The 41,766-nt window shown below is 48.8% G+C and carries 34 protein-coding genes and 1 other annotated feature (1 of these 35 cut by a window edge); of the genes, 8 read left to right on the top strand and 26 right to left on the bottom strand.

Annotation, left to right across the window (positions count from 1 at the left end; all coding sequences use genetic code 11):
• A partial coding sequence (locus DXA87_RS18255) for a hypothetical protein (RefSeq protein ID WP_207659036.1) occupies positions 1 to 315 on the top strand: 315 nt, incomplete at its 5' end.
• Here DXA87_RS18255 and DXA87_RS09040 read toward each other — a convergent pair.
• From DXA87_RS09040 to DXA87_RS09030, 3 genes are all read right to left on the bottom strand, one after another.
• The gene (locus DXA87_RS09040; protein ID WP_117503987.1) at positions 304 to 798 is read right to left on the bottom strand and encodes a hypothetical protein; all 495 of its coding nucleotides are present in this window, start codon (positions 796 to 798) and stop codon (positions 304 to 306) included. The genes DXA87_RS18255 and DXA87_RS09040 overlap by 12 nt on opposite strands.
• A gap of 636 nt (positions 799 to 1,434) precedes the next feature.
• Positions 1,435 to 2,109: an ATP-dependent Clp protease proteolytic subunit gene (locus DXA87_RS09035; RefSeq protein WP_117469676.1), complete on the bottom strand. Its 675-nt coding sequence runs from the start codon at positions 2,107 to 2,109 to the stop codon at positions 1,435 to 1,437.
• Between the two features lie 88 nt (positions 2,110 to 2,197).
• Complete coding sequence (locus DXA87_RS09030) at positions 2,198 to 3,841, bottom strand: SH3 domain-containing protein (RefSeq protein WP_117469677.1); 1,644 nt, start codon at positions 3,839 to 3,841, stop codon at positions 2,198 to 2,200.
• A 314-nt stretch (positions 3,842 to 4,155) separates the two neighbouring features.
• Between DXA87_RS09030 and DXA87_RS09025 the strand changes: the two genes are divergently transcribed.
• Positions 4,156 to 4,722: a hypothetical protein gene (locus DXA87_RS09025; RefSeq protein ID WP_117469678.1), complete on the top strand. Its 567-nt coding sequence runs from the start codon at positions 4,156 to 4,158 to the stop codon at positions 4,720 to 4,722.
• A 91-nt stretch (positions 4,723 to 4,813) separates the two neighbouring features.
• On the opposite strand, the gene cls is transcribed toward DXA87_RS09025, so the two are convergent.
• Together cls and DXA87_RS09015 are read right to left on the bottom strand one after the other, a co-directional pair.
• Positions 4,814 to 6,400, bottom strand: a complete 1,587-nt coding sequence (gene cls, locus DXA87_RS09020) for a cardiolipin synthase (RefSeq protein WP_181968016.1) — start codon at positions 6,398 to 6,400, stop codon at positions 4,814 to 4,816.
• 97 nt (positions 6,401 to 6,497) lie between these two features.
• Entirely contained in the window at positions 6,498 to 7,778 is a 1,281-nt protein-coding gene (locus DXA87_RS09015; RefSeq protein ID WP_117469679.1) for an O-acetylhomoserine aminocarboxypropyltransferase/cysteine synthase family protein, read from the bottom strand.
• A 317-nt stretch (positions 7,779 to 8,095) separates the two neighbouring features.
• Between DXA87_RS09015 and DXA87_RS09010 the strand changes: the two genes are divergently transcribed.
• Entirely contained in the window at positions 8,096 to 8,617 is a 522-nt protein-coding gene (locus DXA87_RS09010; protein WP_117469680.1) for a zinc ribbon domain-containing protein, read from the top strand.
• A 118-nt stretch (positions 8,618 to 8,735) separates the two neighbouring features.
• Here DXA87_RS09010 and DXA87_RS09005 read toward each other — a convergent pair whose 3' ends face one another.
• The 6 genes from DXA87_RS09005 to DXA87_RS08980 form a co-directional block, all read right to left on the bottom strand.
• Positions 8,736 to 9,614 (bottom strand): DUF368 domain-containing protein, encoded by an 879-nt coding sequence (locus tag DXA87_RS09005; protein WP_117469681.1) that lies wholly within the window; start codon positions 9,612 to 9,614, stop codon positions 8,736 to 8,738.
• A 124-nt stretch (positions 9,615 to 9,738) separates the two neighbouring features.
• Positions 9,739 to 12,195, bottom strand: coding sequence for a DUF6449 domain-containing protein (locus DXA87_RS09000; RefSeq protein ID WP_117503986.1), 2,457 nt, complete (start codon positions 12,193 to 12,195; stop codon positions 9,739 to 9,741).
• Positions 12,170 to 13,069 (bottom strand): ABC transporter ATP-binding protein, encoded by a 900-nt coding sequence (locus tag DXA87_RS08995; protein ID WP_117469683.1) that lies wholly within the window; start codon positions 13,067 to 13,069, stop codon positions 12,170 to 12,172. Before DXA87_RS08995 ends, DXA87_RS09000 begins: the two co-directional genes overlap by 26 nt.
• Positions 13,066 to 13,455 (bottom strand): GntR family transcriptional regulator, encoded by a 390-nt coding sequence (locus DXA87_RS08990; RefSeq protein ID WP_117469684.1) that lies wholly within the window; start codon positions 13,453 to 13,455, stop codon positions 13,066 to 13,068. Before DXA87_RS08990 ends, DXA87_RS08995 begins: the two co-directional genes overlap by 4 nt.
• 336 nt (positions 13,456 to 13,791) lie before the next feature.
• Complete coding sequence (gene nifJ / locus DXA87_RS08985; RefSeq protein ID WP_117469685.1) at positions 13,792 to 17,328, bottom strand: pyruvate:ferredoxin (flavodoxin) oxidoreductase; 3,537 nt, start codon at positions 17,326 to 17,328, stop codon at positions 13,792 to 13,794.
• Positions 17,329 to 17,813: 485 nt separating this feature from the next.
• Positions 17,814 to 19,568: a VanW family protein gene (locus DXA87_RS08980; protein WP_117469686.1), complete on the bottom strand. Its 1,755-nt coding sequence runs from the start codon at positions 19,566 to 19,568 to the stop codon at positions 17,814 to 17,816.
• Positions 19,569 to 19,768: 200 nt separating this feature from the next.
• Between DXA87_RS08980 and DXA87_RS08975 the strand changes: the two genes are divergently transcribed.
• Positions 19,769 to 20,632, top strand: coding sequence for a PHP domain-containing protein (locus DXA87_RS08975; protein WP_117469687.1), 864 nt, complete (start codon positions 19,769 to 19,771; stop codon positions 20,630 to 20,632).
• On the opposite strand, the gene DXA87_RS08970 is transcribed toward DXA87_RS08975, so the two are convergent.
• On the bottom strand, positions 20,629 to 21,096 hold the full coding sequence (locus tag DXA87_RS08970) for a bifunctional precorrin-2 dehydrogenase/sirohydrochlorin ferrochelatase (RefSeq protein ID WP_117469688.1): 468 nt from the start codon (positions 21,094 to 21,096) through the stop codon (positions 20,629 to 20,631). The two genes, DXA87_RS08975 and DXA87_RS08970, sit on opposite strands and share 4 nt — an antisense overlap.
• 329 nt (positions 21,097 to 21,425) lie before the next feature.
• Between DXA87_RS08970 and DXA87_RS08965 the strand changes: the two genes are divergently transcribed.
• Positions 21,426 to 21,668 carry a hypothetical protein gene (locus tag DXA87_RS08965; protein ID WP_015554641.1) on the top strand — a complete coding sequence of 81 codons (243 nt, stop codon included), beginning with the start codon at positions 21,426 to 21,428 and terminating at the stop codon, positions 21,666 to 21,668.
• 60 nt (positions 21,669 to 21,728) lie between these two features.
• Here DXA87_RS08965 and DXA87_RS08960 read toward each other — a convergent pair whose 3' ends face one another.
• On the bottom strand, positions 21,729 to 22,898 hold the full coding sequence (locus DXA87_RS08960) for an alanyl-tRNA editing protein (RefSeq protein ID WP_117503984.1): 1,170 nt from the start codon (positions 22,896 to 22,898) through the stop codon (positions 21,729 to 21,731).
• A 132-nt stretch (positions 22,899 to 23,030) separates the two neighbouring features.
• The gene (locus DXA87_RS18140; protein ID WP_199537918.1) at positions 23,031 to 23,213 is read right to left on the bottom strand and encodes a hypothetical protein; all 183 of its coding nucleotides are present in this window, start codon (positions 23,211 to 23,213) and stop codon (positions 23,031 to 23,033) included.
• A 234-nt stretch (positions 23,214 to 23,447) separates the two neighbouring features.
• Here DXA87_RS18140 and DXA87_RS08950 point away from each other — a divergent pair, with 234 nt between their 5' ends.
• Positions 23,448 to 23,684: a chorion class high-cysteine HCB protein 13 gene (locus DXA87_RS08950; protein WP_117469690.1), complete on the top strand. Its 237-nt coding sequence runs from the start codon at positions 23,448 to 23,450 to the stop codon at positions 23,682 to 23,684.
• A 32-nt stretch (positions 23,685 to 23,716) separates the two neighbouring features.
• Here the strand turns inward: DXA87_RS08950 and DXA87_RS18620 are convergent, their stop codons facing one another.
• Positions 23,717 to 23,845, bottom strand: coding sequence for a hypothetical protein (locus DXA87_RS18620; RefSeq protein ID WP_278286469.1), 129 nt, complete (start codon positions 23,843 to 23,845; stop codon positions 23,717 to 23,719).
• Between the two features lie 123 nt (positions 23,846 to 23,968).
• Here DXA87_RS18620 and DXA87_RS08945 point away from each other — a divergent pair, with 123 nt between their 5' ends.
• Entirely contained in the window at positions 23,969 to 24,415 is a 447-nt protein-coding gene (locus DXA87_RS08945) for a hypothetical protein (protein WP_015554644.1), read from the top strand.
• Positions 24,402 to 24,695: a hypothetical protein gene (locus tag DXA87_RS08940; RefSeq protein WP_117469691.1), complete on the top strand. Its 294-nt coding sequence runs from the start codon at positions 24,402 to 24,404 to the stop codon at positions 24,693 to 24,695. The genes DXA87_RS08945 and DXA87_RS08940 overlap by 14 nt, the downstream gene beginning before the upstream one ends.
• A gap of 123 nt (positions 24,696 to 24,818) precedes the next feature.
• On the opposite strand, the gene DXA87_RS08935 is transcribed toward DXA87_RS08940, so the two are convergent.
• From DXA87_RS08935 to leuS, 11 genes are all read right to left on the bottom strand, one after another.
• Complete coding sequence (locus DXA87_RS08935) at positions 24,819 to 25,655, bottom strand: hypothetical protein (protein ID WP_117469692.1); 837 nt, start codon at positions 25,653 to 25,655, stop codon at positions 24,819 to 24,821.
• A gap of 212 nt (positions 25,656 to 25,867) precedes the next feature.
• A complete protein-coding gene (locus DXA87_RS08930) occupies positions 25,868 to 27,850 on the bottom strand; it encodes a S9 family peptidase (protein WP_117469693.1) in 1,983 nt (660 codons plus the stop codon).
• Positions 27,851 to 28,065: 215 nt separating this feature from the next.
• Entirely contained in the window at positions 28,066 to 29,022 is a 957-nt protein-coding gene (locus DXA87_RS08925) for an oligopeptide/dipeptide ABC transporter ATP-binding protein (RefSeq protein WP_117469694.1), read from the bottom strand.
• A complete protein-coding gene (locus tag DXA87_RS08920; protein ID WP_117469695.1) occupies positions 29,022 to 30,026 on the bottom strand; it encodes an ABC transporter ATP-binding protein in 1,005 nt (334 codons plus the stop codon). Before DXA87_RS08920 ends, DXA87_RS08925 begins: the two co-directional genes overlap by 1 nt.
• Before the next feature lie 13 nt (positions 30,027 to 30,039).
• Positions 30,040 to 30,936 carry an ABC transporter permease gene (locus DXA87_RS08915; RefSeq protein WP_117469696.1) on the bottom strand — a complete coding sequence of 299 codons (897 nt, stop codon included), beginning with the start codon at positions 30,934 to 30,936 and terminating at the stop codon, positions 30,040 to 30,042.
• Positions 30,937 to 30,948: 12 nt separating this feature from the next.
• Positions 30,949 to 31,881: an ABC transporter permease gene (locus tag DXA87_RS08910; RefSeq protein WP_117469697.1), complete on the bottom strand. Its 933-nt coding sequence runs from the start codon at positions 31,879 to 31,881 to the stop codon at positions 30,949 to 30,951.
• Between the two features lie 203 nt (positions 31,882 to 32,084).
• Complete coding sequence (locus tag DXA87_RS08905) at positions 32,085 to 33,677, bottom strand: ABC transporter substrate-binding protein (protein WP_117469698.1); 1,593 nt, start codon at positions 33,675 to 33,677, stop codon at positions 32,085 to 32,087.
• Between the two features lie 267 nt (positions 33,678 to 33,944).
• The gene (locus DXA87_RS08900; protein ID WP_158553060.1) at positions 33,945 to 34,832 is read right to left on the bottom strand and encodes a MurR/RpiR family transcriptional regulator; all 888 of its coding nucleotides are present in this window, start codon (positions 34,830 to 34,832) and stop codon (positions 33,945 to 33,947) included.
• 286 nt (positions 34,833 to 35,118) lie between these two features.
• Positions 35,119 to 36,714 (bottom strand): ABC transporter substrate-binding protein, encoded by a 1,596-nt coding sequence (locus DXA87_RS08895; protein ID WP_117469700.1) that lies wholly within the window; start codon positions 36,712 to 36,714, stop codon positions 35,119 to 35,121.
• Between the two features lie 428 nt (positions 36,715 to 37,142).
• Positions 37,143 to 38,738, bottom strand: coding sequence for an ABC transporter substrate-binding protein (locus DXA87_RS08890; protein WP_158553059.1), 1,596 nt, complete (start codon positions 38,736 to 38,738; stop codon positions 37,143 to 37,145).
• 399 nt (positions 38,739 to 39,137) lie between these two features.
• On the bottom strand, positions 39,138 to 41,549 hold the full coding sequence (gene leuS / locus DXA87_RS08885) for a leucine--tRNA ligase (protein WP_117469702.1): 2,412 nt from the start codon (positions 41,547 to 41,549) through the stop codon (positions 39,138 to 39,140).
• Between the two features lie 176 nt (positions 41,550 to 41,725).
• Positions 41,726 to 41,766: a binding site (T-box leader), on the bottom strand (it continues 232 nt past the right edge of the window).

The raw sequence follows: 41,766 nt of genomic DNA, 5'->3' as shown, positions 1-41,766 counted from the left end.
GCCTTAGGATGGCTGTTTCTATCGGACTCTAACAATTGTGTTGCACTGCCCTTATTAAGCCATTATTGCCTTAAATTCAGATGTTATTTAAAAGAACTCTATGAGTATCCATATATTAAAAGAATTTGTGATTTATTGTTTTCTTCAAAATGCATTCTCATATGGCAGCTACTATTTGGATGTACAGCTATTTGGATTATTGAAAATATAGGCTTAAAAAACAATCATTTTATAGGAAAACTATATATATTCTATGGAGCAATCCATTTAAGTATCATCTGGATATTTGGAACCATTAGAGAATTAAACCTCTAATGATAAATTTGAAAACATTTTAAATAGTTCATAAACTATCGTAATAATTAATGAAACAGCTGTCAGTGTATTGCCTATGTTATCGCTGCTTAAGAGTTTGATTTGCGAAGCTCGGTCATAAAAAACAATATAGCATATCATACACACAGGATATATTATAAGAAAGCTACATAACTTGTTGTTTAAATTTCCAATCCAACGGCTCAGCGGGCCAAGGACAACAGTAAATACAAGCGCAACAAATGCTGCAATAATTGCTATGTTTTGGAACATATAACAAGACAATCCAGCAATAAGACATGTTTCTCCTAATACTGCAAGCATCGCAAGCCATCGGTCAGCGCCCATATGTCTGAATATTTTAGGCAGTTTTTTTATAACCTCAATCAAAGAAGGTTCTTTTGGAGTTATGTTTGAGTTATCACTGATTTTTTGCCAAATATACCGATCTCCATCAACTGTAACTAAATACTTTTTCTTCATGAGTGGCCCTCCTTCTGCGTCTGTTTCTGATTATATCATAAAGAAAAAATATTTCATTACAATTCTAAAGCTTATAAAACATATTTTTATAAAATTTCAGTTATATATTTGGTTTTCTAATGAGTTATAGATAGAAAATCAATTCATTTCACCCATAATTAACTGGTTTTCAATAAAATCATTTTTGCAATTTTGATGTATATCATATGCAATCCTGATATTGGTTACCAGAATACTCTCTTCTGCTTCTGCCGCTTGCTCTGTCATCTGTTATGTCTGTGACATGCAGCTATTCTTATTTTGATCTTCATTGCTTTAGCTTCTCTGGCTATTTCAGCTTCTGCTTTCCGTTTTATAAGAGTTTTAATGCCTCTGCGGCTGTTTCTGTGTTTCTTAATCTAAATCCTCGCAAATCTCTTTCAGAGGCTTTTCATGGACAGATCAGTGGCAGCAGCAGTTTATAATAAAAAAAGATTCTAAGTTTCCTTAGAATCTTTGACACTTTTTATGATAACAGCGACATTTTTCAACTGATCAGCACATTTAACTTTACGGGGCAAGTACCCCAAAATATAGTATACAAAAAAAAATGCCAAAATGCAACCGTAAGAAATTATAAATCGAACATATTTTCGGTCAGTCGTTTTTTATCAGCACATTCAGCTTTTCGATGGCGTCCCTGATTCCGCCTTCTCCGTCGATCAGTCCGCACTCCACCGCCTCTTTTCCGACCAGAACCGTCCCGAGATCCTTCGTCAGCATCTTCGTATTGTGCATGAGCCGTTTCATTTTTTCCCGATCGATCCTGCTGTGCTCTGATACAAAGCTTATGATCCGTTCCTCGATCATTTCAAAATATTCGTAGGTCTGTGCCGTCCCGATCACCACCCCGCTCATCCGTACCGGATGAACCAGCATGGTCCCGGTGGGTACGATGAAGGAATAATCTGACGCCACCGCCAACGGCACACCGATGGAGTGGCTGTCCCCGATGACTAAGGAAACCGTCGGCTTGCTGAGGGATGCGATCATCTCCGCCAGTGCAAGCCCGCAGCTCACATCCCCGCCGATGGTATTCACAAGGATCAGGACCCCTCCGATCTTCTCATCGCTCTCCACCTTCGCAAGTTCCGGCAGAATATGTTCATACTTTGTAGTCTTCGTACTCCCGGATAGATTGTCATGCCCTTCGATCTCCCCGATGATAGATAAGAGATGGATCCTCTTACCATTCTCTTCCAGCGTCACCTGTCCGTTCTCCCGGATCCGCTCCTCCTCCGCCTTTGTCTCCTTCTGTTCCTTTTCATTCATAACAAAAAAACTCCTTTCTGACATGCCAGGTACACCCAGTATGTCCAGAAAGGAGTTCTCATATCCATTTTTATCACAATTTACCCGATCAGGACCTGTTTCCAATTACATCCACGATGCACACCGGAGTTCTGTAGTTCCAGGTAGAGATCTTGATTCCGCTTCTTCGGCTCGCTGCGTGGATGATCTGTCCATTGCCGATGTACATGGCAACATGGTTGATCCTTCCGCGGCTGCTTCCGTAGAAGATCAGGTCGCCCGGCTTCATCTGGCTCGACTTGATCCGTTTTCCGCTGTTCGCCTGGGAACCGGAGTAATGCGGAAGAGAAATCCCGAAGTTTTTCATAACCGACATGGTAAATCCGGAACAGTCAGCGCCTCTTGTAAGGCTCGTACCACCCCAGACATATGGATTGCCCAGGAACTTCATCGCGTAGTTTACGATCCGGCTTCTTAAGGAAGCACTTTCTTCCGTCGGTGAGAATTTGATCGCCTCAGACAGGGCATATCGTACTTCCACAAATTCTGAAGAAACATACGCGGAAGAAATCTCATCATTTCCATCGCCTTCTCCGCCCTCATCAAATTCGATCTTTACCCATCCGTCAAGCTGCTCCGCGACATGATACCGCTCATTCTCGGAGATCTGGGTCCAGATTTTCGCGTCGGTGGACGGCTCTGTTCTCGCGTTTAAGCGGTCCGCATGGACGATCGCCATAAGCTCCGCATGGCTCATGGCTGCTTCCTTCGCTGCGTCACCGGTCAGGATATATTCACTCTTTACATATCCGGTAATTCCACCGGAACTGATCTTATACCAGCCGTTGGCGTCCTCTAAGATCTCACATCCGGCATAGCTCGGGAGCTTTCCGATGATCTTTTCGCTCTCACCGGCGCCCGCACGGATATTTAAATAATTGGAAACATTGGATACGCCCGGGCGGTCATAGAAATTTAAGACCATCGCCTTCATATCCAGCTTGTTTGCCTCGTTCATACAGAACCGTTTTTCCGCGTAATCCGCAGAGATATAACCGCCGGAGATCTGATACCATCCATCCGTCTCCCCAAGAAGTTCATGAAGCTCGCCCTGAAGGCACTTTCCAACGATGTTTCCGTCCATAGAAGGTGTCTCACGGATATTTAAATTGTCTGCGGTAATATATACACGTTCCTTTACAAGGTCTTTCGCCGCGGTCTTTGCTTCATCCCCGGTCAGGATATATTCCGCGCTGGCATATCCCTCGACCTCGCCGGAGCTGATCTTATACCAGCCCTCCAGAGTCTCCAGGATCTCGCAGGCACTTCCATCGGAAAGTGTTCCGATCACATTCGCTGCCTCATTCGGGTCTTTCCGGATATTTAAGTAGCCTGTGACCTTCGCGATACCAAGATTCGAGTAGGAATCGATCACTTCTTTAATCTTTGCATCCGTTTCCGCCGACTCGGATTCGATCTCTGCACGGCTCTCCTCCTCTGCCTGAAGAGAAGCTTCCTCCGCACTCTCGCTCTCCGAGGCGGACTCAGATGCAGCCTGCGCCGCCGCCATTTTTCCTTTTACGGCGTTCACGGCCTTTCCGCCAAATACCACCGCCACAACGATCACTGCAAGAACAGCCGCTCCGATCACAAGGATTCCGTACTGTTCCCAGAAAGACGGTTTCCTTCTCCGCTTTCTGCTCGCCTTGTTGATAGAATCCATATAGTTTACTGTATCTTTATCATCATTCATGTGTTTATCTCCATTACTGTTTTCCGTCTTCCTGTACGATACATACGAACAATAGTGTAACATATTTGTAATAAAAAATCAAAATTTTTTCTATTAAAAAAGTATGAACGGATCCGGGGCGATTTTGTATTTTATTTAACACAATTTCAATTCATAATTGATAATATTGCCGGTTTTCTGTATAATATTTTTAAATATTTGTCCATATTGCTGTAGTTTTCCACCACCTGCAGCACGTTTCAAGACAAAGCAGCAACCCGTCCACCTCTGCATAAGTCACCAAGACTTCTCTATACCCCGGGAGGTACCAGCTCATGAAGCACTACACAAGTCCCCGCATCCAGAGAGCGCAGCTATTCCTTATGAAAGTCTCCTCCTATCTGGAGATTGTCTGCGCCCTGATCCTGATCGTCGCGATCCTGATCGCCTTTGTGCCGGTTCCCCACAACCTGTACAGCCTGTATCTCGACAATGGCTTCGATCTTTCCGATTTCATGAAGAAAAGCTTCGATCTCGTCATTGGCGTAGAGCTTTTAAAAATGTTCTGCCGCCATGACATCGACTCCATCGTCGAAGTCCTTCTCTTCTCCGTGGCAAGACAGATGGTCATCGACCACCTTGCCATCAAAGAAGCTCTTATCGGCTGTGTTGCCGTTGCGATCCTCTTCGCTGTCCGCAGGTTTCTCTTCGTACCCATTCTGGATAATCCGGATGAGCAGGAAAGAAAATTAGAAAAAGACCAGTACATCAAAGAACGGATCGCGGACGCGATCGCAGCCTACAAAAAGGAGATTGGCGCAACCTCTTTACGGGAACGCGCAGAATCATCCATCAACACAGCCGCTGCCGACCCGCTGAACGAGAAGGAAGGAAGCGAGTAGAGGAAATTCTCCTCTGCCCGCTTCCTTTTCTTTTTCTGTATGATGCCATCCGGTTCTTTCCCCGCAAGGCCGTTTTTCTCCTGCGTTCTCCCTACATCAACGGTGCGATCAGCCGCATCGCCTTTCCGCAGAACTTATGCAGTGCCGGAAGCGCCTCTACGCTCTCTTTTGTCATCCGCACGCATTTCGGCAGTGTCTCATCAAAATCTTTTTTGATCTGCTCTACCACCGGATTCTCATAAATATAAACCCCGCACTCAAAATTCAGATACTGGCTTCTGAAATCCATATTGACGGATCCAACCACAGCTTTCTCCCCATCGCTGACAAACGTCTTTGAGTGGACAAACCCCGGCAGGTACTCGTAAATCTTTACCCCCGCCTCTATCAGCTCCGTATAGTAAGAATGGGCCAGCATGAACGCTGACTTTTTATCGGGAATATGAGGCATGATGATGACCGTGTCCACCCCGCGCTTTGCCGCATAGGTCAGGGCTGTGATCATATCATCATCGAGCACCAGATAAGGGGTCATAATGTACACATATTTCTTTGCCTGATAGATAATATCCAGATAAAGCTGGTGTCCCACCGCTTCCCCGTCGATCGGGCTGTCAGAAAACGGGATCGAAAATCCGTCCATGTCAAGCTCCGGAGAATGGAAATAATCCCCGGTATCAAGATATGGGCTGTAATCAAAATCCGAATCCGGCTTTTTTGAGCAGACATCCCACATCTGGAGGAACATCACCGTAAAGTTCTTCACGGCTTCTCCCTTCAGGCGGATCGCATTGTCTTTCCAGTGGCCAAACCGGACTTTCCGGTTGATATACTCATCCGCGAGGTTCACGCCGCCGGTGTAGGCGGTATGACCATCGATCACAAGGATCTTTCTGTGATCACGGTTATTCTGGCTTGTAGAGATCGCCGGGCGGATCGGATTGAAGATCCGGCAGCGGATTCCCTTTGCCTCCAGCTCCTTCGGATAGTCGTGGGGCAGGTTGGAAAAGGAGTTCATGCCATCATAGAGGATTCTTACCTCTACGCCCTCTTTCGCCTTCTGCTCAAGGATCTTCAGGATCGAATCCCACAGGATCCCTTTTGAAATAATGAAATATTCGACAAAAATATATCTTCTGGCCTTTTGGAGCTCCTGAAGGACATCCGTATAGAACTCATCTCCCAGCGGAAAATATTTGAAGTTCGTGCGGTCCCAGGTAGGATAGCCGCCGCTTTTCTTCATATAATGGCTGAGATTCGCATTTCTCCGGCTCCTGCGGCTAAGCCGTTCATAGACAGCCGTGTCCTGCTCCAGAAAGTGGTCCGTCCTCTTCTGAACCTCGGCGATCCGTTTGGCGAAGATCTTCGTCTCCATCTGAAGCTGGACAAACACGTAGAACAAGGTTCCGAATACCGGAAACAACAGGACAGGGATCAGCCACGCCATTTTAAAGCTGGCGTTCTGCTTTTCGTTCAGAATATGGATCGTGAGGATCGCACTGATCAAAGCGAAAGAACCGTATCCCCAGGCCTGATATTTGTTATCCAGCCATACATAGATCCAGAAGAAAAACGCCAGCTGCAGCGCGATAAACAGCAGGAAGAACATAGTTCGTCCGAATACGACTCTTAAAAGACCACGCTTTCCTCTTCCCTTCATTTCATCCATTTCGATCATAAATTATGCCTCATATCTTCTGTTAGGCCTCCAGAGACTGTTTCCCCGGCGGCTTCTTGTCATCTGGTCCTCAACACAGCCTGCACATCAGGAGCATTTAATCTTCCAGTGCCTGTCTTAAATCTTCAATAATGTCATCCGCATCCTCAATTCCAACGCTGAGCCGGATCAGGGACGGATCAACTCCCGCCTCCACGAGCTGCTCATCGGTAAGCTGGCGATGGGTATGGCTTGCCGGATGGAGAATACAGGTTCTCGCATCGGCAACATGTGTGACGATGGCAACGAATTTCAGTTTGTCCATGAACTCTCCTGCCGCCCGTCTTCCGCCCTTTAATCCAAAAGAGATCACGCCGCAGCTTCCGTCCGGCATATATTTTTCAGCCAGAGCATGGTACTTATTCTCCTTTAACCCCGGATAATTGACCCATGCCACGTCCTCTCTCGCAAGCAGCCACTCCGCAACCCTCTGGGCGTTCTCGCAATGCTTCGGCATTCTCAGGTGCAGGGTCTCAAGACCCACATTTAAAAGGAAGGAGTTCATCGGGGACGGGATCGAACCCAGATCGCGCATAAGCTGCGCGGTCGCCTTTGTGATATAGGCTTTCTTACCGAAGCGCTCGGTATACACGATTCCGTGATAGGATTCATCCGGTGTGGTAAGTCCCGGGAATTTATCCGCATGGGCATTCCAGTCGAAGTTTCCGCTGTCAACGATGCAGCCGCCGACAGTCATCGCATGTCCGTCCATATATTTTGTGGTAGAATGGGTCACAATATCTGCGCCCCACTCGAACGGCCGGCAGTTGATCGGTGTCGCAAACGTGTTATCCACGATAAGCGGCACCCCATGTCTGTGGGCTATCCGGGCAAATTTCTCAATATCGAGAACGACAAGAGCCGGGTTCGCGATCGTCTCACCGAATACCATTTTTGTATTCGGACGGAACGCCTTCTCGATCTCCTCCTCCGGTGCGTCCGGATCCACCAGTGTCACATCGATCCCCTGTTTCTTCATTGTCACTGTAAACAGGTTGGAGGTTCCGCCGTAGATCGTCGCTGCGCTGATAATATGGTCACCCGCATTGCAGATATTGAAGGCCGCATAGTAGTTCGCCGCCTGTCCGGAAGATGTGAGCATCGCAGCCACTCCGCCTTCCAGCTCACAGATCTTTTCCGCTACCGCATCATTCGTCGGGTTCGCAAGTCTTGTATAGAAATACCCATCTTCCTCCAGATCGAACAGTCTTCCCATCTGTTCGCTCGTCTCATATTTAAAAGTTGTGCTCTGATAAATCGGAAGAACTCTCGGCTCTCCGTTCTTTGGTTTCCATCCGCTCTGGATGCAGATCGTTGCCGGTTTTCTCTTTTCTCCCATGATCGTTTCCTCCATTATGTCTGACATATGGACTGCGCAGGAAGCGCAGACCTGCTGAATGCTTCCATCATAGCACACTTTATCTTTCGCATCAACCTACTAAAGTCCTATAATTGTTCTGCGGTTACTGTATGCAGGCAGGAATTTTCCGATCTGAAAATTCTGTACAATACAGCGGTGGCATTGGATTTTTCCGCCGCTTCATGAATCTGGCATTGGAAATTGACTTTTTCTTCTAAAAAGATTAAAATAGAGACAATATATCGCCGCCTTTTAAGGCGGCCGTACCAATCCACTTTCGAAAGGAGTTTATTGCAATGGCATTTTTTACAGATATGAAACGCAGCCTCACCGAAACCGGGAAACAGGTTGCCCAGAAGACAAAGGAGCTTTCTGACACGGTCCAGTTAAAGACGCAGCTCTCAAGGGAGAAGGAGGCGCTGAACCGCCAGTATGCGCAGATCGGCAAAAAGGTATTCGAAGCCGCAAATGAAGCAGATGAGGAGGCCTACACCGCAGAATTCACCCTGATCCGCGAAAGCTTAAAGACCATCGACGAGCTTCAGGACAAGCTCTCCACCTTAGAAGGATTTATCCACTGTCCGGAATGCGGTGCAAAGATTGAAAAGACCTCTGCTTTCTGCAGCAAGTGCGGTGCAAAGATCGCGGAGACAAAGCCGGAGGATGACGATATCGATGTTGTCGATACAGCCGAAGCGTCCGAAACCGCCGGAGAAGAAAAGACGGATGAGACCTGCACCTGCGAGACAGTACCGGATGAGAAGTTTGAGACCGAAGCTGCTGAGACAACTGTGAACGTTACAGAGGATCAGGAATAAGCTATTTCGCAATGGCGGGACCGGTCCTGTGGGACCGGGACTAAATAAATCGAGTAAAAAGACCGTCTGTGGGCATAGGATATCTTTCCTATCATTTCCCGCAGACGGTCTTTTATATTTACCGCTCGCCCACAAATACCGTAACGAAAGCCCCGGCAGCCATGAGGACGATTCCAAATAAGATCTCCCACAGTGACAGGGAGCCGAGCTTCGATACAAGTCCCGTGTTGATAAAGATTGCAATCGGGGACGAGATCACGAGGCCTAAGATCGCGCAGAATGTCTGCACGCCGTACTTCTCAAAGAGGAACGTGATCAGCTTTGCGATCAGAAAGATTCCCAAAACCACGCCGATCCCGAACGGCGCCAGGAGCAGGATCCCGTCCTTCATGCCCGCAAGGTCAAAGGCGCGGAGATTGTCAAGGAATGTCTTGATCGTATTGATGATCGCGTAATAATAGCCGAAGATCATCAGCATCATGGAGCCGGAAACACCCGGAATTACCATTGTGGCAGAAGCCACAATACCGAGGATAAATAAGATCACCATATTCCCCGGAGTCACCGCGATCACCGTGAGGGCGTCCTTGCTCTCCTTTAAAAGCGGCATGCCGCCGGAGATCGCAAAGGCGATCACAAAGGCAAGGATTCCAAAGACACCGACCCCGCCCGAAGATACCTTTGCCCTCATGGACAAAAAGATCGCCGGAAGTCCACCGAGAATCAGGCCCACAAATGCCATACAGGTAACGAAGGTATGCTTATCGAGCAGGTATTCGATGGCGTAGGTAAAACCCACAATGCCGATTCCGGCGCCGATAATGATCGGGATCAGAAACAGGATACTCTTTTTGAATTCCCGAAACAGGCCGGAGATCGAGCCGATGAGCCGGTCATAGATACCGAGAGACACCGCCATTGTTCCTCCGGAAACGCCCGGAATGATGTTCGCGATGCCGATCATGATCCCCTTTATGATATTTCCAAAAAATTCCATGATAAACCTCCGATTTTTCTATCCATATTTCAGATTCAGGAAACGGCAAAACCCGGCAGTTCCCTGCCAGGTTTTTCCTCTCCTATTCAGACTTGTTCGATTATACATGATATTCGTTGATCTATCAATCGTTTTTCATCACTCCGATGCCTTTTCTAACAGATTTTGTACTGATTTTACTGTAATTTAACGCTTTCTCAATACACTCCGGAACCGTATCTCCCATGATCCGGTAGACCCGTTCATCCACAGTTCCATTTCCGGAGGAAAAGGCGCTGTCGGGTTTTATGGACACATCGATCTCGATTCCCATCTCATAGGTGCAGAGGCGGTTTCTGTCAAGCATGATCTCCGGCGCACTGGCGGAAAGAATCTCCTCGATCTTCCTTCGGTTCTCCTCCGACCCGTCATTTACGATGGTGATCATCTTCTGACCGCCATAAGAAACAGCCTTCAATTCCGTTTCTGCCGTCACTCCCCCGCTTTTTTCGCTGATCGGGACGTCCTCTCCTGTGACCGCATTCTCCCCGGCTGCAGTACTCTCATACTCCGTCGGATACAGGATCTTTACCTGTGTGACATCATCCGCAGAGAGCTTCGCTGTCACATCCGTGCCCGCCTGCTTTAAGAGGGCAATCGTCTTTGTAAAGGACGGATAGACCGGAACAAAGTTCACTATCTGCATATCTTCCATCTGGAATCCCTGGGAAGTATAGCCTCTCTGGCTGCTGATCGCGCCGAGATACTCATTCTCCGCCTTTGTGAGAAATCTCAGTGCTGCCACCGGAACCTCGACGGCTCTCTCATTGATGGTGAGCCCTGCCAATTCCTCCTGATACGCCGCGAGGATCTCCGCGCGGAGTGTGTCATCCGCACTCACTTCAAGGATACCACGGTCTGACAGCCAGTAGATCCCCGTGATATTCTCCGGCTGATAGGACATCACCGGATATGTGCCGTCCTTGTACTCCTTCGTCGCATAGATCTCATCCAGGGTACTGCCAAGAACGGAACGGGTGATCCGGTAAGAACGATAAACTGTCTTTCCGTTTTTCTGCCGGTAGCCTGCCTGAATATAGATCATATAGCCGCCGTCATCGCGGTAGCTGTAGGAGCTGTCGCCTTTTATCTGCTGGTTTCTCTGCTGCTTCGCGTTCTCTACCGCCTTTTCCGCAAAGGCATGGACTACAGCGTAATCGGTAAGCTTCATATTTGCGTCCGCGTAATCACTTGAATTCATATAGCGCCAACGATACGAATCACCGCTCCGGTACGGAAGCCCGCAGTCCGGCTCATTGTCAAGGTTCAGGTCGATGGATGCGGATACGAAGTCCTTTTCGTCCGGAATATAGGAATCATATCCAAAAACGTCCATCCAGAAGGCCCCCACCACCAGAATAGCTATGGCACCTCCGATCACCGTCTGGACCGGATTTGCAAAAAGCTTCGTGAAATCAAAATGATAAATGATCTCGATGAGGCAGCTCGTAAGTACAAGTCCAAGTACAAAGCCGACCGCTGCCCATACGCCGCTGTAGTAGATGCTCCATAAGAATACCGTCGTGGTCACGGTCATCGGAATGAGAAGCAGGATCTTGATCGGCGCCTGAGTCTTCTTAAATGACATGGCCTTTCCCGCCGCCTCCGACGGTCGGATCCTATAGAGGACCAGTGCGATCCCGGTGAGGATCACCGCCGCAAAGATCCCGAGCCCGCAAAGCTTTAAGAGCTCTGCGCCGCTGTCAGCGGTACTCTGCAGCTCCATCTGGATCCTGGAAAATCCATAGTCGATATCGTCATAAAACTGGTCTGAGTGGAACGCATCAAGCCCCGCGCCTGCCAGTTTTGTGAAATAGCCGATGGGGGAACCGTATTTTGCAAGCCAATACACATCGCCTTCTCTTCCCCGTGTCACAAAGAACAGGGATTTTAAGCCCTCGATCAGCAGGGAGACCGCCGGCAAATATCCGTACAGGACGCCTGCGCCGAGGATCGAGATAAAGAGATTCCCTGGGAGAAGCACCGCGATCACCATCACCACATAGATCAGGAGAAATCCGATCATATTGACCGCGAAGGAAGCAAACATCATCTTGAAAAGATCGCCCGCCGCGATCCCGTTTCCGCAGAAAATTCCAAACGCCGCGAACATGTTGATCAGGTAAGCGGCCAGAATGATCAGGAATCCGTCAAGGAATTTCACTGTAAACAGCATCTCCCTCTTCACGGGGAGGCTGTTGTAAAAATCGATCTGTTTCTTTGAGTGGAGATACAAAAATCCTGTGAGTCCGAGGATCATCGCCGCGGCTCCAACCACCATAAAAAGGGCATAGTTTTCAAAACCCAGGATCTCACCGGCAAGCCGCAGGATCTTCGTCTGACGCAGTGCCTCCGGCACCATATTCTCGTATCCGGTTCCGGAGATCAGCCATTGCTTGTACTGGTTTCCGATCTCTCCGATCCCCATGGCTGCCGCCATCGGCATCGCAAAAAACAGCGCCAGAACCGAAAAACCAATGGCCCAGAGTCTTCGCTTCAGGTCCTCCTTCATAAGTTTAAAAAATAAGTTTCTTGATGTCATATCCTGCCACCTCCGTTTCACTGATAAAGATCTCCTCCAAAGACAGCGGGATCAGCTCGAAGAACAGCGGTTCGCACGCCGCCATCTGCCGTTCTACATTCTCCCTCGCGCCGCGGACGGTGATCGTCGCAAGACTTCCCCTGTATTCTGTCTTTAAGATATCAAGCTCCGTAAGATCTTCCACTTTTATGCCGGGTTTTAAGACACACTGGATCTTGTGAATGTTTAACTTCATATCGTCCAGATCCTTAGAGAGCAGGATCCCGCCTTTGTGTAAAAGGCCGACATGATCACAGATATCCTCCAGCTCTCTCAGGTTGTGGGAGGCGATGATCGGAGTCAGATTCCGCTCCGCCATATCGCTCGCGAACAGGCTCTTTACCGCCTGACGCATCACCGGATCAAGACCGTCGAAGGTCTCGTCACAGAAGATATAGTCCGTCCCCGCGCAGATTCCGTAAATGATGGAAAGCTGTTTTTTCATTCCCTTTGAGAATGTGGAGATCTTTCTCTTTTTGTCCAGATCAAAGGACTGTAAGAGATGGAAAAATCTTGGCTCATCAAAAGCCGGGTAGATAGACTTATAAAATTTCATAAGCTCCAACGGGGTTCCGTTGGCGAAAAAATACTGGTCATCTGAGATATAAAAGAATCTCGATTTCACCGCCGGGTTCTCGTACACGTTTTCACCATCGATCAGCACTGCTCCCTCATCCGGTTTTAAGATTCCGCTGACCATGCGCAGAAATGTACTTTTTCCGGCACCGTTCGTTCCGATCAGTCCGAACACACTGCCGTCCCTGATCTTTGCGCTGATGTGATCGACCGCCAGAATATCATCAAACCGTTTTGTCAATCCACTTGTCTCAATCATGCTTCTCCACCTCCGTTCCTCTTTGCCGCTTTATACTGGATCTCTACCATATTTTTGATCTCATCGCCGGGAATTCCCACCCGGATCGCCTCATCGATCATATCACTCACCTGAAGGAGAACTTCCTTCTTCCTCTTTTCCTTCATCACTGTATTATCTGCCACAAAACTTCCCTTCCCCTTCACTGTGTAAATATACCCCTGCCGCTCCAGTTCCACATAGGCTCGCTGGATCGTATTCGGGTTGATGGACAGGTCCATCGCAAGAGCCCGCACCGATGGCAGCGGTTCATTCTCTTTCATGACACCGAGCAGCATCAGCTCCTCGAGCTTTGAAACCACCTGTTCGTAGATCGGGCGGCGGTCTTTGTAATCTAACAGAATCATAGGCATCCTCCTTTCTATGCAGCTTGCGACTTTGATGTGCAGCCCTGTACAAAAAGCGCTTATGCAAGCAAGCTTACAGCACACTTTTTCGCACATGTCCGTTCATGTCTCAACTGTATGAATACTCTTAATACACTTAATATAGTAAAAAAGACCCGTAATGTCAATGAACATCACAGGTCTTTTCTCTTACGGAATTCTTACGATACAGTACAGTCTCGTACATGCACAAATTTTCACCAACTGCCCACCGGCAATTTCTTCCGGGCACACCACCGCGCAAAAAGACCCCGGCCACAGCCGAAGCTGTTCCGGGGTCTTTCATGATTCTGTTAATTATTTCTCATCGTAGAGTGTAACTAACTTCTCAAGGTAAGCGTACTTATCCTTAGCGTTCTGCTCTGCCTTAGCAAACAGCTTCTCAGCTCTTGCCGGGTTCTTAAGTGCGAGAGATGTGTAACGAACCTCACCCTTGATGAACTCCTGGTAGTCAACGGTAGCCGGCTTGCAGTCAAGGCTGAACTTCTTGCCCTCAGCTGCCGGGTTGAATCTGAAGAGATTCCAGTAACCGGACTGAACAGCAAGCTTCTCCTCTGTCTGAGCCTTTGCCATACCCTTCTTGATACCATGGTTGATACACGGAGCGTATGCAATGATCAGGGACGGTCCCGGATATGCCTCAGCCTCAGCGATTGCCTTGATGGTCTGGTTCATATCAGCACCCATGGAGATCTGTGCAACGTATACATAGCCATAGCTCATAGCGATTGCAGCAAGGTCTTTCTGCTTAACTTCTTTACCGCCTGCAGCGAACTGAGCAACAGCACCTGTCGGAGTAGCCTTGGAGGACTGTCCGCCTGTGTTGGAGTAAACCTCAGTGTTGAATACCATGATGTTGATATCCTTGCCGCTTGCAAGTACGTGGTCAACGCCGTTGAATCCGATATCGTAAGCCCAACCGTCACCACCGAAGATCCACTGGGACTTCTTAGCCAGGAAATCTTTGTTCTTGACGATGTCCTTGCATGTCGGGCAGTCAACGTTCTCAAGAGCAGCTACGAGTTTGTCAGTTGCAGCACCGTTTGTAGCGCCAACGCTGAATGTGTCTAACCACTCCTGGCATGCAGCTTTTACTTCTGCTGTTGCGTTCTCGTTTGCAGCAACTTCCTCAACTTTAGCCTTTAAGCCATCGCGGATTGCCTGCTGAGCGAGTAACATACCATAACCGAACTCAGCGTTATCCTCGAACAGGGAGTTAGACCAAGCCGGTCCTTTGCCTGCCTTGTTTGCTGTGTAAGGTGTGGACGGTGAAGAGTTACCCCAGATAGAAGTACATCCTGTTGCGTTTGCGATGTACATTCTGTCACCGAATAACTGTGTGATCAGTTTTGCGTACGGCGGCTCACCACAACCAGCACATGCGCCGGAGAACTCAAGGAGCGGCTGTTTGAACTGGCTGCCCTTTACAGTTGTCTCTTTGAATTTATCGATTACATCCTGTTTGACGTCAAGTGTCTGGCCGTAGTTGAATACTTCCTGCTCTGCAGCGTTTCCTTCAAGCGGAACCATTGTAAGAGCCTTCTCACCCTTCTTGCCCGGGCATACGTTCGCACAGGAACCACATCCGGTACAGTCAAGAGCGGAAATTGTCATAGCGAACTTGTACTCCGGCATACCAGTCATCGGAATGGTCTTTGTGCCAGCCGGTGCCTTAGCAGCCTCTTCCTCTGTCATAGCTACCGGACGGATAACTGCGTGCGGGCAGACATAGGAACAGAAGTTACACTGGATACAGTTGTCCGGATTCCAAACCGGTACGTTAACTGCGATACCACGTTTCTCGTATGCAGCGGAACCGGACGGAGTTGTACCGTCAACATAATCCTTGAATGCGGATACCGGGAGGTTGTTACCTTCCTGAGCGTTTACAGCAGCCTGGATGTTGTTAACGAAATTGATAACATCCTCGCGGCCCTCTGTAGCGTGAACCATGTCAAGGCCTTCGTCTGCGCAGTTCTTCCAGCTCTCCGGAACCTGAACTTCTACAAGTCCCTTAGCGCCGGCGTCGATCGCTGCCCAGTTCTTCATAACAACGTCCTCACCCTTACGACCGTAAGTAGCCTTTGCAGCTGCTTTCATAAGCTCGTTAGCCTTATCAGCCGGGATGATCTTTGTTAACTCAAAGAATGCAGACTGAAGGATCGTGTTGATACGGGTCGGACCCATACCTGTCTCGATACCAAGTTTAACACCGTCGATGGTGTAGAATTTGATGTTGTGATCAGCGATGAACTTCTTAACCTGTCCCGGTAAGTGTTTCTCAAGACCCTCAGCATCCCACGGGCAGTTGAGAAGGAATGTACCGCCGTCAACAAGCTCCTGAACCATGTTGTACTTGCGGATGTATGCCGGGTTGTGGCATGCAACGAAGTTTGCTTTGTGGATCAGGTATGTGGACTTGATCGGAGTATGTCCGAAACGTAAGTGGGACATTGTAACACCGCCGGACTTCTTGGAGTCATAATCGAAGTAAGCCTGAGCGTACATGTCTGTGTTGTCACCGATGATCTTGATGGAGTTCTTATTAGCACCTACAGTACCGTCTGCGCCAAGACCCCAGAACTTACAGTTTGTAGTTCCTTCCGGAGTTGTAACAAGCGGAGCGCCTAACTGTAAGGAAAGGTATGTCACATCATCGTTGATACCGATTGTGAATCTCTTCTTCTCTGTGTTCTCGTATACAGCAACGATCTGTGCCGGTGTTGTATCCTTGGAACCAAGACCATAACGGCCTGTGAATACCGGAACCTTATCGAACTTGGAGCCCTTTAATGCTGCAACAACATCAAGGTATAACGGCTCGCCGATGGAACCCGGCTCTTTTGTTCTGTCGAGTACAGAGATCTGCTTAACAGTATCCGGAATTGCCTCGATCAGGGCTTCTGTGCAGAACGGTCTGTACAGACGAACTTTGACAACGCCGACCTTCTTGCCCTGTTTTGCAAGGTAGTCGATTGTCTCCTCGATTGTATCGTTTACGGAACCCATAGCGATGATAACGTGCTCAGCGTCAGCAGCTCCGTAGTAGTTGAACAGCTTGTAATCTGTGCCGATCTTAGCGTTTACTTTATCCATGTACTCCTGTACGATTGCCGGAAGAGCATCGTAGTACGGGTTACATGCTTCTCTTGCCTGGAAGAAGATATCCGGGTTCTGAGCGGAACCTCTCTGTACCGGATGGTTCGGGTTCAGAGCGTTCTTACGGAATGCATCAATGGCGTCCATATCAGCCATTTCTTTTAAATCTTCGTAATCCCATGTCTCGATCTTCTGGATCTCGTGGGAAGTACGGAAACCGTCAAAGAAGTTGATGAACGGAACTTTACCCTTTAATGCTGCAAGGTGTGCAACCGGTGTTAAATCCATAACTTCCTGCACGCTGGATTCGCAGAGCATTGCGCATCCGGTCTGACGACAGGCATAAACGTCGGAGTGGTCACCGAAGATATTTAAAGCGTGAGTTGCTACACAACGAGCGGATACGTTGAATACGCCCGGAAGCTGCTCACCAGCGATCTTATAGAGATCCGGGATCATAAGAAGAAGACCCTGAGAAGCTGTATAAGTTGTTGTTAATGCACCTGCTGCAAGGGAGCCATGTACGGCACCGGCAGCACCTGCCTCGGACTGCATCTCAGTAATCTGTACCGGCTGTCCGAACATGTTTGTTCTTCCATCGGTTGCCCATTCATCGGTAGCTTCCGCCATCGGAGAAGAAGGGGTAATCGGGTAGATGGCTGCTACATCCGTAAATGCATAGGAAGCATGAGCGGCTGCATGGTTACCATCCATGGTTTTCATTTTTCTTGCCATAGTTGATTTCCTCCTATAAAGTGTATAAATATGTAAATATTTATTTAACTAGCTTGTGTCCTGCATACACAGAACATCTATAGATTATTATAGCAATTTTTCCCTAAAATGCAAATCAAAAACGCTGGAATCATGTACCAAATCATAAACAATATTAAAATTTCCGCACCATCTTTCCACATTATGGAATATTATCCGCATTGTGAGAATAGTTATTTGGTTAGTTCTAAGAAACTAATATTTCGGCTCCAAGTTAGCTTTGACAAACCAATACATCAATAAAGACCTTTCATTTTGATATGTATTTCCTTTAAATAAAAAGTGGCGATCCAGGAAATGTATTTTATTCCTGTTCACCACTTTTTTATATAAAGTAAGGATTTAATTTTCCATGCACTCAGCTGACCAGTTTTTTCAGCCACGGATAATCCGTTCCATGTGACAGACTCGGTCTCTTACCGGCAAGTGAAATCCTCTTCTGTCTCTTACTGCCCATTCGGAGAAATCAGCCCCATGTCAGATGGTGCCTGGTTCGTCTCCGCCGCAGCCGCCGTCGTGGCCTCGTCCACATATCCTGGACCATAATTCTCGCCCGGGGATGGCACTGCCGTTGTCGGCGCAGCTGTTGTCTCCAGTGCCGTCGTCGCCGCCGCTGTTGTCTCTGCAGGTGCTGCTGCCGTTGTCTCTCCCGCTGCCTCAGAGGACGCAGCCGATGCATCGGCAGATGCAGATTCTGTCGCTGCCACAGTACCGGAAGTGTTGCGCTTGATGGTCGCCGCCTTTCCGGTGTAGGTGCTGTTGTGGAGAAGCACATCGCTCACAACCTGTCCGTTCTTCTTCGTGATCAGCTTTGTCTGCCATCTGCTGCCCGGAGTTGCCGCTTTCGCAACGACCTCTACACCCGGCTCCAGTGTTGGATCCTCGACGTAGGTCGGTGTCGGCGGATCCAGCTCCTTAATCTTCTCAGAATGCATGGAAACAGTCACGCCGTCCTCCAGAATCGGATTTCCGTAGATGGATACCGTCAGTGTCTGGTTGGAGTATGCCGCCTTGATTCCCACTGCAGTCTTTGAGTTGTTTACAAACCGCAGATCCGGACCGGCATAGCCGTCGTAGCTGACCATTGCATCCTCACCGGGAGTTACATAGGACGGCTCGTAGGTATGGGCATGGCGCTCAGTGGTCTTGAGACCTGCGAATACGACCGCATTGTAAAGAGTCGAGGACACCTGGCAGACACCGCCGCCCGGTTCCTGTACCACAACGCCGTTTGAGTAGGCGCCCGCCGGTTTGTAACCTTTTTCCGTTGTACGGTTTCCCGTCATCTTATTGAAGGAGAATTCCTCGCCAGGCTTAATGATCGTTCCGTTGATCGCCGCGCAGGCAAGACGGATATTCTCATTTCTGTCCTTGTTTGTCGTTGTCTTTGTCGTGTAGGTTCCGATGCGCTTAAAATTTTCCCGCGCCTGGGCCTCCGTGATCTCCGGCTGGACCTCGTCTGCTGTCGCCGTGATCGTCTTATTGTACTCTCCCGCCTTCATAGCAGAGAGAATATCGGATGTGAGTTTCTCCTGATCGATCTTCTTTCCGGTCTGGGCACCGGCAAATGTGAATTTATCGGATGCCTTATCATAAGTAGAGATCGATCCATTCTTCGGCTCCACATCCCATTTTGCGGCAAGCGCTTTTACTTCCACCTGAACCGCGTCATCGAGACCGTCAGTCTCCACGGTATAATCCCCGGATTCCTTCTTCGCAAATGCTTTTTCGATTACAGCGTCCACATTCGCTTCCATCAGGTTCGGGAGATCCGCGGTCTCATCGCCGAAGGAGACCTTCATCTCCCAGCCCATATCTTCCAGGACCTTCTTGATCGCCTCTGTTTTTGTCAGACCATGGACCTGGACTCCGTTCACAGTGATCTCCGCTGCCATCTCTGTCTCAGGCTCTGTCGTCTCTGTCTCCGATTCACTTTCCACGCTGGTTTTATCGTCTTCGGACCGCGCGCAGCTCTGGAAGCCCACTGCCGCACAGATCAGTAAGATCAGTACTCCGGTCACGATCAGTACGATCTTTGCCATATCCGGTCCCTGGCGTCTTCCGCGCCGTCTTCCGGAACCTCCTCTTCTGGATCCGGTTCCCCGGCTTCTCGCATTCTGGACTGCCATGATGCGGTCCGCGCTGCTTGACTGGCGGGAACGTCTTCCGCCCGCTCTGCTGTTTCTGTATGTGTCACTCATTTCTTCTCACCTTTTATCTTAAACCATTGATGTTCTCTGCTCCGTCAGTTCAGTATTTCAAGGGTGCAGATATGCAGGTACTAGTATAGCATAATTTATAGAAAATGGAATAACAGAAATCTTAAATTTTATTCACAATTTTGTCTCAAATATGTTAAACTAGGTAACAGTTGGAAATTATTTCGGAAAGGATATTTATTATGAAATTAATAGATCTTCACATACACTCCACCGCCTCCGACGGCTCCTTAACTCCCACGGAGGTCGTAAACCGCGCCAACGATCTCGGTCTCACCGCAATGGCCCTCACGGACCATGATACCGTCGCAGGAATCGACGAGGCCCTTGAAGCCGCAAAAGATCTTGACATGGAGGTCATCCCGGGAATTGAGGTCTCTTGTATCTATAAAGGAAAAGAGATCCATATCCTGGGGCTCTACATTGATCATAAGGATCCGAAGCTGCTCTCCTTTCTAAAGGAAGCGTCCAGAAAACGCTATGACCGCAATATGGAAATGTTGGCCGCATTTAATAAGGATGGATTTGAGATCACTGAGGAAGATCTCCTCTGCGGAAATCCCGGAACCGTCATCACCCGTGCTCATTTTGCGAGAGCGCTCTTAAAGAACGGATATGTAACTTCCGTTGACCAGGCTTTTAAAAAATATTTAAACCCGGACCGCCCATATTACCGCTCCAGGGAACTTATCACCCCGGAGGAAGTTCTCGCGACACTTCTCGGCTCCGGCGGTTTCCCGGTTCTCGCCCATCCGCTCCAGTATAAGCTCGGCTGGGCCGGCACGGAGGAACTCGTCTCCATGCTCACTGACCATGGTCTCCGCGGTCTCGAGTGTTTCCACTCTTCCAATAATCAGGATGAGAGCGGAAAGCTCCGCAAACTCGCAAAAAAATACTCCCTCGCCCTCACTGGCGGCTCTGACTTTCACGGTGCCGCAAAACCCGATATCGAGATCGGTTCCGGCCGCGGTGGGCTTCGGGTTTCGGCGCTTTACCTGGATGATATCAAACTTTCTATGTTCATGGCTGGAGTGGGCAGAAGCTAAACAGCTATTGTTCTCAATATTTGCCGTACCGCCACAGAGATCTTCGCCGCCAGCCTATGATCTCCCCCGCCGGAAGTTATTCCGACAACCGTATCGCCGTCTTTCGCGATTCCCGGAAAATAAAAATCACATTGATCCCGGTTTGACGCATTGTTTACCGGGATCTTTTTTTTGCGGCAGTCACAGACTATCTTTTCATTTACCTCCGGGGCTGCTGCTGCAAGAACAAATACAAATCGAGAAGCTTCTCCCACATTTCCCAGACTTTCAAGGTCCGTCTCATCATATCGTTTTTTCTTCCAGAGAACCTTTTCCCGCAGTTCCTCACATACTTCCGGAGATACAACAGTGATCTCGCACCCGAACTCCAAAAGCGTCCGCACCCTCCTCATCGCGATCTTTCCGCCGCCGACTACAAGCACTTGCCGCCCCTCAAGGTCCACAAACAATGGAAAATATGCCATTTTTTTCGATCCTTTCCCAGTTTTTGGTACATTTTCGACAGTCCGCCCTGCCTCCGCCAGATCTTTCCCATAAATTCCATAAAAATCCAGTTTAGATTGTTAAAATTTTATCTATTCCGTCGATTGTTTTTTCCTTACCCATCTGGTAGAATTCAAATCGTTAAAAGAAAAACGAAGTGACAAAGCAAAACAAGCGTAACTGGAATGAAAACAGGATTCGTAACAGCTGCCATGTATCCGCCCGGAGAACTGTCGGAGACAGCTTTCACAGGCAATGGCACTAAGAAGTTACAGCCAGTTACAATCACCTTTTAAGGAGGTAACGAATTATGAAATTAAAAATGAGAAACATTTCCAATCTTGATACATTTTTCAAAGTCATCAACCAGTGTGACGGCGCTGTTGAGTTAAGTCTTCCGGAGGGCGGAAGCGTAAACTTAAAATCCAAGCTCAGCCAGTACTTCTCAATGGCTACCGTATTTTCTAACGGCAGTATCAAGGAGTTAAGCCTCACCACTCACAACGATGAAGATTCCAAGCGCCTGATCCAGTACATGGTTCAGGGCTGCTAAGCAGATCACAATAAAGCTGTCCCCACCGCGCCAAAAGGCAGCGGCAGGTTTAGCCCGCCGCTAGTCGGCCATAACAAACCCTCTGGCGGCCAGACTGGAGAGCAATTCTTCCTTCCTTGCGAAGAAAGTTCCCTGTGCCATCTGGCTGCTGCCCCCGCCTCTCCCGGAGAGTTCCCCATTTAATTCCTTCGAGAGAGCGCGCATATCCTCGCTCTGGCTCCCCAGAACATAAGAGAATCCCCCATTCACACTTTCTGACAGAGCGAGGACAATCCCCCCCTTCTTACCTTCCAGCGCGAAATTCACAAAATGGCGGAGTTCCGTCATATCGAGTCCGTCTTCTATCCAGCAGATCTTGCTATTTCCACCGTTTAACTGATCCGCATAGATCTTCATGAGTTTTCTTGACATCTCCGAGCACTTTGCCTGCGTCATCGTCAGCTCATTTTTTACCTTTTCCACAGCATCCGCAGTCTTTCCAGCCTTTGCGGATAAAAGAACAGAGATCTTCTGAAGCTCTTCTCTCTTTTTCTCATAATCCATAACTGCAGCCTCACCACAGAGCAGGGAAATTCTCACGCCGCCCTTGTAGTGGATCATGGTCAGGAACTTTACAAGTCCGATCTTCCCCGTCGTCTTCACATGGGTACCGCAGCAGGCACAGGTATCACCGCCAGGAATGCTGACGATACGAATAGCACCGGTGAGTTCTTTTTTGCTCCGGTAATCCATATGGGCAAGTTCCTCAGCAGACGGGAATCCCGCATAGATCTCCCGGTCCTCCCAGATAATTCTGTTTGCCTTCTTCTCAATCTCCATGAGATCTTCCCACTCTAACAGGCCATTGAGATCGATGGTGATCTCCTCAGTCCCCATATGGAATCCCACATTGTCATACCCATACTTCGCGTGAATCAGCCCGGACACAAGATGTTCGCCGGAATGTCCCTGCATATTCTGGAATCTTCTGTCCCAGTTGATCTCACCTGTCACAGTCTCACCGACCGCAAGCGGCGCATCCGTATAGTGGACGATCTCTCCCTTTACATCATGGACTGCCGTTACATGCGCTCCGCCAAGAATTCCTGTATCATATGGCTGTCCGCCGCCTTCCGGATAGAATGCGGTCTGGTCCAGAGCCACCTCATATCCCTTTTTCCCTTTTTCGCAGGAAAGTACTTTCGCCTCGAATGTGCGGATATATGCGGAATCATAGAATAGTTTTTTCATAATTCGTTTCTCCTCTTATATTTCTGCTAGTGTACCTAGGCGCCGCTGCCGTCCACACGATATCCGTCCGGAGCCACCGTGTTGGTCAGCAGGCTGCCATTTTCATCTGAAAAGTACCACTGGTCTCCAATTTCAAACCATCCTGTTGCCGCATAGCCGTCCGCGTTCAGATAGCTCCAGCCGGCACTGTCCGATCCCATTTATATAGACAGAAAGCTGCTGGATCTTCGCGGCCGCCAGTGACGGAAACGCAGAAGCTCCAATGCCAAGAAGTGCAGCTGCACCGATCATTCGTATCTTCATCGTGTTTTTCATACTTTCTTCCCATCTCTTATAAAAATTGCTGCGGGTATCTTTGCTGACTTTTCACTTTCCCATCATACCACATGAAGCAGCAAAAGTACACTCACGTTCGGTCCATATAGAATTTTTCCTTCAGCAACTGCTTCTGCCGGGAATGAACTGCAACATTTTTCATCTTCAGAGTGAAAGTCTGACATGCCATGATGCATATACTGGAAGTGTAAAGATAATTCCGGAGGAATTAACATGAGTGATTTAGCTGCTACAAACTGTGGATGTGGATGCGATGCTCCGGCATCAGGATGCGGCGGATGCGGCAACAACATGATCTGGATCATCCTGCTCCTGTGCTGCTGCGGCGGATACGGACATAACGGCGGTGGATGCGGATGCGGCAACGGCTGCGACAACAGCTGTATCTGGATCATTCTCCTTCTCTGCTGCTGCGGCGGATGGGGAAATGGATGCGGTTTCGGCTGCTGACCGAACCGGCATCTCAAAAGACTGCGGGGCGGCTAACGGCCGCCCTTTCTGTTCGTTCTCTCTGTATTTTCTCCTTTCTGAGGTCTGTTTTCCTTTTTTCTCCTCTCGCACTCCTCATCGATCTCGTAGACAGCATTTCCATCTATGACAAGTCTTCCCACGTTTTCTCCTCCCTGGGCTGGAGCCCCTTTCCCTATATTTTATTCCCCTGTCCTCTTTTCCGTGCATTTTTCGCATGAATCCGCCGGTCCTCTCATATATTGTCACATGCAGGAGGTCCCAATATGAGTGAAAAAGATTTAAAGCTGACCGACCTGGACTATGCCACAGGTGATCATCACTTACAGATGATGAAGGCCGCTCTTCCCTATCTGGATATCAGACGGCAGCGGTCTCTCTCCATGTTCATCCGTGCCAGGGAGATGATGCACACCATGGAATTTTTCCGGGAGAACGATGACGGGATGATGAGCGTATGTTCCCTGGAGTCCCCGAACCCATCCGTCGAAGATATGCTGAGTGCAGTCCGCCCATATGCAAATAAGGCGGAACAGGATACCATCGATATGATCTCTCGCTTTCTTGCCAGCCGCCGCGGACGATCCGGTTCCGGGCTCACTCCGGAACAGCTGTTTTCCATTCTTCCCCCGGATATGCAGGCACAATACGAAACCCTGCAGTTAGTCATGCAGAGTTTTGCCCCAGGAGGATCTGCCCATGGAACAACATGATCAGGAAAGATCCTGGAAATCAGATCCGCGGCTCCATCACATGGATGCGAAAAAGATCGCTTTACTGGCTTCCTTCGCCGATGAACTGGCCGCAGCCCCAGAAGCTCAAAGAATGAATCTATTTTTAGATCTGCACCGGAAGATGCGGCAGTCCAATCTGGTTTTTTCCAGCGAGGAGCGGGATCTGCTCTTTTCCATCCTGACAGAAAATCTGTCGCCGGATGGCAGAAAGAAGGCAGAAATGATCCGTCGCCTTGCCGGACAGTTCCCGCCAAAATAAGGTGTATTCTGTCCTGCAAGATTTAGAGATGTCTGCTGCAGGCAAAACCATCAGGTGCGTATAGTCAAAAAGATCCCTGGAATTTCGCCACCAGTGTGAGCGATTCCAGGGATCTCTTTACTTTTACATTCCTTCCAGTTCTTCCACCTCACCGGCGATCATGATTCTCGTTCCGGAATCCATAGACTGAATCAGCATTCTCACATAGGACTGGGCAAGCTGAATCCCGCAGAAAGACTTATTCTTTGCGCCGGATTGCTGGCAGTTGACCACAAGAGCCGGGTATCCTTCAGAACCTTCCTCCGGTTTCAGGATCATGCCAAAGTTTGAGAACGCTCGCATCTCCTCCAGATTCACATACTGGTTCGACAACAAGCCAGACGGCTTCTTTGCGGTGATAACACCGAATCCATCCGCTTCCGGATCTGTGATCCAGTAATCGTCCGATGTCAATTTATGATACGGGACGAGACTTCCCGGATCATTTTCGTTTCCAAAGGTGCTTTCCAGGCGGTAAACGCCGTAAATATCGGAATCTTCTCCCTGTGCGCCGGAAATATAACAGTTGACAGAGAAATTCTCCTGCCAAACCCCGTTTTCCGTTCTGGAGAGGTAGAGCATTCTCGAATTCCCCGGCAGCTGTTTTCTTTTCACTTTTACAACTTTATCGCTGGAACCATTTCCTGTATTTGTCTTTACCGTGTCAGTATCATTTTCTATATTATTTATGATCAGAACCAGGCTGTTCACATCATCTGCGATTCCCATCTTGTCGATCCAGCGTCCCTTGTCCTGCTGAGTCTTCCATCCAAGATCCACCGCAACCTCGTCATCTGCCGTCTGTGTCTCCAATGTGATTGTATCTACCTGGGTAGTTTTTGCCGCACCAAACACCGTTCCGCCGGAAATTCCGATCGCCGCTGTCAGCGCAAGAAATATCGCATATAAGCGTTTTCGCATGCAAAAATCTCCTTTTAAAATCAAATTCCGCACATAGGCCAGAAGGACCCACGCTTATATGTATAGTACCATACTTTACACCGCTTGTCACCGAAAAATGCATACTGACGAAATTTTGCCACAAAAATCCCCCGGTCAGCCGCATTTCTGCTGCCAGCCGGGGAACTTCTTATATCTTCAGTCTGCAGGTGCTGCCGCGCCCTGCCTTCTCTTTACTTCAAATACTTCTCAAACCACTCCATCATCTCCGTCATTCTGCGGATTCTGTGCTTCGGCTTACCGCTTCTTGAAAGTTCATGGTTCTCGCCATGGAAGAGGCACATGCGGGCTTCAACGCCGAAGTATTTTAACGCGGAGAACATCTGGATCGCATCGCCCATCCAGCAGCGGTAGTCTTCGTCCGACTGGATAAAGAGGGTCGGAGTCTTTGCCATGTTAACGTATTTTAACGGGGAGTGCTGCCACATCTTTTCCGGGCTGTTCCACGGATCCGCCTTGATCTGGTCCATATTGAAGTAATATCCGATATCGGTGGTCATGCACTTGGATACCCAGTTGGAGATACTTCTCTGGGAGCAGGCCGCCGCGAATCGTGTGGTGTTTCCGATCACCCAGTTTGTCATAAATCCGCCGTAGCTTCCACCCATAACACCCAGGTGCTTCTCATCAACCTGCGGATAGCGCTTCAATACCTCGTCTGTGAGTGCCATACAGCATTCAAAGTCGATTCCGCCATGCTTTCCTGTAATATCCGCGAACTCATTTCCACGTCCGTCACTTCCAAGCGGGTTTGTGAAGAATACGAAATATCCGGCATTTGCGAATACCTCGCTCTCGTGGAAAAAGGTCGGACCGAAGGTCGCGCGCGGACCGCCGTGGATCGTTAAGATACCAGGGTACGTCTTATCAGGATCAAAGTTTGCCGGTTTGATCACATATCCGTCCAGTTCAAGGTCCTTGTATGTAAAGGTAAACTCCTCTACCGGGCATACGCTTCTCTCTGCCATCACTGCGTCGTTAAAGGAAGTGAGCTTCGTCTCCCTGTTTCCGTCAAACGCGTAGCACTCGGTGAGTCCCATATCGCGCATACCGGTAAAGTATACGGTATTGCCGGACTTCGCCAGTGTGTGGACACTGCCCTGGCGGTCCAGAATCGTCTCCATATTACCCTCAGCGTCGAAGGTCCGGATCACGCTCTGTTTTCTTAAAGTCGCGATAAAGTAGATCTTATCTTCATCATGGATCGCAGAAGCTCCGTCCGCGAACTTGCAGTCACAACAGATCGTGTTGCGGATACTGTCATCATAATCGGACAGAAGTTCCACTTTCCCGTCCTCTACTGTATACAGTTTGTCATTCTCGTTGAACCCGTATTCCTTCATATAGGAACCGAAGAAGGTCACTTTTCCTTTGAGGATGCACGCGTAATCGATGCTCATGTCCTTCTGCTCTACAAGGGTCTTGAGCTCGCCAGTAGAGATCGTGTACTGCTTTAAGCCCTGATATACGTCCTTTTTATCGGTATAAAGACTGGAGACATAGAGGATCGTATCGTCTCCCTCTACCCAGGAATTCTCCACATTTTCATAATCAGGTGTCACGATCTCGCAGGAACCATTCTCCGGATCGTAAACCGCCAGTCTCGTTCTCTTCTTGTTTACGATTCCCTGACCGTTCGCCCAGAACGGAAGCTCGTCGAATACCTCGTAGTCCTTCTCTTCCTTCCAGGCCTTGAGAGCGGCCTCCTTCTCCTCGCCCTCTTCCATATGGGAGAGATCCGGCTTATTGTAATCATATTTCACCGTGAGGACAAGTTTCTTTCCGGCTTTTTTCATCTTCACTGCCTTATACGGAACAGCGAAAGCAAGCTGTGCTTCACCGCCGTGGATATTTAAGGTATAGAAGCAGGTCCAGTCTTCCTCATTCTTCGCTTTTTCCTGATAAGCCTTCTCACGGTCCGCAATAAAGAGGACCGTCTCGGAATCCATCCAGATAAATGTGCGTTCTTTCTTTCCGCTTGTCAGTCTGGACGTTTTCTTTGTCTCCATATCATAGAGCCATAAGCAGGACTCATAGCAGTTGTCCTTCTCGTTGGCATCCACCACCGCCATCACCGCGTGCTTTCCATCCGGTGCCGGGGTAAAGATCGTGGGATAATGATAATTTGTAAAGTCTCTGATATCGATCTGTTTCATGGTTCCAGGTCCTCTCTTTCCTATTTATATATGTAGTTTTATCGCAGGAGCATTTCCCTGTCAAATTTAATATACTTACGTATCTGTTCGATACCATCACAGCCCTGCACAGCATAAACCACGTCAGCTCTGTCAGCAGTTCCGATTGCAGAGCAAACAATCATTTAAAACAGTATACCCCCGCCAGATACCGGCGGGGGCATATGAATGTCTCCTTATTTGCCTTCCGTCAGATGGCATGCCACGAAATGATTCGGTTCGATCTCGCGGAGTACCGGTTCCTCGCTTCTGCAGCGGTCTGTCGCATACGGACAGCGGGCAGCAAAACGGCAGCCGGGCTTCGGGTTGATCGGGGAAGTGATCTCGCCCTTTAAGATGATGCGCTCTCTCTTCTTTTTCAGGCTTGGTACCGGAATTGCGGAGAGCAGAGCCTGTGTATACGGATGGGTCGGCTTATCGAAAAGCAGCTCAGACGGAGCTTTCTCGATGAGCTGTCCAAGATACATAACTGCAATATCATCCGCAAAGTGGTTGACAACGGAAAGGTCGTGTGTGATAAAGATATAGGTTAATCCCATCTGTTCCTGAAGATCCTGCATCAGGTTTAAGATCTGCGCCTGAATGGATACGTCAAGGGCAGAAACCGGCTCGTCGCAGACGATCAGCTTCGGTTTCATCGCAAGCGCTCTCGCGATACCGATACGCTGGCGGCGGCCACCGTCAAGCTCATGCGGGTATGTATTGATCAGGCGGTCTGCAAGACCTACGACCTGCATCAGCTCACGCACTCGGTCCATACGGGCTTTCGGGTCCGTAATAAGCTTCTGGAGCTTTAACGGCTCAGCAATGATCTCACTGACTGTCTTTCTCGGGTCAAGGGACGCGTACGGGTCCTGGAAGATCAACTGCATGTCACGTCTTAAGAGACGGAGCTCATTTTTATTCTTTTTACATACATCCTCACCATCGAAGATGACCTCACCGGAGGTCGGCTCGATGAGACGTAAAATCGAACGTCCTGTGGTGGACTTACCGCATCCGGACTCACCTACGATACCGAGGGTTTTTCCACGTTCCAGAGTGAAGTTCACGTCATCGACCGCATGGAGCAGTCCCTTTGGAGTGTTGAAATATTTTTTCAAGTGTTTTACTTCAAGGATCGTATCTGCCATTACTGCTCACTCCTTTCAATGGAAAATCCCGGCTCTTCGTAGCGGACGCAGCGCACATAGTGCGTATCGCTCGCCCACTTCTTTTCCGGTCTGTCTTTTTTGCACGCTTCTGTGCAGTACTTACATCTCGGGGAGAACGGGCAGCCCTTCGGAAGGTTTGTCGGATCCGGCATCAGGCCCGGAATCGGCTGAAGTCTCGCCTTGCGGTCCTCAATGTTCGGAAGAGAACCGAAAAGACCTTCTGTGTATGGGTGCATGGTGTGGTTGAAGATATCTTCCAGAGTTCCATGCTCAACGATCTGTCCAGCATATACAACGGAGACCTCATCACAGACCTCTGCGATAATTCCCAGATCATGGGTGATCATGATCATCGCGGATCCAAATTTCTTTCTTAAATCCTTCATCGTCTCGAGAACCTGTGCCTGAATTGTCACATCGAGAGCGGTTGTCGGCTCATCGGCAAGAAGGAGCTTCGGGTTGCAGGCAAGAGCCATAGCGATAACGACACGCTGCTTCATACCACCGGAGAACTGGTGCGGATACTCACCGAAACGTTCTCTCGGGATACCCACGACTTCCAGCATATCGCCAGCCTTCTGCTCAGCCTCTTTCTCACTGATCTTATCATGGAGCTTGATAACCTCGGCGATCTGGTCACCGACAGTGAGCACCGGGTTTAAGGATGTCATCGGATCCTGGAAGATCATGGAAACGGTATTTCCACGGATCGCCTCCAGCTCCTTCTGCGGCATATTTAAGATATCTTTTCCGTCAAGAAGGATGGAACCGTTTTTAATAACTCCCGGCGGGTCCGGAACAAGACGCAGGATCGAAAGAGCGGTTGTTGTCTTTCCGGATCCGGTCTCTCCTACCAGCCCTAAGGTTTTTCCGTGCTCTAACTGGATATCGATGCCGTTTACCGCCTCTACAACGCCGTCATCGGTCTCATAATGGATCACAAGATCCTTAATATCAAGAATTAAGTTTTTGTTATCTTCCAATATTTTGTCCTCCCTACTTCTTCAGTTTCGGGTCTAATGCATCACGAAGACCATCGCCTAACAGGTTCAGGGAAAGGATCGTAATGATAATCGCAATACCCGGGAATATGGTCAGGTGCGGAGCGTTTCTTAAGTAAGCACGTCCGCCGGAAAGCATTGCGCCCCACTCCGGTGTCGGAGCCTTTACGCCAAGGCCCAGGAAGCTTAAGCCGGATGTGGAAAGGATCGCGGATGCAACCTTTAAAGATACCTGAACGATGATCGGTGCCATACAGTTCGGGAGAATATGGGAGGAAATGATCTCGAAGTTGTTTGCTCCGATGCATTTCGCCGCCTCTACGAATTCCTGATCCTTTACGGTAAGGACGGAAGCCCGGACGATTCGCGCGTAGCCAGGCACGGAAGAGATCGCGATGGCGAGCATTAAGTTGAAGATGCTCGGTCCAAGTGCGGATACGATCGTGATGGAAAGAAGAAGGCTCGGCACTGCAAGGAAGATATCCATGATACGCATGATCACGTTATCGATCTTTCCGCCGTAGAAGCCTGCGATCGCTCCTAAGGATCCGCCGATCAGAAGTGCGATGGATACGGCTACAACGCCGACGCTTAAGGATACTCTTGATCCGTGAACGAGACGTGCCAGAATATCACGTCCGAACTCATCTGTTCCGAGCCAGTGAGCCGCGCTCGGGGTCTGGAGACGGATAGCTGTGTTCTGTTTGATAACAACGGTATTGTAATCGAACAGGAAATCCGCAAAGATAGAGATCAGTACGAGGAGAGCGACGATTCCAAGACCGATCATTGCCATTTTATTCTTTTTTAAGCGGCGCCAGATCTCTTTAAACTGACCGCGCTTCTTTACAGCCGCGCCGGATGCCGCTTCCTGATTCTTTGATGTTCCCATACGCTTTCCTCCTTATTTTTTCTTATACTGCGCTTTGATACGCGGATCAATGAAAGCGTAGAGAATGTCCACGCAAAGGTTTACGATACTGAAGGTAATGGTCATCATGATAACGCCGCCGAGGACTAACGGGGCATCTTTACTCTTGATGGAGTCTACCAGGAGACGGCCAACGCCAGGCCATGCAAATACGGTCTCGGTAAGAGTCGCGCCGCCAAGAAGGGAACCGAACTGAAGGCCGATAACGGTAACGACCGGGATCAGTGCATTCTTTAATGCGTGTTTCCGGATCACCATTTTCTCCGGCACACCCTTCGCTCTCGCGGTACGGATATAATCCTGACGGATGACCTCAAGCATGGAGGAACGCGTCATACGGCAGATCAGCGCTGCGTCGCCGGTACCAAGGGTGATCGCCGGCATAATGTAGTTCTTCCAGGATCCCATACCGCCGGATGGAAGCCATCCAAGGTTTAAGGAGAATACGATAATGAGCATCAGGCCCAGCCAGAAGTTTGGCGTCGCGACACCCAATAGGGCGGCGACCATTCCGACATTATCGATCGCGCTGTACTGCCTCGTCGCACTGATGATACCGATTGGGAGTGCGATCGCTACTGCTACCAGGATCGACCAGAATGCAAGCTTTGCTGTGTTCGGGAAAGCTGCCATGATCGTCGGGAAAACGTCACGTTTTGTCTTGTAGGATTTACCCATATCGCCGTGAAGAAGGTTCAACATATATTTTCCGTACTGAACGATAACCGGCTGGTCAAGTCCGAGGTCTTTTCTTGTCGCTTCGATCGTCTCTGCGTCTGCCGACTCACCTGCGATCATCGCTGCTGTATCACCTGGCGAAAGGCTTAAGATGAAATAAACCATGAATGTCACGCCGATCAATACCGGGATCAGCATCGCAAGTCTCTTTAACACATATTTGCTCATGCACACCATCCAATCTACCGCATCCCGCGGCTGTTTTTTTGTGTTTCCGAAACCCGTCTGTCGGGGCCGAAGTTCCGGATCCTTGTCTCAGGGTTTCTGGAATGTTTTCCGGGCTTTCACCGGATTCTGGAAATAGGTACGGATCCCTTTCGTGATCCGTACCCTGTCTTTGCATGGACTCTGTCCTTTTTGGGGATCAGATATTATTTTTCGTAATGGCAGTTGCCAAGGTAATGCTGTGCGCCTTTGTGAAGCTTGAAGCCCTTTAAGTCTGCGCGGACACCGACGTTATCGTATTTGTAGTATAACGGGCACCACGGGGAGATCTCGTGGAGACGATCCTGAAGCTCCTTGTAGAGTCCCATACGCTTGGTATCATCGCTTTCCTCCTGAGCGGCGATAATGAGTTCGTCGACCTTCTCATCTGTTAAGAATGCACGGTTGCCGGTTGCACCATGGTTCTCAGAGTAGAATAACTGGTAGGTGCTTCCGTCTGCGTCAAAGCTTGTGTTGGACCATCCGAGGATGAACATCTCGTGATCACCTGCATTTAAGGAATCAAGCAATGCGCCCCACTCATAGGTAGAAATATCAACGGTGATTCCAACTTCAGCGAGCTGTGCCTGAACGATCTGCGCGGAACGTGTACGAACGTCACCGTTTACATAGAGACTGCACTCAAATCCATTCGGATAACCTGCTTCCGCAAGGAGCTCTTTTGCCTTTTCCGGATCGTACGGATAAGCTTCCTCCTCTTCAGACCAGCCCGGGATCGTGGAGTTGATATAGCTGTTTGCCACAGTACCGCGTCCCTCAATGATCGTATCAACGAAGGTCTGTTTATCCAGCGCGTAGTTGACTGCCTGACGGACTCTCTCGTCGGAGAACTTCTCTTTTGTTGTATTCATTCCGAGATACTCAATGGAAGAAGACGGCTGGGAAAGAAGCGCTACGTCGGAGTTTGCTTCCACATTCGCACAGTCTGTCGGGTCAACGTTCCATACAAGATCGACTTCTCCTGCCTCAAGAGCGATCGTTCTTGCACTTCCCTCCGGGATTACGCGGACAGTAATGGAAGTTGCGATCGGTTCTGTACCCCAGTATTTTTCGTTTTTTGTGAGGGTGTAGTGATCGTTCGGAACCCACTCCGTAACCGTGAACTCACCGGATCCGAGTACATTCTCCACATCGCCGTAAGCATCGCCTGCTGCTGTGACAGCTGCCTCAGAAACGATACTTAAGTTTGTCTGGGTAACGATTGTCTTGAACGCTGCGTATGGCTGTGTGAGTTTGAAGGTTACGTGGTAATCATCGTCAGCGATAACCTCTGCGATCTTTGAAGTATTGGACTTTGTCTTCGGCATATCCTTCGCACGGTCATACGTAAACTTTACATCCTTCGCTGTTACCGGTGTTCCGTCTGAGAAGCATGCATCCTCACGGAGCTTGAAGGTATACTCTGTATCACTCTTCATCTCATAGCTCTCAGCCAGATCAGGAACAAGGTTACCGTCATCGTCGATATCCATCAGTGTGCTGTATACGTGATGGATCAGTACTCCGGATGTGGTATCCTGCTGTCCTGCCGGATCCAGTGTGACAACATCTGCGCCCATAGCCACAACGATATCTGTCTTTGTGATCTCGCCGCTTCCGCCGTTATCGGTAGTTGTCTGCGCGCTGCCGCCCGCCGGTGCGTTTGTAGACTGATCAGTGTTTCCACCTCCGCAGGCTGTAAGGATCATAGCTGCTGCCATTGCCATTGCTGTTGTTCTTGCAATACCCCTTCTTTTCATTCACAAATTCCTCCTGTTTTTTTCTACCGCTCCCCACAGCGGTCGCACTTCATAACGGTAACATATGTCAGTATTCACTATACCCGTCATGCAGTACTTAGTTCGTTCTCATGAAGCAATGATAACAGTATTGAACATATTTGTCAATAATTTTCAATTTACACGGGGTTATTTTAGCAATTTTCATAAATTATTGTGATCTTTTTTGTATTGTATTTACTGTACTCCTATCACACTGATGGGTTGACCCCTTTCCGAAGATCCGCCCTATAAACCGTCTTTAACGAAGTCGGTGCTGCCGATTGCACTTCTCACTTCCGAGAGGCGCCCACGGCGTTTATTCGTCTCCTCCGGGTTATCCATGGCGGCGAAATATATCAGGGCGTTCGCCACTGACATATATCCCATCACGGAATTATAAAAGAACAGGTCGTGGTTATTGCAGGTAAAAACGGTCGTTCCGTAGGACGCGATCGGTGAAGTCCTCTGATCCGTGACGGCGATCTGCGGAATCTTCTTCTTATCGAGATACCTTGCGGTATTCACGATATGTTTCGCGTATCCGGGTGCGGAAAAGATGATCGCGCAGTCCTCCGGTGTGGCGTGGGCCAGGTAATTATTGTAGAGAGCCCGGCTCAGATTCGAGAGATCGAGCGTCTCCAGCCCCAATGTCAGAAGTCTTCTCGTCGTGTAGGCACAGAGCCCTGTCACAAGCTCGCTTCCCACCACATAGATCTTCCGGGACTGCCTGATGATCGCCACTGCGGAGAGGATATCCTTTAAGGAGACCTGTTCAAAGGTCTTCGCGATCACATTCTTCTCGTTCGCGACGAACTCCTGAAACATCTCCTCCTTGTCGTGATCACCGAACCGGATCCCGCCCACATGGTCCGCGATCCTGTTTAAACCGTCCCCATGGACCAGTCTCGTCTGCAGATGCTCCCGCAGACGGCTCTTCATCTCCACGAAGCTCTGGGCCCCGATCTTCTTTGTGAACCTTAATATGGTCACCTCCGTCACACCCAGTGTCTCCGAAAGCTCTTTCAGGGAGTAAAAGCAGACCTGATCCGGATATTTGAAGATAAAATCCGCGATCCTTTTCTGAACCGGGCTGAGTTTTTCATAGCTTGCGTTTACTTCTTCGAGAATTCCCATGCTCATCTCCTCCTGTTTTACTATTCAGCCCTATCCCTATTTTATCAGCGAATTCTCTGAATAGTTATAATTCACTATACATCTTACTATACATGATAGTGACATTATAACTGAACATTCCATGCATTTCCAGTATTTTTTGTGTAATTTTCAAAGAATGGGTTCTTACACCTCCGGGCATCCCGTGTGGCCGCTTGCGGCGATCTTCGTCTTCGCACGGTTGCGTGTCGTTGAAAAGGGGCAGACACCTTCATGTCTGCCCCCGTCTTTCACATTTTAAATATTATCAATCTTCATAGTGGCAGTTGCCAAGGTAGTGCGTTGCGCCCTTGTGAAGCTTGAATCCCTTTAAGTCTGCGCGGACACCGACATTGTCATTTTTGTAGTATAACGGACACCACGGGGAGATCTCATGGAGATATACCTGAAGCTCTTTGTATAACTCCATACGCTTGGTGTCGTCACTCTCTTTCTGCGCGTTGATGATCAGCTCATCGACTTTATCATCAGTTAAGAATGCACGGTTACCGGTTGCTCCATGGTTTCCGGAATAGAATAACTGGTAAGTACTTCCATCCGCGTCGAAGCTTGAATTCGACCATCCGAGGAGGAACATCTCATGCTCACCTGCATTTAAGGAATCGAGAAGAGCGCCCCACTCATAGGTAGAGATATCAACCGTGATTCCAACCTCTGCAAGCTGGGCCTGAATGATCTGGGCGGAACGGGTACGAACGTCGCCGTTTACATAGATCTTGCATTCGAATCCGTTCGGATAGCCGGCTTCCGCAAGAAGCTCCTTCGCCTTCGCCGGATCATACGGATAAGCTTCCACCTCGTCGGTCCAGCCCGGGATCATCGAGTTGATGTAGCTGTTTGCTACAGTTCCACGACCCTCAATGATCGTATCAACAAATGTCTGTTTATCCAGCGCGTAATTGATCGCCTGTCTGACTCTCACATCCTTGAATTTCTCTTTTGTCGTATTCATACCGAGATATTCGATGGAAGAAGACGTCTGGCTCAACAGCGTCACATCCGGATTTGCCTCGATGTTCGCACAGTCTGTCGCGTCAACGTTCCATACAAGATCGACCTCTCCTGCCTCAAGGGCAATGGCGCGGGCGCTTCCCTCCGGGATCACGCGGCAGGTGATCGTTGTAGCGATCGGCATCTCACCCCAGTATTTTTCGTTTCTTGCAAGGGTGTAGTGGTCGTTCGGAACCCACTCGGTAACCGTGAACCCTCCGGATCCGAGAATATTACCAACATCACCGTAGGACTCTCCCGCCGCTGTGACCGCCGCCTCGGAGACGATGCTTAAGTTGCTGTTTGTAATGATCGTCTTAAAAGCTGCATACGGCTGCGTCAGCTTGAAGGTAACATGGTGATCGTCATCCGCGATAACCTCCTCGATCTTGGAGGTATTGGATTTCGTCTTCGGCATATCCTTCGCGCGGTCAAATGTAAACTTTACATCCTTCGCTGTAACCGGCGTGCCATCGGAGAAGCATGCGTCCTGTCTCAGGGTGAAGGTATATTCCGTATCACTCTTCATCTCGTAGCTCTCTGCCAGATCCGGAACAAGGTTGCCATCATCATCGATATCCATCAAGGTACTGTACACATGTTTCATAAGTACAGATGATGTGGTATCCTGCTGTCCTGCCGGATCCAGGGTCACGACGTCAGAGGCCTGGGCAAAGACGATATCTGTCTTTGTGATATTTCCGCCGCCGGAGCTTTCCGCTGTCGCCTGAGTCTCACTGCCGCCTGCCGCCGCGGTCGTTGCCGCCGCATTGTTTCCGCCTCCGCATGCTGTCAGCACCATCGCTGCTCCGACAACGGCTGCCATCGATCTCGCTGCTGTTCTTTTTCTCATTCACATGCCCTCCTTCAAATTATTTCTGTTTCGTCAGAGTGTTGTTGGTAATCGTTGAATGTAAATATTTACTATACCCATATATACACTCTTTTCTGAATTTCATGATTAAAGGATATCATTTTCTAACATTTTTGTCAATAAAGTTTTCCTTTCTGCGCATTTTTTGTTTAATTTGTTTATTTTATTTGGTTTCAGCAATTCTATAGCCATAATCTGTTTACAATTTGTTCAAAATTAACAAAGAGGGATTTCTGCTATGTATAGTAAACGCTAACACTTTCCGGTTCTCAGATCTCCAGATGGATCATTTTCCCCTCTATTTTCTTAAAAGGGCGGGATCAAAAAGATCCCGCCCCAAATTTCTCCGAATATTTATATTATCAGAAATTTATTAAACGATTTGAATGCTCCTGATTTCGCTGTATCTATTCTTCGTAATGGCAGTTACCAAGATAATGCTGTGCGCCTGCATGAAGAGTAAATCCCTTTAAGTCTGCGCGCACACCAACGTTATTCTCTTTGTAGTATAACGGACACCACGGAGATTCATCATGAAGTACAAACTGGAGTTCTTTGTAAAGTTCCATACGTTTTGACTCTTCGCTCTCCCGCTGTGCAGAAAGGATCAGTTCATCAACCTTGTCATTTGAGAAGAATGCGCGGTTTCCGGTTGCACCATGATTTCCGGAATAGAATAACTGATAGGTACTTCCGTCCGGATCAAAGCTCGTGTTGGACCAGCCAAGAAGAAACATTTCGTGTTCGCCTGCATTTAAAGTATCAAGAAGGGCACCCCACTCATATGTGGAAATGTCGACCTTGATTCCTACATCCGCAAGCTGAGCCTGTAGAATCTGTGCAGAACGAGTACGGAGATCGCCATTTACAAAAATCGAGCATTCAAATCCATCCGGATATCCGGCTTCCGCCAACAATTCTTTCGCTTTTTCCGGATCATACGGATAAGCTTCCACTTCATCGGTCCATCCCGGGATTGCTGCATTGATATAGCTGTTTGCTACAAGACCGCGTCCTTCAATGATCGTGTCAACGAAGGTCTGCTTATCAAGGGCGTAGTTGATAGCCTGACGGACTCTCTTATCAGAAAACTTTTCTTTCTGGGTGTTCATTCCCACGTAGTCAATACCTGTTGACGGCTGCGAAAGAAGTTTTACATCAGGATTTGACTCTACATTTGCGCAGTCTGTCGGATCTACGCTCCAGACAACATCAATCTCTCCTGCTTCAAGAGCGATCGTGCGGGCACTTCCCTCCGGGATCACACGACAGGTAATAGAGGTTGCGATCGGCATCTCCCCCCAATAATTATCGTTTCTTACAAGAGTATAATGATCGTTTGGCACCCACTCTGTTACCTTAAATGGCCCTGATCCGAGAAGATTATCCACATCACCATATGAATCTCCCGCTTCCGTCACGGCTTTCTCTGAAAGGATACTCAGGTTGTGCTGTGTTACGATTGTTTTAAATGCTGCATACGGCTCTGTCAGTTTAATCGTTACCTCATGATCCCCATTTACGGTAACCTCCTCGATCTTTGAGGTATTCGACTTTGTCTTCGGCATTCCCTTCGCGCGATCCAGAGAAAATTTAACATCCTGAGCTGTCACCGGAGTGCCGTCCCAGAAGCAGGCATCTTCGCGGAGTTTAAACACATACTCCGTGTCGCTCTTCATCTCATAGCTTTCTGCCAGATCCGGAACCACCTTTCCTTCATTATCAACGTCCAAAAGCGTACTGTACGCATGTTTCATCAGCACACCCGAAGTCGTATCCTGTTGTCCCGCAGGATCAAGCGTAACAATATCCGACGCCTGACCGACAACGATATCTGTTTTTGTGATCTTCCCGCTTTCTGCACTCTCAGAAGCTGTCTGAGTCTCTCCTCCGGAAGAAGCACCTGTCGTAGGAGCTGTAGTGTTTCCACCTCCACAGGCTGTGAGCACCATTGCTGCTCCCATAAGTGCCGCCATCGACCTCGCTGCTGTTCTTTTTTTCATTCGCATATCCTCCCTCTTATTTTCAGACAGGTATCTCATCTGCACTGTCCTTCTTAAAATTTATAAAATAAGAATATCACCATTTGTCACTTATTGTCAATTAAATTCACAGTTTTACGATTATTTTGTTTATTTTATATAATTTATTTTCTGTTTTTTGACATTATGTACATGTGCGAGGAATATATGTCTTTATTGACTCACAGAAGCAAAAAAGGCACTGAAAGCCGTTTCTGCTTAGAAAGCGACTTTCAATGCCTCAATTTGCTGCAGCAGGTCCCAGTCTCTATCACATGTCTGAACTGCTGCTCTTATTTATCGTAACTGTTCACTGCATTCAAGCTTATGCTTTACTGCAATCAACGCAGCAGATGCGCAGACCTGCTGAATCATTACTTTTTATTTTACAACAAGGTTTACGATCTTCTTCGGAACATAGATCTCCTTCACGATGTTTCCGGTGATCTTTCCTTCTACCGCAGCTTTACCCGCAGCGATCGCGTCCTCTTTTGCGATGTCAGCCGGAACCATGATGACCGCTTTGACCTTACCGTTTACCTGTACGGCAACCTCGATCTCATCGTCCTTCATGGCTTCCTCATCGCACTCCGGCCAGGTCGCGTGGAATACGCTGTCTGTACCGCCAAGCTCTCTCCAGAGCTCCTCGCCAAGGTGTGGAGTAAACGGAGCCAGTAAGATCACGAAGGTCTTTAAGGTCTCCTTGTCGATTCCGCCTTCCTTCTTTGCGACGTCTGTGAGCTTATTGCAGTACTCCATGAATCCGGATACGACCGTATTCAGGCTGAACTGGTTGAAACGTGTCTCGATATCGTAGACAAGCTTGTGGCGGAGCTTCACCATCTCCTTTGTCTCCTTGATATCCTTGTCCTTGCTGTCCATCACAAGATTGTAGAAACGATTTAAGAATCTGGCAACGCCCTCGATTCCTCTGTCGTCCCACTCGGCATCAAGCTCCGGCGGTCCAACGAAGAGCTCGTACATTCTCAACGCATCACAGCCGTAATCTCTTACGAGATCATCCGGGGAGACAACGTTTCCTTTGGACTTACTCATCTTGATACCGTTCTTACCGGTGATCATACCCTGATTGAACAGCTTCTTGAACGGCTCGTCAAAGTCTACCACTCCGATATCATATAAGAACTTCGTGTAGAATCTGGAGTACAGAAGGTGAAGGACAGCATGCTCAACACCGCCGATATACATATCTACCGGAAGGTACTTGTCTGCTTTCTCTTTGGATACGAGTTCCTGATCGTTCTTGTTGTCCACATAACGTAAGAAGTACCAGGAAGAACCGGCCCACTGCGGCATGGTGTTTGTCTCACGTTTTGCCGGTGCGCCGCAGCACGGGCATGTCGTGTTGACCCAGGAATCGATCGCCGCAAGCGGGGACTCACCGGTACCGGTCGGCTGATAGCTCTCAACCTCCGGAAGCTTTAACGGAAGCTGATCCTCCGGAACCGGAACATTTCCGCACTTCGGGCAGTGAACGATCGGGATCGGCTCGCCCCAGTAACGCTGACGGGAGAATACCCAGTCACGGAGCTTGTAGTTCACAGTCTTCTTACCGATACCCATCTTCTCGATGATGTGCGGAGCTTCTTTCTTTAATACGGAGGATTCCATGCCGTTCCACTCACCGGAGTTGATCATGGTTCCCTTCGCGTCTGTGTAAGCTTCTGTCATATTCTCAATCTCTTTGCCGTCCTGAGCGATGACCTGGATGATCGGGAGACCGAATTTCTTTGCGAATTCGAAGTCACGGTCATCATGGGCAGGTACGCACATGATAGCGCCGGTACCGTAATCAGCAAGTACATAGTCGGACAGCCAGATCGGAACCTCTTTTCCGTTTAACGGGTTGATTGCGTAGGAACCTGTAAATACGCCTGTCTTTTCCTTGCCCTGGAGACGGTCTACGTTGGACTTCATGGAAGCGTCGAAGATGTACTTCTCAACAGCCTCTCTCGTCTCATCCGTTGCAAGCTCTTTCGCAAGCTTATGCTCCGGGGAGAGTACCATGAAGGTTGCGCCGTGAAGCGTATCCGGTCTTGTCGTGTAGACAGTGATCTTCTCGTCGCGTCCCTTTACCGGGAACTCAACTTCTGCACCGTAGGATTTACCGATCCAGTCTGTCTGCATCTTTTTAACCTTCTCCGGCCAGTCAAGCTTGTCAAGATCATCCAGAAGACGGTCTGCGTATGCTGTGATCTTTAACATCCACTGACGGAGATTCTTCTTTGTAACCGGTGTGCCGCAGCGCTCGCAGCAGCCGTTTACAACTTCCTCGTTCGCGAGGCCTGTCTTACAGGACGGACACCAGTTGATCGGGAATTCCTTCTCATATGCGAGTCCTTTTTTGAACATCTGTACGAAGATCCACTGGGTCCATTTGTAGAAGGACGGATCTGTCGTGTTTACTTCCATATCCCAGTCATAGAGTGCTGCGATCTGGTTGATCTGGCGTTTGATATTTTTGATATTTGACGCTGTGGAGATCGCCGGATGAACCCCCATCTTGATCGCGTAGTTCTCAGCCGGAAGGCCGAACGCGTCCCAGCCCATCGGGTGGATCACATATTTTCCCTTTAATAACTGATAACGGCTCCATACATCGGAGATTACATAACCTCTCCAGTGACCTACATGAAGTCCACTGCCGGACGGATACGGGAACATATCCAGACAGTAATACTTCTCTTTCTTTCCATCATTGACATTGATCGGATTCTTTTCCCAGTTCTCACGCCACTTGCTCTCAATGGCGGTGTGGTTGTACTGTGCCATGACGCTTTTCTCCTCCATTTCATATCGTTGAAGGCGGTGCAAAAATACGCTCCGCGGATTTCGCCTGCCGCCGCTGCATTTACCGGAATCCGGGAACTCCCAGACCCTGTTCGATTGCCTGACCGCTTTTCTGGTTTCTGGGCAACAAAAAAGTCCCTCTATCTCTATCATAATTTTATAGAGACGTGGGGGACTTAGATTCTCACGCGGTACCACT

The organism is Desulfotomaculum sp. OF05-3 (assembly GCF_003435535.1).
Taxonomy (GTDB): Bacteria; Bacillota; Clostridia; order Lachnospirales; family Lachnospiraceae; genus Pilosibacter; species Pilosibacter fragilis.
The sequence above is the reverse complement of the archived record's forward strand: the minus strand, read 5'-3'. Positions and strand labels throughout refer to the sequence as shown.

Excerpts from the sequence above, each read along its gene's own strand:
- DXA87_RS08895 (WP_117469700.1), bottom strand. The coding sequence starts at position 36,714 with ATGAGAAAAAGAACAGCAGCGAGATCGATGGCAGCCGTTGTCGGAGCA.
- DXA87_RS08945 (WP_015554644.1), top strand. The coding sequence starts at position 23,969 with ATGAGTGAAAAAGATTTAAAGCTGACCGACCTGGACTATGCCACAGGT.
- DXA87_RS08975 (WP_117469687.1), top strand. The coding sequence starts at position 19,769 with ATGAAATTAATAGATCTTCACATACACTCCACCGCCTCCGACGGCTCC.
- DXA87_RS08960 (WP_117503984.1), bottom strand. The coding sequence starts at position 22,898 with ATGAAAAAACTATTCTATGATTCCGCATATATCCGCACATTCGAGGCG.
- DXA87_RS08940 (WP_117469691.1), top strand. The coding sequence starts at position 24,402 with ATGGAACAACATGATCAGGAAAGATCCTGGAAATCAGATCCGCGGCTC.
- cls (WP_181968016.1), bottom strand. The coding sequence starts at position 6,400 with ATGATCGAAATGGATGAAATGAAGGGAAGAGGAAAGCGTGGTCTTTTA.
- leuS (WP_117469702.1), bottom strand. The coding sequence starts at position 41,549 with ATGGCACAGTACAACCACACCGCCATTGAGAGCAAGTGGCGTGAGAAC.
- DXA87_RS09030 (WP_117469677.1), bottom strand. The coding sequence starts at position 3,841 with ATGAATGATGATAAAGATACAGTAAACTATATGGATTCTATCAACAAG.
- nifJ (WP_117469685.1), bottom strand. The coding sequence starts at position 17,328 with ATGGCAAGAAAAATGAAAACCATGGATGGTAACCATGCAGCCGCTCAT.
- DXA87_RS09040 (WP_117503987.1), bottom strand. The coding sequence starts at position 798 with ATGAAGAAAAAGTATTTAGTTACAGTTGATGGAGATCGGTATATTTGG.
- DXA87_RS08935 (WP_117469692.1), bottom strand. The coding sequence starts at position 25,655 with ATGCGAAAACGCTTATATGCGATATTTCTTGCGCTGACAGCGGCGATC.
- DXA87_RS08980 (WP_117469686.1), bottom strand. The coding sequence starts at position 19,568 with ATGAGTGACACATACAGAAACAGCAGAGCGGGCGGAAGACGTTCCCGC.
- DXA87_RS08970 (WP_117469688.1), bottom strand. The coding sequence starts at position 21,096 with ATGGCATATTTTCCATTGTTTGTGGACCTTGAGGGGCGGCAAGTGCTT.
- DXA87_RS08910 (WP_117469697.1), bottom strand. The coding sequence starts at position 31,881 with ATGAGCAAATATGTGTTAAAGAGACTTGCGATGCTGATCCCGGTATTG.
- DXA87_RS09015 (WP_117469679.1), bottom strand. The coding sequence starts at position 7,778 with ATGGGAGAAAAGAGAAAACCGGCAACGATCTGCATCCAGAGCGGATGG.
- DXA87_RS09025 (WP_117469678.1), top strand. The coding sequence starts at position 4,156 with ATGAAGCACTACACAAGTCCCCGCATCCAGAGAGCGCAGCTATTCCTT.
- DXA87_RS08900 (WP_158553060.1), bottom strand. The coding sequence starts at position 34,832 with ATGGGAATTCTCGAAGAAGTAAACGCAAGCTATGAAAAACTCAGCCCG.
- DXA87_RS08890 (WP_158553059.1), bottom strand. The coding sequence starts at position 38,738 with ATGAAAAAAAGAACAGCAGCGAGGTCGATGGCGGCACTTATGGGAGCA.
- DXA87_RS08925 (WP_117469694.1), bottom strand. The coding sequence starts at position 29,022 with ATGGCAGATACGATCCTTGAAGTAAAACACTTGAAAAAATATTTCAAC.
- DXA87_RS09010 (WP_117469680.1), top strand. The coding sequence starts at position 8,096 with ATGGCATTTTTTACAGATATGAAACGCAGCCTCACCGAAACCGGGAAA.
- DXA87_RS08915 (WP_117469696.1), bottom strand. The coding sequence starts at position 30,936 with ATGGGAACATCAAAGAATCAGGAAGCGGCATCCGGCGCGGCTGTAAAG.
- DXA87_RS08965 (WP_015554641.1), top strand. The coding sequence starts at position 21,426 with ATGAAATTAAAAATGAGAAACATTTCCAATCTTGATACATTTTTCAAA.
- DXA87_RS09000 (WP_117503986.1), bottom strand. The coding sequence starts at position 12,195 with ATGACATCAAGAAACTTATTTTTTAAACTTATGAAGGAGGACCTGAAG.
- DXA87_RS08995 (WP_117469683.1), bottom strand. The coding sequence starts at position 13,069 with ATGATTGAGACAAGTGGATTGACAAAACGGTTTGATGATATTCTGGCG.
- DXA87_RS09035 (WP_117469676.1), bottom strand. The coding sequence starts at position 2,109 with ATGAATGAAAAGGAACAGAAGGAGACAAAGGCGGAGGAGGAGCGGATC.
- DXA87_RS09005 (WP_117469681.1), bottom strand. The coding sequence starts at position 9,614 with ATGGAATTTTTTGGAAATATCATAAAGGGGATCATGATCGGCATCGCG.
- DXA87_RS08990 (WP_117469684.1), bottom strand. The coding sequence starts at position 13,455 with ATGATTCTGTTAGATTACAAAGACCGCCGCCCGATCTACGAACAGGTG.
- DXA87_RS08930 (WP_117469693.1), bottom strand. The coding sequence starts at position 27,850 with ATGAAACAGATCGATATCAGAGACTTTACAAATTATCATTATCCCACG.
- DXA87_RS18140 (WP_199537918.1), bottom strand. The coding sequence starts at position 23,213 with ATGAAAAACACGATGAAGATACGAATGATCGGTGCAGCTGCACTTCTT.
- DXA87_RS08950 (WP_117469690.1), top strand. The coding sequence starts at position 23,448 with ATGAGTGATTTAGCTGCTACAAACTGTGGATGTGGATGCGATGCTCCG.
- DXA87_RS08905 (WP_117469698.1), bottom strand. The coding sequence starts at position 33,677 with ATGAAAAGAAGGGGTATTGCAAGAACAACAGCAATGGCAATGGCAGCA.